Annotated in this window: 60 protein-coding genes and 1 tRNA gene (1 of these 61 cut by a window edge); 31 read left to right on the forward strand and 30 right to left on the reverse strand. The window is 58.7% G+C overall.

Annotated elements, in window-relative coordinates:
• Window positions 1-56: 56 nt before the first annotated feature.
• Window positions 57-272 (forward strand): metallophosphoesterase family protein, encoded by a 216-nt coding sequence (locus tag IOD40_RS19855; RefSeq protein WP_210336812.1) that lies wholly within the window; start codon window positions 57-59, stop codon window positions 270-272.
• A gap of 406 nt (window positions 273-678) precedes the next feature.
• On the opposite strand, the gene IOD40_RS05985 is transcribed toward IOD40_RS19855, so the two are convergent.
• On the reverse strand, window positions 679-2,466 hold the full coding sequence (locus tag IOD40_RS05985) for a site-specific integrase (RefSeq protein ID WP_198475364.1): 1,788 nt from the start codon (window positions 2,464-2,466) through the stop codon (window positions 679-681).
• A 213-nt stretch (window positions 2,467-2,679) separates the two neighbouring features.
• A tRNA-Ser gene (locus IOD40_RS05990) sits at window positions 2,680-2,770 on the reverse strand.
• A 487-nt stretch (window positions 2,771-3,257) separates the two neighbouring features.
• On the opposite strand from IOD40_RS05990, the gene IOD40_RS05995 reads away from it, so the two are divergent.
• Complete coding sequence (locus IOD40_RS05995; RefSeq protein WP_198475366.1) at window positions 3,258-4,361, forward strand: porin; 1,104 nt, start codon at window positions 3,258-3,260, stop codon at window positions 4,359-4,361.
• A 158-nt stretch (window positions 4,362-4,519) separates the two neighbouring features.
• Here IOD40_RS05995 and IOD40_RS06000 read toward each other — a convergent pair whose 3' ends face one another.
• Window positions 4,520-6,619 carry a lytic transglycosylase domain-containing protein gene (locus IOD40_RS06000; protein ID WP_198475368.1) on the reverse strand — a complete coding sequence of 700 codons (2,100 nt, stop codon included), beginning with the start codon at window positions 6,617-6,619 and terminating at the stop codon, window positions 4,520-4,522.
• A gap of 210 nt (window positions 6,620-6,829) precedes the next feature.
• Between IOD40_RS06000 and dapA the strand changes: the two genes are divergently transcribed.
• The gene (gene dapA, locus IOD40_RS06005) at window positions 6,830-7,711 is read left to right on the forward strand and encodes a 4-hydroxy-tetrahydrodipicolinate synthase (protein ID WP_198475370.1); all 882 of its coding nucleotides are present in this window, start codon (window positions 6,830-6,832) and stop codon (window positions 7,709-7,711) included.
• 25 nt (window positions 7,712-7,736) lie between these two features.
• Window positions 7,737-8,210, forward strand: a complete 474-nt coding sequence (smpB, locus tag IOD40_RS06010) for an SsrA-binding protein SmpB (RefSeq protein ID WP_198475372.1) — start codon at window positions 7,737-7,739, stop codon at window positions 8,208-8,210.
• A gap of 22 nt (window positions 8,211-8,232) precedes the next feature.
• Here the strand turns inward: smpB and IOD40_RS06015 are convergent, their stop codons facing one another.
• Both IOD40_RS06015 and IOD40_RS06020 read right to left on the reverse strand, forming a co-directional pair.
• Entirely contained in the window at window positions 8,233-8,898 is a 666-nt protein-coding gene (locus IOD40_RS06015; RefSeq protein ID WP_198475374.1) for a uracil-DNA glycosylase, read from the reverse strand.
• Window positions 8,895-9,479 carry a LabA-like NYN domain-containing protein gene (locus IOD40_RS06020; RefSeq protein WP_198475376.1) on the reverse strand — a complete coding sequence of 195 codons (585 nt, stop codon included), beginning with the start codon at window positions 9,477-9,479 and terminating at the stop codon, window positions 8,895-8,897. Before IOD40_RS06020 ends, IOD40_RS06015 begins: the two co-directional genes overlap by 4 nt.
• A 193-nt stretch (window positions 9,480-9,672) precedes the next feature.
• Here IOD40_RS06020 and rpoZ point away from each other — a divergent pair, with 193 nt between their 5' ends.
• The 6 genes from rpoZ (at window position 9,673) to era (ending at window position 15,242) form a co-directional block, all read left to right on the forward strand.
• Window positions 9,673-10,062, forward strand: a complete 390-nt coding sequence (gene rpoZ / locus IOD40_RS06025; RefSeq protein WP_198475378.1) for a DNA-directed RNA polymerase subunit omega — start codon at window positions 9,673-9,675, stop codon at window positions 10,060-10,062.
• Between the two features lie 110 nt (window positions 10,063-10,172).
• On the forward strand, window positions 10,173-12,389 hold the full coding sequence (locus IOD40_RS06030) for a RelA/SpoT family protein (RefSeq protein WP_198475380.1): 2,217 nt from the start codon (window positions 10,173-10,175) through the stop codon (window positions 12,387-12,389).
• A 10-nt stretch (window positions 12,390-12,399) separates the two neighbouring features.
• Window positions 12,400-12,804, forward strand: coding sequence for a holo-ACP synthase (gene acpS, locus IOD40_RS06035; protein WP_198475382.1), 405 nt, complete (start codon window positions 12,400-12,402; stop codon window positions 12,802-12,804).
• 68 nt (window positions 12,805-12,872) lie between these two features.
• Entirely contained in the window at window positions 12,873-13,616 is a 744-nt protein-coding gene (lepB, locus tag IOD40_RS06040) for a signal peptidase I (protein WP_198475384.1), read from the forward strand.
• A 4-nt stretch (window positions 13,617-13,620) separates the two neighbouring features.
• Window positions 13,621-14,331: a ribonuclease III gene (gene rnc, locus IOD40_RS06045; RefSeq protein WP_198475386.1), complete on the forward strand. Its 711-nt coding sequence runs from the start codon at window positions 13,621-13,623 to the stop codon at window positions 14,329-14,331.
• Complete coding sequence (gene era / locus IOD40_RS06050) at window positions 14,310-15,242, forward strand: GTPase Era (RefSeq protein ID WP_407649107.1); 933 nt, start codon at window positions 14,310-14,312, stop codon at window positions 15,240-15,242. The genes rnc and era overlap by 22 nt, the downstream gene beginning before the upstream one ends.
• 3 nt (window positions 15,243-15,245) lie before the next feature.
• Here the strand turns inward: era and IOD40_RS06055 are convergent, their stop codons facing one another.
• On the reverse strand, window positions 15,246-15,710 hold the full coding sequence (locus IOD40_RS06055) for a GNAT family N-acetyltransferase (RefSeq protein ID WP_198475390.1): 465 nt from the start codon (window positions 15,708-15,710) through the stop codon (window positions 15,246-15,248).
• 105 nt (window positions 15,711-15,815) lie between these two features.
• On the opposite strand from IOD40_RS06055, the gene recO reads away from it, so the two are divergent.
• On the forward strand, window positions 15,816-16,553 hold the full coding sequence (gene recO, locus IOD40_RS06060) for a DNA repair protein RecO (RefSeq protein WP_198475392.1): 738 nt from the start codon (window positions 15,816-15,818) through the stop codon (window positions 16,551-16,553).
• Between the two features lie 9 nt (window positions 16,554-16,562).
• On the opposite strand, the gene IOD40_RS06065 is transcribed toward recO, so the two are convergent.
• The 8 genes from IOD40_RS06065 to IOD40_RS06100 form a co-directional block, all read right to left on the reverse strand.
• Window positions 16,563-17,795 (reverse strand): MFS transporter, encoded by a 1,233-nt coding sequence (locus tag IOD40_RS06065; RefSeq protein ID WP_198475394.1) that lies wholly within the window; start codon window positions 17,793-17,795, stop codon window positions 16,563-16,565.
• A 79-nt stretch (window positions 17,796-17,874) separates the two neighbouring features.
• Window positions 17,875-18,336: a LysM peptidoglycan-binding domain-containing protein gene (locus tag IOD40_RS06070; protein WP_198475395.1), complete on the reverse strand. Its 462-nt coding sequence runs from the start codon at window positions 18,334-18,336 to the stop codon at window positions 17,875-17,877.
• Window positions 18,337-18,408: 72 nt separating this feature from the next.
• Window positions 18,409-19,017, reverse strand: coding sequence for an HD domain-containing protein (locus IOD40_RS06075; RefSeq protein ID WP_198475397.1), 609 nt, complete (start codon window positions 19,015-19,017; stop codon window positions 18,409-18,411).
• The gene (gene ygfZ, locus IOD40_RS06080) at window positions 19,017-19,889 is read right to left on the reverse strand and encodes a CAF17-like 4Fe-4S cluster assembly/insertion protein YgfZ (protein WP_198475400.1); all 873 of its coding nucleotides are present in this window, start codon (window positions 19,887-19,889) and stop codon (window positions 19,017-19,019) included. Before ygfZ ends, IOD40_RS06075 begins: the two co-directional genes overlap by 1 nt.
• A gap of 85 nt (window positions 19,890-19,974) precedes the next feature.
• Window positions 19,975-20,769 (reverse strand): hypothetical protein, encoded by a 795-nt coding sequence (locus tag IOD40_RS06085; protein ID WP_233713873.1) that lies wholly within the window; start codon window positions 20,767-20,769, stop codon window positions 19,975-19,977.
• Between the two features lie 129 nt (window positions 20,770-20,898).
• Window positions 20,899-21,156, reverse strand: a complete 258-nt coding sequence (locus tag IOD40_RS06090; protein ID WP_198475404.1) for a hypothetical protein — start codon at window positions 21,154-21,156, stop codon at window positions 20,899-20,901.
• Between the two features lie 141 nt (window positions 21,157-21,297).
• Window positions 21,298-21,669, reverse strand: coding sequence for a TIGR02301 family protein (locus IOD40_RS06095; RefSeq protein ID WP_233713874.1), 372 nt, complete (start codon window positions 21,667-21,669; stop codon window positions 21,298-21,300).
• A 2-nt stretch (window positions 21,670-21,671) separates the two neighbouring features.
• Window positions 21,672-22,100, reverse strand: coding sequence for an NUDIX hydrolase (locus tag IOD40_RS06100; protein WP_198475408.1), 429 nt, complete (start codon window positions 22,098-22,100; stop codon window positions 21,672-21,674).
• 194 nt (window positions 22,101-22,294) lie between these two features.
• On the opposite strand from IOD40_RS06100, the gene IOD40_RS06105 reads away from it, so the two are divergent.
• Window positions 22,295-23,044 (forward strand): SOS response-associated peptidase, encoded by a 750-nt coding sequence (locus IOD40_RS06105; RefSeq protein WP_198475410.1) that lies wholly within the window; start codon window positions 22,295-22,297, stop codon window positions 23,042-23,044.
• Between the two features lie 2 nt (window positions 23,045-23,046).
• Here the strand turns inward: IOD40_RS06105 and IOD40_RS06110 are convergent, their stop codons facing one another.
• Window positions 23,047-23,271, reverse strand: coding sequence for a hypothetical protein (locus tag IOD40_RS06110; RefSeq protein ID WP_233713875.1), 225 nt, complete (start codon window positions 23,269-23,271; stop codon window positions 23,047-23,049).
• A gap of 303 nt (window positions 23,272-23,574) precedes the next feature.
• Between IOD40_RS06110 and cysS the strand changes: the two genes are divergently transcribed.
• The 6 genes from cysS (at window position 23,575) to rarD (ending at window position 29,713) form a co-directional block, all read left to right on the forward strand.
• Entirely contained in the window at window positions 23,575-24,999 is a 1,425-nt protein-coding gene (cysS, locus tag IOD40_RS06115) for a cysteine--tRNA ligase (RefSeq protein WP_198475413.1), read from the forward strand.
• 151 nt (window positions 25,000-25,150) lie between these two features.
• A complete protein-coding gene (locus tag IOD40_RS06120) occupies window positions 25,151-25,645 on the forward strand; it encodes a GFA family protein (protein WP_198475415.1) in 495 nt (164 codons plus the stop codon).
• Complete coding sequence (locus IOD40_RS06125) at window positions 25,638-26,114, forward strand: GFA family protein (protein ID WP_198475417.1); 477 nt, start codon at window positions 25,638-25,640, stop codon at window positions 26,112-26,114. The genes IOD40_RS06120 and IOD40_RS06125 overlap by 8 nt, the downstream gene beginning before the upstream one ends.
• Entirely contained in the window at window positions 26,111-27,064 is a 954-nt protein-coding gene (gene pip, locus IOD40_RS06130) for a prolyl aminopeptidase (protein WP_198475419.1), read from the forward strand. The genes IOD40_RS06125 and pip overlap by 4 nt, the downstream gene beginning before the upstream one ends.
• Window positions 27,061-28,674 (forward strand): citramalate synthase, encoded by a 1,614-nt coding sequence (cimA, locus tag IOD40_RS06135; RefSeq protein ID WP_198475421.1) that lies wholly within the window; start codon window positions 27,061-27,063, stop codon window positions 28,672-28,674. The genes pip and cimA overlap by 4 nt, the downstream gene beginning before the upstream one ends.
• Before the next feature lie 100 nt (window positions 28,675-28,774).
• Window positions 28,775-29,713, forward strand: a complete 939-nt coding sequence (gene rarD / locus IOD40_RS06140) for an EamA family transporter RarD (protein WP_198475423.1) — start codon at window positions 28,775-28,777, stop codon at window positions 29,711-29,713.
• Here the strand turns inward: rarD and IOD40_RS06145 are convergent.
• Complete coding sequence (locus IOD40_RS06145; protein WP_198475425.1) at window positions 29,697-30,308, reverse strand: LOG family protein; 612 nt, start codon at window positions 30,306-30,308, stop codon at window positions 29,697-29,699. The two genes, rarD and IOD40_RS06145, sit on opposite strands and share 17 nt — an antisense overlap.
• 114 nt (window positions 30,309-30,422) lie before the next feature.
• Between IOD40_RS06145 and IOD40_RS06150 the strand changes: the two genes are divergently transcribed.
• The 5 genes from IOD40_RS06150 (at window position 30,423) to pssA (ending at window position 35,943) form a co-directional block, all read left to right on the forward strand.
• Window positions 30,423-31,946 (forward strand): LysM peptidoglycan-binding domain-containing protein, encoded by a 1,524-nt coding sequence (locus tag IOD40_RS06150; protein WP_198475427.1) that lies wholly within the window; start codon window positions 30,423-30,425, stop codon window positions 31,944-31,946.
• Window positions 31,947-32,081: 135 nt separating this feature from the next.
• Entirely contained in the window at window positions 32,082-32,369 is a 288-nt protein-coding gene (locus IOD40_RS06155; protein WP_198475429.1) for an ArsR/SmtB family transcription factor, read from the forward strand.
• 19 nt (window positions 32,370-32,388) lie between these two features.
• Window positions 32,389-34,290: an ABCB family ABC transporter ATP-binding protein/permease gene (locus IOD40_RS06160; RefSeq protein ID WP_198475952.1), complete on the forward strand. Its 1,902-nt coding sequence runs from the start codon at window positions 32,389-32,391 to the stop codon at window positions 34,288-34,290.
• A 144-nt stretch (window positions 34,291-34,434) separates the two neighbouring features.
• On the forward strand, window positions 34,435-35,130 hold the full coding sequence (locus tag IOD40_RS06165) for a phosphatidylserine decarboxylase (protein ID WP_198475431.1): 696 nt from the start codon (window positions 34,435-34,437) through the stop codon (window positions 35,128-35,130).
• 3 nt (window positions 35,131-35,133) lie between these two features.
• Window positions 35,134-35,943 carry a CDP-diacylglycerol--serine O-phosphatidyltransferase gene (pssA, locus tag IOD40_RS06170; RefSeq protein WP_198475433.1) on the forward strand — a complete coding sequence of 270 codons (810 nt, stop codon included), beginning with the start codon at window positions 35,134-35,136 and terminating at the stop codon, window positions 35,941-35,943.
• Between the two features lie 17 nt (window positions 35,944-35,960).
• Here pssA and IOD40_RS06175 read toward each other — a convergent pair whose 3' ends face one another.
• From IOD40_RS06175 to IOD40_RS06185, 3 genes are all read right to left on the reverse strand, one after another.
• Window positions 35,961-36,662: a 1-acyl-sn-glycerol-3-phosphate acyltransferase gene (locus tag IOD40_RS06175; RefSeq protein ID WP_198475435.1), complete on the reverse strand. Its 702-nt coding sequence runs from the start codon at window positions 36,660-36,662 to the stop codon at window positions 35,961-35,963.
• A 93-nt stretch (window positions 36,663-36,755) separates the two neighbouring features.
• Entirely contained in the window at window positions 36,756-37,100 is a 345-nt protein-coding gene (locus IOD40_RS06180) for a hypothetical protein (protein ID WP_198475437.1), read from the reverse strand.
• Window positions 37,101-37,187: 87 nt separating this feature from the next.
• Entirely contained in the window at window positions 37,188-37,934 is a 747-nt protein-coding gene (locus IOD40_RS06185) for an SDR family NAD(P)-dependent oxidoreductase (protein ID WP_198475440.1), read from the reverse strand.
• Between the two features lie 181 nt (window positions 37,935-38,115).
• Here IOD40_RS06185 and sugE point away from each other — a divergent pair, with 181 nt between their 5' ends.
• A complete protein-coding gene (gene sugE, locus IOD40_RS06190) occupies window positions 38,116-38,433 on the forward strand; it encodes a quaternary ammonium compound efflux SMR transporter SugE (RefSeq protein ID WP_198475442.1) in 318 nt (105 codons plus the stop codon).
• Here sugE and purF read toward each other — a convergent pair whose 3' ends face one another.
• The 8 genes from purF to rpsF all read right to left on the reverse strand — a co-directional run bounded on the left by purF (window position 38,434) and on the right by rpsF (window position 46,588).
• Window positions 38,434-39,903, reverse strand: coding sequence for an amidophosphoribosyltransferase (gene purF, locus IOD40_RS06195; RefSeq protein WP_198475444.1), 1,470 nt, complete (start codon window positions 39,901-39,903; stop codon window positions 38,434-38,436).
• Window positions 39,904-39,962: 59 nt separating this feature from the next.
• Complete coding sequence (locus tag IOD40_RS06200) at window positions 39,963-40,502, reverse strand: CvpA family protein (RefSeq protein ID WP_198475446.1); 540 nt, start codon at window positions 40,500-40,502, stop codon at window positions 39,963-39,965.
• A gap of 42 nt (window positions 40,503-40,544) precedes the next feature.
• Complete coding sequence (gene radA / locus IOD40_RS06205; RefSeq protein WP_198475448.1) at window positions 40,545-41,942, reverse strand: DNA repair protein RadA; 1,398 nt, start codon at window positions 41,940-41,942, stop codon at window positions 40,545-40,547.
• Window positions 41,943-41,980: 38 nt separating this feature from the next.
• Complete coding sequence (locus tag IOD40_RS06210; protein ID WP_198475450.1) at window positions 41,981-43,471, reverse strand: replicative DNA helicase; 1,491 nt, start codon at window positions 43,469-43,471, stop codon at window positions 41,981-41,983.
• A gap of 270 nt (window positions 43,472-43,741) precedes the next feature.
• Complete coding sequence (locus IOD40_RS06215) at window positions 43,742-45,016, reverse strand: SAM-dependent methyltransferase (protein ID WP_198475452.1); 1,275 nt, start codon at window positions 45,014-45,016, stop codon at window positions 43,742-43,744.
• 125 nt (window positions 45,017-45,141) lie between these two features.
• The gene (rplI, locus tag IOD40_RS06220) at window positions 45,142-45,726 is read right to left on the reverse strand and encodes a 50S ribosomal protein L9 (protein WP_198475454.1); all 585 of its coding nucleotides are present in this window, start codon (window positions 45,724-45,726) and stop codon (window positions 45,142-45,144) included.
• Window positions 45,727-45,914: 188 nt separating this feature from the next.
• On the reverse strand, window positions 45,915-46,163 hold the full coding sequence (rpsR, locus tag IOD40_RS06225) for a 30S ribosomal protein S18 (RefSeq protein ID WP_198475456.1): 249 nt from the start codon (window positions 46,161-46,163) through the stop codon (window positions 45,915-45,917).
• The gene (rpsF, locus tag IOD40_RS06230; protein ID WP_198475458.1) at window positions 46,163-46,588 is read right to left on the reverse strand and encodes a 30S ribosomal protein S6; all 426 of its coding nucleotides are present in this window, start codon (window positions 46,586-46,588) and stop codon (window positions 46,163-46,165) included. Before rpsF ends, rpsR begins: the two co-directional genes overlap by 1 nt.
• A 423-nt stretch (window positions 46,589-47,011) precedes the next feature.
• Between rpsF and fabD the strand changes: the two genes are divergently transcribed.
• The 7 genes from fabD (at window position 47,012) to gmk (ending at window position 53,374) form a co-directional block, all read left to right on the forward strand.
• Window positions 47,012-47,953, forward strand: coding sequence for an ACP S-malonyltransferase (fabD, locus tag IOD40_RS06235; RefSeq protein WP_198475460.1), 942 nt, complete (start codon window positions 47,012-47,014; stop codon window positions 47,951-47,953).
• Window positions 47,954-48,009: 56 nt separating this feature from the next.
• Window positions 48,010-48,747, forward strand: a complete 738-nt coding sequence (gene fabG / locus IOD40_RS06240) for a 3-oxoacyl-[acyl-carrier-protein] reductase (RefSeq protein WP_198475462.1) — start codon at window positions 48,010-48,012, stop codon at window positions 48,745-48,747.
• A gap of 235 nt (window positions 48,748-48,982) precedes the next feature.
• The gene (locus IOD40_RS06245) at window positions 48,983-49,219 is read left to right on the forward strand and encodes an acyl carrier protein (RefSeq protein ID WP_002963616.1); all 237 of its coding nucleotides are present in this window, start codon (window positions 48,983-48,985) and stop codon (window positions 49,217-49,219) included.
• Window positions 49,220-49,262: 43 nt separating this feature from the next.
• Entirely contained in the window at window positions 49,263-50,522 is a 1,260-nt protein-coding gene (gene fabF, locus IOD40_RS06250) for a beta-ketoacyl-ACP synthase II (protein WP_198475465.1), read from the forward strand.
• Between the two features lie 99 nt (window positions 50,523-50,621).
• Window positions 50,622-51,797 carry an endolytic transglycosylase MltG gene (gene mltG / locus IOD40_RS06255; protein ID WP_198475467.1) on the forward strand — a complete coding sequence of 392 codons (1,176 nt, stop codon included), beginning with the start codon at window positions 50,622-50,624 and terminating at the stop codon, window positions 51,795-51,797.
• A gap of 29 nt (window positions 51,798-51,826) precedes the next feature.
• A complete protein-coding gene (locus tag IOD40_RS06260) occupies window positions 51,827-52,714 on the forward strand; it encodes a YicC/YloC family endoribonuclease (RefSeq protein ID WP_198475469.1) in 888 nt (295 codons plus the stop codon).
• Window positions 52,715-52,717: 3 nt separating this feature from the next.
• Complete coding sequence (gene gmk / locus IOD40_RS06265; RefSeq protein ID WP_233713877.1) at window positions 52,718-53,374, forward strand: guanylate kinase; 657 nt, start codon at window positions 52,718-52,720, stop codon at window positions 53,372-53,374.
• Window positions 53,375-53,447: 73 nt separating this feature from the next.
• Here the strand turns inward: gmk and rsmA are convergent, their stop codons facing one another.
• The 3 genes in view from rsmA to IOD40_RS06280 are tightly spaced (at most 30 nt apart) and all read right to left on the reverse strand, a layout consistent with a single transcriptional unit that may run on beyond the window.
• On the reverse strand, window positions 53,448-54,293 hold the full coding sequence (rsmA, locus tag IOD40_RS06270; protein WP_198475471.1) for a 16S rRNA (adenine(1518)-N(6)/adenine(1519)-N(6))-dimethyltransferase RsmA: 846 nt from the start codon (window positions 54,291-54,293) through the stop codon (window positions 53,448-53,450).
• Window positions 54,290-55,285, reverse strand: a complete 996-nt coding sequence (gene pdxA, locus IOD40_RS06275) for a 4-hydroxythreonine-4-phosphate dehydrogenase PdxA (protein ID WP_198475473.1) — start codon at window positions 55,283-55,285, stop codon at window positions 54,290-54,292. Before pdxA ends, rsmA begins: the two co-directional genes overlap by 4 nt.
• 30 nt (window positions 55,286-55,315) lie before the next feature.
• Window positions 55,316-55,729: the 3' portion of a peptidylprolyl isomerase gene (locus tag IOD40_RS06280; protein ID WP_198475475.1), read on the reverse strand. 516 nt of this gene lie beyond the right edge of the window; the window shows 414 of its 930 coding nt (coding positions 517-930); its start codon lies off the right edge, out of view; it ends in the stop codon at window positions 55,316-55,318.

A 55,729-nucleotide genomic window follows, 5' to 3' on the forward strand; every position in this document is an offset into this window, starting at 1 on the left:
CCCATAATCATTCCCTGATGACGTCCCTAATGACGGAATTAGTGACGTAACTTCAGGTGTTCGCTGGAAATCTCAAAGGGGACCTCACCGGACGCTTACTCGTCAGCGACCTGTCGTCACTTATCAAAGCGGGCCGCCCTGACCTGTGGGTGCACGGCCATGTCCACGACACGTTCGACTACCGCGTTGGCAGCACGAGGGTGGTGGCCAACCCCAAGGGCTACAGAAACGAGAATCCGCTCTTCGACCCCGCAATGGTCATCGACGTCTGATGCGGCCGACGTGCAGCCTGCGCCACGGGAGCATGACAAATACGCAAGTGTGATGGTGACATCTTCGGGGCGGCAAGCAGTAAAGGCCGCCTTTACGGCTCTTGCTGGTGGTGAGCTTTACACTGATCCTCTGATCGAGGTCCCAGAGGACGTCTCAAGGGCATGAGGCAGTGGGAGCAATTGCTTCGTGACGTCCACGACTGCAGAGGCGGTTCCCCACCTCATTCCGACCCAATCGAACGACTTCCTCATGAAACCGTGGCCCGGATGTGAGGCAATCTCAGCGATCGGCAAGCCTCACTTGTTGCCCAGGGGGATCCCGGGAGAGAAAGAGGAAACGGCATCGATCTTTGCCATCTGATCGCTCTGCTGTGAAGCAAGACGGAGCCCACGAGCGGCGCAGCTGTCACTTCTTCTTGCGTCCGGACGTCCGCTTGGCGCTGGCCAGCTTGTCGAAATCAAGTCCCTTGAACATAGAGTAGTCGACGCGCTCCATCAGCCGGACATGCGCCATCTCACGCGCTCGGCTCTCGCTGATCGCCCGGAAGCCATAGAGGTCGTGCTCGTCGCTGAGGGTATGTCCCGCTTGGAGCTTGCGGTCGCGCGCGTCCACCTTGCTGTCGCGCATCATTTCGATGTAACCGCCCCGAAGCGAATGAAACACCTCCTTGTGCTTGCCCGTGATGCCCGCCCGTTTGAACAGGCGCGCCATGTAGGAACTCGCGCTCTTGGAGGGATCGGCGAGTCGCATCAGTTCCGGGAACAGGAAGCCATCACCTTGCGAGGTCGCCCATTCCACAAAGCCGATCTCCCGGAGGAAGTCATGCAGGACGAAGAAGGTCGTGCTGGCCTGCGTTTTGATCGGCACCCGTTGCCAGGTCTTGTTCACCTTAATGATGCCGTTGGTCTGCGCGACCCAGACACCTTCGTACTTTTCCCGAATATCGGCTCCGGTGAGGTGTACCAGCAGGCCAAGCCTTCTTCCGGTCAAATGGCCGAGAAGGGGCAGCATGGCCTCGTCGAGGAAACCGCGCCCGACGCCAGCGGCGAAGATCTTGCTCAACTGCAGGGCGCTGAGCGGTTCCCTGGCCTGACTGGGAGTGGCGGTGTCGGGGTAAGAAATGGTCACGCCAGCGAATGGGTTCGAATAATCGTACACCGCCATTCGCGAGCGGATCACTGCCTTGACGGCTCCGACATACCCTTCGCGAAGGGATTTTCTCGCCAGGGGCTTCCGGGACAGGTCCTGATTCATGGCGATGATTTCCCTGGCGGACAGGTCCCTGGGGCGGTCCTTTTCCTTGGCGGGCCAGTACTTCAAGAACTTGACGTAAGCCTGCAAGTCCGCAGACGTGTATGTGTCGACCGGATGGTCGCCAACGAGCTCGACGAAGAGGTCACATCGGTATCGAGCGGTCTTGATGTCGGGATTGTCTTCGCCGGATTTTACGGCCCTTGCCTCGAAATACTCGGCCGCGATGGTACTGAACAGCGGCTTGGAGGAGGCAGGTCGAGCAACCGTGCGGCGGTCAAGCTCAAAGGCGGGGACGGGTTGCCTCGGTGCCGCCTTCGGCGAATGCGAGGGAGCGGGCGGCTGGGCAGCGGGGCCAAGCGCGTCGATGCGGGATTCAGGCGCAGGCGGCGCAGCCTTCGGGGCTTCGCCACTCGTGCCGACTGTCGTCGTCGTCGCCGTTGCCATAGCTCGATCGGCGCCTTGAACCTTCGCCACGTAGCGGGCCTTCAGCAGATCGGCATTCTCCATGATTATTGGATTTCCCGCAGGCGCCTTGGCCACCTCGCGCGCAATGCCTACCAGACCTCGCAGACCCTCGAGCGCCGCCTCCTGATGTGGCGGAGACGTCGGAGCCTCTCCGGAAATCACGGACGCCATGGCCTTCAGATAACCACGCGCCTCGGCCAGCACTTCCAACGGCGTCTCACCCGTGAATTGTGGTGCGCCCGGTCCGTAAGCTTCGCTGCGGCTGCTCGCTCCGTCTTCGTCTTGCCCGTTTGCCAACTTTCTTGTCCTCACTCCCTCGAAGAAGAGGCGGGCATGAGCCGCCATGATGTCCGCCCGGATGCGGGCCTGCCTCGCGGTCAGCGCGCCGAGGCTGACGCGGACGAGGGGAAGCTCGTGGCCGCAAAGGTCCTTCGGAACCCTAATCTGGAAGATGTAAACGGAACCTGATCGCACGAGGTACCGCCCGGCCCCTGTGCCGCGCGGGCGTTTGGAGGATGCTTCCCGGGCCGCCGAACGCGTCCTTCCGAGCGATACTTCGGGCGATACATTCAGCGATACTTCTGACGATACATCCATGGCACAGACACCCTCATTTGGGTTCCCAGCCTGGAAATCATGTCGGGAAAACAGCGTCTTGCGCGTAATTGGCGAAGAGTGGATCCGCCGTGGCGGAGAGGATGGGATTCGAACCCACGAGGGCCTTTTGAGCCCTACTCCCTTAGCAGGGGAGCGCCTTCGACCACTCGGCCACCTCTCCGTTGCGCCTCAACTAACCCGTGAAGCCTTATGATACAAGCGATATTTCGGCCCGAATGAGCTAAACTTTCAGCATCCACAACGTGTACGATGCTTTATATATAGGCCCAGCACAGCACAGGGCTTTTCTTGCTGTGGTGCACGTATGCGTGCCGCTACGGAACCCTTCAGCGGAATCGATCCAGTCGGTATCGCGACGACTCCTGCCAGCGACGCGCGGAGAATCTCATCGGCTCTTGTGGTTGTTAATGCTTCATTAATGGCCACCATCAAATCGTGACCTTTCTGCCACAGGATGGTCTTATACCATATGGTAGTCGGGTGGTTCGGGGCCGAACTTTGTTGATCGAATGGCTGACCCGCGTATTCTCGGCCCCGAAGAGAGCGGAATCGCGTTGTCTTCAGATTGGGGATGGGGCAGGCACAAGCTGTCCTTCAGCGTAAAAAATACCCAGACCCGTTTTGTAACTTTGACTGGAGGTCAGAAAATGAACATCAAGAGCCTTCTTCTCGGCTCCGCAGCGGCTGCTGTCGCTGTTTCGGCTCAGGCTGCTGACGCGATCATCATCGCAGAGCCAGAGCCGATGGAATATGTCCGCATCTGCGACACCTACGGCACCGGCTTCTTCTACATCCCGGGCACCGAGACCTGCCTGAAGGTTGGTGGTTATGTCCGTTACGAAATGCGCTACCGCGACGTCGACGCTGGCGCTCTCGGCAACGGCGACAACTTCGACAAGTTCGCACGTTTCGCACCGACCTTCGACGCTCGCACCGCCACCGAGTGGGGCACCCTGCGCAGCTTCGCCGAGGTTGAGTTCAACTGGGGCAGCAACGGCGGCATCAGCGGCTCGGGCACCTCGACCAACCTCGCGCACGCCTTCATCTCGCTTGAGAACGGCGCAAGCACCTTCCTCGTTGGTAAGACCGACACCCCGTACCACAACCGCGCTCTGGGTGGCCTGCACAACGGCGGCATCTTCAACGGCATCCGCGGCAACAACGCCAGCATCAACCCGACCAGCACCGGTGTCGTCTCGTACACCTTCAACGCTGGTAACGGCCTGTCGCTGACCGGTGCTGTCGTCGAGAACGAGAACACCACCGAGTTCGAGCCGAACCTGGAAGCAGTCGTTCGTTACAGCCAGGGCTGGGGCGTCATCGTCGGTGCAGCTGGCTATGACAACGAAGCTGGCGAGTGGGGCGGTAAGATCGGTGCAGAGGTTGTCTTCAACCCGGTCACCGTTGGCCTGCAGGTCCAGTACGGCAGCAGCTTCGACAGCGCATACGGCGCTCGCTACCTCGACGGCGTTGCAGTTGGCTACGCTCCGACCAGCGAATGGTCGGCAGTTGGTTACGCTCGTGCAGCTCTGACCGACACCCTGACCGCTCGTGCGACCGTCCAGTGGTTCGAAGGCTTTGACCTTGGTGGCGTTGAGTTCGACGACGCTTGGCAGTTCACCGGTGGTCTCGAGTGGAAGCCGGTTAACGGCCTGAGCATCCTCCCGGAGATGCGTTACTCGATGACCGAGATCGGCGGTCAGGACGTCGACGTGATCGAAGCACGTCTTCGCTTCGAGCGTTCGTTCTAATCGGCTCTTTGAGTTGATTTGAGAGGACCCGGCGGGCAACCGCCGGGTTCTTTTTTTGTCTGTCAGCGGTTTTTCCCGCGCAAAAAAAAGAGCGCTACGAAAGCGCTCTTGAACTGGAGATGTGAGAACCGCGTTACCGGCCGGATGCAGACGAAAGGTTATCGACGTCCGTGAACCAGATCGCGGGCGATATTCATCTGGCCCGTCAGGCGCATCTTATAGACCTGATAGTTCTCCATTACGCGCTGCACATAGGAGCGGGTTTCGGTGAACGGAATACGCTCGACCCAGTCGATGACCTCCTCGACGGACTTGCCGCGAGGGTCGCCATAACGCTGGATCCATTCCTGCGCGCGGCGGGGACCCGCGTTGTATCCGGCAAAGGTCAGGATGTAAGAGCCGTCGAAATGCGCGAGCTGATCGTTCAGATATTGCGATCCAAGTGTCGCATTATACGCAGGGTCCGTCGTCAGTTTGTTTGGCGAATAGGAGACGCCTGCTCGCTTTGCCATTTCCTTTGCCGTTCCTGGCATTAGTTGCAGGAGTCCCAGGGCCCCGGCACCTGATTTCGCGGAAATGTTGAACTCGCTCTCCTGCCGGGCAATGGCGTAGGCAAGCGCCTTGCCTGCACCTGAAATGTTCGCATTGCCCGGGATGGCTCCTACCGGATGAGCGAGAGCGCCTACAGACAGGCCTCGTGCTGCGGCCCACTTGCCGACGCGCAGCGCCAGATAGTGGTTACCTTGGCGTTCTGCCATGACTGCCAGCAGCGCGAGCTCACCGGTACTTGAAAGCTCCTGCGCAAGCGCGCGGTAGAGGCTTTCGGCTCGTCGGCCATGACCAGCCTGCTCAAGGCGACCGATGGCTTGTACGGCATGCCGACGCTCGAAATTGGTGCGATCTGCGTCCGATGGAGCAGGGTAGGAGGCCGGGATGATATTGCGTCCAAGCTTTGCGGCGGCCAGCTGGCCATAGAAGGCGGTGCCATACTGAGCGGCGCGCTCGTAGTACTGGCGTGCATTACCTGGCCCACCCGCCTCAGCGGCGCGGCCGAGCCAGTAATTGGCTCGCGACAGCGAGATGGGACCGTCGGAGATTTCCGCGATGCGCGCGAAGTGGCGAGCGCCGGTTCGTGCATCACCGAGGCCGCGGAACGCGTACCAACCTGCGTGAAATTCCGCATCAACCGCCTGTGCCGGGCTTTCCGCCGAATGAGCAGCCGCAATCTTGTAGGCTGTCGCGGGATCCCCGATGTCCAGAAGTTCCCGCGAAAGGACGCGGCGCTCGACCCACCAGGCGTCAGGGTCGACTAGGCTTGCAGCATCACGCGGAGCTTTCAGCATGACCGATGCGGCCTGCTTGAAGCGCTCATTGCGCCGGTGATGGCGTGCTTCGGCGAAGATGTAGGCGGCGCCTCGTTGCGCACGCGGCACGGCTGCGAGCAGCTTGGCGGCATTTTTTTCGTTGCGGGTCACGGCCGCGAACGCTGCTACGAGTTCCTTTGCCCCGGCTAGCGAGGCTACCCGTTCTGCCGAACTGACGCGGTCCGAATAGAGCATGCGCTCTGCGCGGAACCGATGGTCCGCAGTGGAGATGACACGCCCGAACTCGCGAATGATCGCTTGTTCGTCTTTTGCATCAAGTCTTTCTGTTCGCCACATTCGTCCGAGCACAGCACGGGCTTTGTCGGTGCTTCCGACAGCCATGTGTGCGCGAGCGAGAGCGAGGGCGCCCTGGAAGGTCTGAGGCTGCGTATTTCCAAATGCCTCAAGGACTTTGCGAGGCGCGGGATTTTCCCGATAGAGTGCGCGCTCTGAATTTGCCCGCAGGGTGGCCATGCCGGGCCATGCTGAGAGCAGCCTCGCAGCTTCAGCAATTTCGCTGCTCGAGACATCTGGGCCTCCGGATATGGCAATCGCCCACATCAATATGTGACGATCTAGCGAATTCGTCGGCAGATTGTCTCTGGCAACGCGCGCTTTCGAGATGTCGCCGGAAGAAATTGCGTCGAGACCAGACTTTAGTCGCGCAATATTGCCTGTGCCCGTCAATTTTGATGCCATCATGCCGGCAGTGGCGCTGGCGGCGATCGAGCCGGTCGTGGCGCGATCAATGATCTTTGCTCCTGCCGCAGTGTAGGGTCGATCAAAGGGAAGGGGGCCAGCGTCCGGCAGATTTGTAAAGGCCAGAGCTGAACTGGTGCTGGTGAGAAAGGCAATGCCGACGAGTGCCGCGCATGCGCGTGTCGTGTCTTTCATGAATAGTCCCTAGGCCAGACGAGCTACGTGGTGGGTTGGGTGTGCCGACGCTCGCACATAAGCGGTGAAGATGTCGTAAACGAATGGTTAGCGCAGATCGTCCCAATGTAATGACCAACTTCAGAGCATCTTGCGGACTCCAGGTGGCGATACTATGAAGCCAACGCAAGTTCGTACGCTCAATGTCCGAGAAAAGTTTTGGAGCACACTATGTTCAGAGGGTCCTTGACCGCGCTAGTCACGCCGTTCACGCGCGAAGGCGCCCTGGACAAAGATGCCTTCCGGGCATTTTGCGAATGGCAGATTGAAGAGGGCACAACCGGCCTCGTACCAGTCGGTACTACCGGCGAATCTCCCACGCTGAGTCATGCAGAGCATCGCGAAGTGGTTGAGCTGGCCGTCGAGGTGTCCGCTGGTCGCGTTCCTGTCATTGCCGGAGCCGGGTCGAACAACACGGTCGAAGCGATCGAGCTCGTGCGCCACGCCGAAAAGGTGGGAGCTGACGCCGTCCTCATCGTGACCCCGTATTACAACAAGCCGACCCAGCGCGGTCTTTACGCTCACTATGCGGAAATCGCGCGTTCGACGAAGCTGCCGATCATCATCTACAATATTCCGCCGCGGTCGGTGATCGACATGACGCCGGAGACGATGGGTCGTCTGGCAAACGACTTCAAGAACATCGTTGGTGTGAAGGATGCGACCGGAAAGATCGAGCGCGTCTCGGAACAGCGCATGACCTGTGGCAAGGAGTTCATCCAGCTTTCGGGTGAAGATGCTTCCGCACTCGGCTTCAACGCTCATGGCGGTGTCGGTGCGATTTCCGTGACCTCGAACGTTGCGCCACGTCTTTGCGCGGAATTCCAGGCAGCTTCGCTTGCTGGCGATAAGGAGAAGGCGCTGGAGTTGCAGGATCGCCTGATGCCCCTACATAAGGCTATCTTCATCGAGCCAGGCGTTGCCGGTGCCAAGTACGCACTGTCACGCCTTGGAAAGGTGGAGAACATCGTGCGCTCGCCATTGATGACTGTCGAGGAGTCGACTGCGGAGCGTATCGATGCGGCATTGATCCATGCCGGTCTATTGAATTGAGGCACGGCAGATACGCGCGGAGACCATGAGCAAGGAGAAGAAACCCACCGGCAAGACGGTCGCGGAAAACCGCAAGGCGCGGTATTCGTATGAGGTAATCGACACCTATGAGGCCGGTCTTGCGCTGACAGGTACCGAGGTCAAATCCTTGCGCGAAGGGCATGCGAACATCCAGGAAAGCTATGCCTCGAATGAGGACGGCGAGATCTGGCTGATCAATTCCTATTTGCCGGAATATTTGCAGGGCAACCGGTTCAACCATGAGCCGAGGCGCCGCCGTAAGCTCCTGCTGAATAAGCGCGAGATCGCCAGGATGACGCAGGCGGTTGATCGTGAAGGCATGACGATGGTGCCGTTGAAGATCTACTTCAACGATCGCGGACGCGCCAAACTGCTACTTGCGATCGCGCGTGGCAAGAAGCTCCACGACAAGCGCCAGACTGAAAAGCTGCGGGACTGGAACCGCGAAAAGGGCAGGCTTCTGAAAGAGCGCGGCTAATTGGCCGCGTCAATTGCCGCTTTTAGTTCGAGCGTTCGCCCAGGTAATTCGCGACGCTTTTAAAAACGTCGACAAACATTTCCTCGGTCAGCCGGCCTGTGTTCGTGTTGTAACGCGAGCAGTGATAGCTCGAAAACACCGATACGTTGCCAATCTTGCCCTGTCCGCCATGACTGAACGGGAAGTCTGACACCCGCTGGCCAAGAGCGCGAATTGTCGACTGGTGGGCGATCGTGCCAAGAGTGACGATCGCCTGCAAATTGCGGAAACGTTCGATCGTCAGTTTCAGGAAGCTCCGGCACGTATTGACTTCAGCCCCCACGGGCTTGTTCTCGGGTGGCACACAACGCACCGCATTCGTCAAAGCAGCGCCTATCAGCTCGACGCCATCGTCCGGCCGTGCCTGGAATTCGCCAGTCGAAAATCCGAAACGCTTCAGCGTCGCGTAAAGCAGTTCGCCCGCGTAGTCGCCGGTGAAAGGCCTGCCAGTGCGGTTCGCACCTCGAAGGCCAGGTGCAAGCCCCACGATCAGAAGACGAACGCTCTCGTCGCCGTCACGGGAGAAGAAGGTCGGGACCGGCCCATTGAACCATTCCGGCTCGCGTTCCCGCCATTCGGCGATGAAATGGTGGAGACGCGGACAGAGGGGGCAGTCGTGCGGCGGCTCCGAGAGTCTTTTGGGGATCACAGATCGTCTTCGTCGAAATCAGCTTCAGGTTCGGGACGGCGCGCAGGTCGCTCGCCCGGATCGCGCCCTATTTCGTTCTTGAGCGACATTAGGTCAATGAAGTTATCGGCCTGTCGGCGAAGATCGTCGGAAATCATCGGTGGCTGAGAAGCCAGGGTCGACACGATCGAGACTTTCCGCCCCTTGCGCTGAAGCGCTTCCACAAGGGTGCGAAAATCGCCATCGCCCGAGAATATCACATAGTGATCGATATATTCGCAAAGGCTCAGCGTATCGACCGCAAGCTCGATATCCATATTGCCTTTAATCTTTCGCCGGCCGGTGGCGTCTGTGAATTCCTTGGCCGGCTTGGTCACAACCTTGTAGCCGTTGTAGTCCAGCCAATCGATCAACGGCCTGATGGAGGAGTACTCCTGATCTTCAACCAGAGCCGTGTAATAGTATGCCCTCAACAGGTAACCGCGGCTCTTGAACGCCGTCAGGAGCCTCCGGTAATCTATGTCAAATCCAAGTGATCGCGAGGTGGCGTAGAGATTCGCGCCATCGATGAAGAGTCCAATCTTTTCCCGAGGGTCGAACATATTGAAACTATCCGTTTGTCACCAATATAAACGAGATAACGCGATCTAAATCACTTTCCAAGGGTAACTCGTATTTTGTGCTACGGTTGGTCGTCCGACAGTGGGGAGGTGTGCCGAAACGCTTGTGTTAGACGCTTTTTCGCGATAAGGACCGCGAGACTCTCCGACATTTCATCGAAGAAAGGGGCAATGCATGGCCCGCGTAACTGTTGAGGATTGCATCGACAAGGTCGACAATCGCTTCGAGCTCGTCCTGCTCGCAGGACACCGCGCCCGCCTGATCAGCCAGGGCGCTCCGATCACCGTCGATCGGGACAACGACAAGAACCCGGTTGTGGCGCTTCGCGAGATTGCGGATGAGACGCTTTCTCCGGGCGATCTGCGTGAGGATCTGATCCACTCGTTGCAGAAGCACGTCGAAGTTGACGAGCCGGAAAACGATGTTCCGGATGCGCTGCCGGTGGCTACTGGCGCTGGTGACGAGCCTGAGGAAGAGAATGTTGTCTTCGATCGCATGAGCGAAGAGGACCTGCTCGCAGGCATCGAAGGTCTGGTCGCGCCCGAAAAGAGCGACGACTTCTGATCTCTGGCATAGCTTTCGCCGCTTTATCGGCGACGCATTCATGGTTATCTAGACATGCGCCGTGTGAACTCGCGGCGCATGTCTTGTTTTAGATGATAGGAAACGCGCCAATGATGCGACAGTACGAGCTTGTGGAGCGTGTTCAGCGCTACAAGCCGGATGTCAACGAGGCGCTTCTGAACAAAGCTTATGTCTATGCCATGCAGAAGCATGGCCACCAGAAGCGTGCGTCAGGGGACCCGTATTTCTCGCACCCCCTTGAGGTTGCGGCCATCCTTACTGAGATGCGCATGGATGAAGCGACCATTGCCGTTGCGCTTCTCCATGACACAATCGAGGACACGTCAGCGACCCGCCAGGAGATCGACCAGCTGTTTGGCCCGGACATGGGCAAGCTCGTCGAGGGACTGACCAAGCTGAAGAAGCTCGATCTCGTGTCCAAGAAGGCGGAGCAGGCGGAAAATCTGCGAAAGCTCCTGCTCGCGATCTCCGACGACGTACGCGTCCTGCTGGTAAAGCTGGCTGACCGGCTCCACAACATGCGCACACTTGGCGCGATGCGGCCTGACAAGCGCATCCGTATCGCCGAGGAAACGATGGATATCTATGCGCCGTTGGCCGGTCGCATGGGTATGCAGGATATGCGCGAGGAGCTCGAAGAGCTCGCTTTTCGTACGATCAATCCGGAAGCCCACAAGGCGGTGACACAGCGTCTTGAGGAATTTTTCGACCGTAACCAGGGCGTCATCGAAGAAGTAGAGCAGGCGCTTTCGGACCTTTTCGTAGAGCGAGCCCTTTACGCTGAAGTGAAAAGCCGCCGCAAGAAGCCCTGGTCGGTCTTCCGCAAGATGGAAACCAAAGCAATTTCCTTCGAGCAATTGTCTGACCTGATCGGTTTCCGCGTTGTGGTGGCGAATGTGGAAAATTGCTACCGCGCACTGGGCGCGATCCATACTACCTGGTCGATGGTGCCGGGCCGTTTCAAGGATTACATCTCGACCCCAAAGCAAAACGACTATCGGTCCATTCACACGACTGTCGTCGGCCCATCGCGGCAGCGCGTCGAACTTCAAATCCGCACGCAAGCGATGGACACCGTGGCTGAATACGGTGTCGCAGCGCACTCGATCTACAAGGATCATGGGTCGACGACCAATGCTGCCGGACACTCGGTATCGAAGGACAGCAACGCCTACGCATGGCTGCGTCAGACCATCGAAGCGCTGTCGGAGGGGGACAACCCGGAGGACTTCCTCGAGAATACGAAGCTGGAACTCTTCCAGGATCAGGTGTTCGCTTTCACGCCGAAGGGCCGCCTGATTGCGCTTCCGCGCGGTGCAACACCGATTGACTTTGCCTATGCCGTGCACACGGACGTCGGTGACACTTGCGTGGGCGCGAAGGTCAACGGCCGTGTCATGCCGTTGATGACGGAACTCAAGAATGGCGATGAAGTCGAGATCATCCGTTCAAAAGCGCAGGTGCCGCCCGCGGCTTGGGAATCGATCGTCGTAACGGGCAAAGCCCGCTCAGCAATTCGTCGCGCGACCAAAAACGCGATTCGTAAACAATACTCCGGTCTTGGCGTCCGTATTCTCGAACGCGCCTTTGAACGCGCGGGCAAGACGTTTTCCCGGGAGCAAATCAAGCCTGTGCTTCACCGGCTTGCCCGTAAGGACGTTGAGGATGTGCTGGCCGCTGTTGGTCGCGGAGAGCTGTCCTCTGTCGATGTCATGCGCGCAGTCATTCCTGACCACAAGCCTGAACCTGCCTCCGCGAAGCCGCGAGAGGAGGGGTGGTTCAACCTGCGCAATGCTGCCGGGATGTTGTTCCAGGTTCCGGGGCGCAAGAGCCGCAAGAGCACTGACGACAGCAGAGGTGCGCTACCCATCCGCGGTGTTCGTGGCGATCTACCGGTGTCCTTTGCTGCCGAAGGTGCGGTACCGGGCGACCGGATCGTCGGTATCCTGGAGCCAGGCAAGGGAATCACGATCTACCCGATCCAGTCGCCGGAGCTGACTGCGTTTGACGATCAGCCTGAGCGGTGGATCGATGTGCGTTGGGATATCGACGAAGCCGCCAAGGAGCGGTTTCCCGCACGTGTCTCAGTGACCGCTATCAATGAGCCCGGATCGCTCGCTGCGATTGCGCAGGTTGTTGCGGCTAATGACGCTAACATCCATCGTCTCGACATGGTCCAGACCGCTGCCGATTTCACGGAGATGCTGTTCGACCTCGAAGTTTGGGATCTGAAGCATCTCAACAATCTGATCCGTGAGCTGAAAGATTGCTCGAGTGTCAGCGCTGTGCGGCGTGTCAACGGATAAGGGGGCAGGAATGATCATCGGGATAGGCAGTGATCTGATCGACATTCGCCGGATCGAGGCAACCCTTGAGCGCCATCCAGAGCGCTTCATCGAACGCGTTTTCACCGGGGTCGAACGGGCGAAGTCCGACGGTCGCAAAGAGCGGCCTGCTTCGTATGCCAAACGTTTTGCGGCCAAGGAGGCTTGCGCCAAGGCGCTCGGCACCGGGATCGCAAGGGGCGTCTTCTGGCGCGACATGGGTGTGATCAATCTGCCATCAGGCAAGCCGACCATGAAGCTGACGGGTGGCGCTGCCGAACAACTCGCCAGATTGGTGCCTGAAGGTCACGAAGCTGTATTGCATCTGACCATCACCGATGATTTTCCCCTTGCCCAGGCTTTCGTGATAATCGAGGCATTGCCCGTTCAGCGCTAAGGGCGCGTTGCCCCCAAGCGGGCAAGAGGTTAAGACGAACGCCGACCGAACAACAGGACCAGACGAGCGTGGCCGACACATCGCAGAAGAAATCCGGCGGACTGGGTGAAACGATCAGCGTGATCGTGCAGGCGCTTCTATTGGCGCTGGTGATCCGCACATTGCTATTCCAGCCATTCTCGATTCCTTCAGGTTCGATGCGTCCTACGCTGCTTGAGGGCGACTACCTGTTTGTGACGAAGTGGGCGTATGGCTACTCGAAACATTCGATGCCGTTCTCGCCGGATCTGTTCGAGGGGCGTATCTGGGGTGGCCAGCCGGAGCGTGGCGATGTCGCCGTGTTCAAGTTCCCTCCAAATCCGTCGCTTGACTACATCAAGCGGGTGATTGGTCTGCCAGGAGATCGCGTACAGATGCGCGACGGACAGATCATCATCAATGGCGAGCCGGTCGAGCGCGAGAAGGTGGGTGAGGTCAACAATCCCGACGTCACCGAGATGAACCGCCCAGTCGAGGTGTGGCGCGAGACGCTGCCGAACGGGGTGAGCTACGAAACTCTGGACCTGACGCCGAATGGCATTGGCGACAACACCCGCGAATTCGTCGTTCCGGAAGGCCACTACTTCATGATGGGCGACAATCGAGACAACTCGACGGACAGCCGTTTTTCAGTTGGCTTTGTCCCAGAGGACCATCTCGTAGGCCGCGCCAACATCATCTTCTTCTCCATTGCAGGTGGTGCAAGCCCGCTGGAAATTTGGAAGTGGCCGAGCGAACTACGCGCGTCGCGTTTGTTCAACATGGTACGTTAAGTCAATGAATTTGAAGCCTAAGCCCGATGATGTGCTCGTCTGCAAGGTCGAGGCTTTCACCGGGCACGCTTTCCAAGACCTTGACCTCCTGCGCTTGGCACTAACTCATGCCAGCGCAAAAGGCGGTGAGGGGAACTACCAACGTCTCGAGTTTCTTGGCGACCGCGTCCTGGGACTCGTGGTCGCTCAAATGGTCTTCGAGGCCAACCGGAACGCGCCGGAAGGTGAGCTTTCGCTGCGCCTCAACGCATTGGTAAATGCCGAGACGTTGGCCGACGTGGCAGACGAGGTCGGCCTTTCCGACCTGATTGTCGTTGGCAATGAGCTGCGCACGGTCGCTGGCCGAAAGCGGATCAATCTTCGTGCCGATGTGATGGAAGCGTTGATCGCTGCGGTCTATCTTGAAGGCGGACTTGAAGCGGCGCGTTCGTTCATCAGCCGCTATTGGGAGAAGCGGTCGCGGGTTCCCACCGCAGCACGCCGCGATCCCAAGACCGAGCTCCAGGAATGGGCTCATCAGATGACGAAAACGGCACCGGTCTACGTTGTCGAAAGAAGAGCAGGGCCGGATCACGATCCGGTCTTCGACGTGTCAGTCGCTATTGCGGGCTATGAGCCTGCCACAGGAACAGGGCGCTCGAAACGCGAAGCAGAGCAGGCCGCCGCAACGACGGTCCTCATTCGCGAAGGCGTCTGGAAAGAGGAGTCACGCTGATGAGCGAGACTGAACAAGTAAACACCCGTTCCGGATTTGTCGCGCTGATTGGTGCTCCGAATGCCGGCAAGTCCACCCTGGTCAACCAGTTGGTCGGCACCAAGGTGTCCATCGTCACCCACAAGGTTCAGACAACGCGCGCAATCGTTCGTGGTATTGCGACACATGGCGATGCACAGATCGTTCTCGTCGATACGCCTGGCATCTTCTCGCCGCGCCGCCGGCTGGATCGCGCGATGGTTTCGACCGCATGGGGCGGGGCGAAGGATGCCGACATTGTTCTGGTTCTTATCGATTCGGAACGCGGGGTGCGCGGCGATGCCGAGGCTCTGCTGGAGAACCTTGGAGATGTGCGCCAGCCCAAAATTCTGGTCCTGAACAAGGTTGACCGCGTCCGGCCGGAACAACTCCTGAAGCTAACGGCGGACATCAACGAGCGCGTCGCCTTCGAGCGCACCTTTATGGTGTCGGCGCTGACAGGATCGGGTTGTCGGGATCTTCTGGATTACCTTTCAACGGCTCTTCCAGCGGGGCCATGGTACTATCCAGAGGATGAAGTCTCGGACCTGCCAATGCGGCAACTCGCAGCCGAAATCACCCGCGAGAAGCTTTTCCTGCGCCTACATCAGGAAATTCCCTATTCATCGCATGTTGAGACTGAGCGCTGGGAAGAAAAGAAAGACGGGTCGGTCCGCATCGAGCAGGTCATCTACGTAGAACGCGACAGCCAGAAGAAGATCATTCTCGGGCACAAGGGCGCGACAATCCGCTCGATCGGTCAGGCATCCCGTAAGGAACTGACGGAGATCATGGAGCGACCGGTGCACCTGTTCCTGTTTGTGAAGGTGCGTGAAAACTGGGGCAACGACCCGGAACGCTATCGCGAGATGGGGCTGGAATTTCCCGGCTAAACCTTAGTCTTTCAGGGTCTTTTCGAAGAACAGGTCCGCGTAGGGATTATCGTTGTACCGGTCGATTTCGGCGTAGCCGGCTTTCCGGTACAAGGCCTCTGCCTCTACGAGAGAGTGGTGAGTATCCAGCCGCATCTTGGTGAGGCCCAACTCTCTGGCTTCGCGCTCCAGCGCTCGAAGCAAACGGGACGAGAGACCCATGCCCCGCAGTTCCGGAGCGATCCACATCTGTTTGATCTCACCGGTATGTTCATCGAGGAGGCGCACTGCGCCACACCCCAACGGGCGCCCGCGTTCACGAAGGATGAGGAAACAGGCGAGGTCAGCTTCCTCAGCATATCCGCTCGCGAACGGATCGAAACCGGGCTCAAACCGTGCATCCAGCTCGCGAAAATAGGCTTCGATGCAGTGAAGTGCATCTTCGCTGTGCGGGGAGGCGGGCGTGATTGTGATCTGCGGCCCCATCATCGACTTCTCCGGTTGCTGAGCATGGAATCAACTACGCGCTGCCCCTTCCGGTTGCGTTTGCAGCCCACCTTGTAATTGCATTGTCCTTCATGAAAGGCTGCATGGATGGAATGGCGAGACGAAGGAATCATACTGGGCACCAGAAAGCATGGCGAATCGAGCGCCATTCTGGAAGTGATGACGCGTGCTCGTGGGCGCCATCTTGGCATGGTGAAGGGTGGTCGTTCGCGAAAGATGCAGCCACTTCTGCAGCCGGGGAATCGTGTCGACCTCGTCTGGAGAGCCCGTCTCGACGAACATCTTGGCTTTTTTCAGGTGGAGCCGATTGAGTTGCATGCGGCGCGTCTGTTCGACAGCGCCTGTGCCGTATTCGGACTGCAGACGCTGGCGACGCACTTGCGACTTCTGCCAGAACGCGATCCGCACCCACATCTGTATGAGACCCTGGGCGTGCTGTTGCAGCACCTTGAGGAACCGGAGGTCGCCGGCGAACTTGTGGTGAGGTTCGAGCTTATGGTGCTCGAGGAGCTCGGCTTTGGGCTGGACCTTAGCCAATGTGCGGCAACGGGGCAGGTCGAGGATCTGACATACGTGTCGCCCAAGAGCGGCCGCGCCGTGTCACGCGAGGCCGGTGCACCCTGGGCGGACCGGATGCTGGCGCTTCCGTCTTTCCTACTGAGGGGATCAGGGCTGCGCGCTGATCCCGAGGCGCTTGAAGAAGCGTACAGGCTCACTGCGTTTTTCTTCGAGCGTCATGTCTACCAGCCGCGAGGCATCGGTGCGCCCGAAGCTCGCGTCGGTTTTCTGGGCGCATTGAGGCGACACTACGCCAATCGGCCTTGAGGTCAGCGGTTACTGGGCCGGTGCCAATGGCCGCTCCACGGCACGTTCCTCTATCGGCCAGTGCACGAAAGCGGCGAACACCCCGAGCACGACACCCAGCCACCACACGCCATCGTAGCTGCCGAACTGGTCGTAAAGGTATCCACCGAGCCACACGCCGAGGAACGAGCCGATCTGGTGGGAGAAGAATACGACACCACCCAGCATGCCGAGATGTGCCGTACCGAACATAATCGCGACGAGGGCATTGGTGGGGGGCACGGTCGATAGCCAGAGCAGGCCCATGATGATCGCGAAAGTAATCACGGTCGCGGGGGTCTGCGGCAGCAGCAAGAACGCCGTGACGAGGACCGAACGGCCCAGATAAATCCATGCGAGGAAGATCGGCTTGGAATAACGCTGGCCAATGAAGCCGGCGGCTAGAGAGCCGATGATGTTGAAGAACCCGATCAAAGCAAGCGCAATGACCGCGTAGCGTGCGTCGATGCCGATATCGGAAATATAGGCCGGGAAGTGCGCCGTAATGAACGCGACCTGAAAACCGCAGACGAAAAAGCCGGAGGTAAGCAGCAGATAGCTGCGATGACCAAGCGCTTCCTTTAGCGCCTCGGTGGCGGTCTGTTTGTAAGTGGTCTGTGTGATGCCGGAAGAGGCGTTTCCGCGTAGCGGGATGGCAAACACGGGTATGATGAGCATCATGACGCTCATGATGACCAGAGCATCGTACCATCCATATTGCGAGATCAGTCCCTGGCTGAGGGGGGCGAACAGAAACATGCCGGCTGAACCGGCTGCAGTTCCAAGGCCAAATACAAAGCTGCGCTGCTCAGGCGCAACGTTACGCGCAAATGCGGCAAGAACGATGCCGAACGAGCCGGAGGCAACGCCAAGGCCGACGAGAACACCCCCACCGACGTGCAGCATCGTTTGCGAAGTGGCGGCGGCCATCAGGACCAGCCCAGCCGCGTACATCACCCCGGAGAGCGCCAAAACGCGCCACGTCCCGTACTTGTCTGCCAAAGCGCCGAAAATCGGCGTGCCGAGGCCCCAGGCGAGATTCTGAATGGCCATGGCTAGGCCGAAGGTGGTGCGGTCCCAGCCTTTTTCCGCCAGCATCGGTAACTGGAAAAAGCCCATCGCGGAACGGGGGCCGAAAGTAAGCAGCGCGACCAGGCACCCGCAGATGATGATCAGCCACGGCAGGCGTGCTGAAGAGGATTGGGAATGAACATCAGCTACCATGGCCGGAATCCTTCAATATGCCGGATCACGCTAACCGTTTTCGGCGTTCGCCGGAAATGAATTGAACGGATAGGAGAATTCAATTCCGTTGATGAGCAGGGTTCATGAAAGGGAAGTCATTGAACGGATCCGCGTGGCCCGGCGGCAAAGGAAGTTGCCCGGGCTGATTGCCAAATCCCCGCAGTATGTGTTGTTGCGGTACGGGCGTAGGCTGCGGCGGAAGAATGACCGTCGAGCGAGAGTCTCCGCCTGTGGCCGGACCGACCAGCGATGGAAAGGTCTGAATGGAGGGCCGCCCGATCACAGGTGGTGGCGTCAGCAGAACCGGTTTGGGAACCGCAATGTAAGTGCCGGCCTGGAGGGTCTCCGGGCGCAAACCCGGATTGGCCTGTTTTAGCGCTTCGACATTTACACCACACGCCGATGCTATCGATTGCAGCGTGTCGCCGTAGGAGACGCCGACACGTGCAGGGCACGCGGCCTGCGCGATCGACGGTGCGATGGCGAACAACACGATGGCGGAACTTAACAGCTTCCTCATAGCCGCAATCTAGCACGCCGAACGCTATGGGCACGCCGCAAAATGAGCTGAACAGTTCACGATCGGTAGAGCCTATCGGCGCAAGGCTTCGATTTCCTGAAAACGCGCCAGGAACGCTTCTTGGGCATGTGAGGCAGGCATTGGGTGCAAAGGCAGCCCCTCATCGGTCACACCGCGTGGCCGCCCGAAAATCTTCGCAGCCTCGCTCTCGGTAAAGCGGGCGAGCCGTGTTGCTTCATACCACGCAGCTATCTGATCAGCCCGTTTGATCGCCTTTTTCAGCCGCTCGGTTGGGTTGGCTGAGAGTGAAAAACGCAAGTGAATGGCGTGCTGAAGCCGCAGTTCGACTTCCTTGTAGCCACCTCCCACCACCGCCTTGAATGGTGAGATCATGTCGCCAATGACATATTCGGGGGCGTCGTGGAGAAGTGCGGCCATACGATCGGATGGCGAACAGTTTGATGAGATCCGGCAGAAAATATCTTCAACGAGAAGGGAGTGCTGGGCGACGGAATAGGCGTGGTCGCCTTGTGTCTGTCCGTTCCAGCGAGCAACCCGCGCAAGGCCATGCGCAATATCAGTAATCTCGACGTCGAGAGGCGATGGGTCAAGCAGATCCAATCTGCGCCCGGACAGCATTCGCTGCCAGGCGCGCGGGGACGCAGTAGCTTTGTCGGCCATTAGTCCAGATCGCCTGAATCCGCCTGCGGCAAGGTGTAATCTGCCCAGCTCGGGATCGAAAGCTCTACCGGTATCGACTGAGCTTCAATAGGTGTTCCTGCATCAAGCGCATCCTTCACACGATCGATGCGGACAATCGAGATCCCATGTTTGCCAGATACGCTGCCTAGCGTGCCGATCGTCCGACCGTTGACGGTAAGCTCGCTACCACTGGCGGGAAGGGGGCTGTCTGCCTTCACGAGCATGACGCGGCGCCGTGCGGTTCCGCGATGCTGCATGCGTGACACGACTTCCTGGCCAACGTAACAGCCCTTTCGGAACCCAACGCCACCTGCGAGATCAAGGAGAATGTCGTGGGGGAACGCATCGCTGAGTTGATAATCTGAACCACTTTCCACAACACCGTGGGCAATGCGCAGCGCCACATAATCTTCGATGGCTGCGCTCCCGGTCCTCGCGGTTGAGTAAACTCGGTAGACCTTTTGAGAGGGCGGAAAACGAGCATCGACCAGTGAGGCATCGCCGGTTGAATCTATTTCTGAGGCAGATGAATCATTGTCCCATGATGCGAGGATAAATAATTGATCTTGCTTCGAAATATCCACCTTCGCACGCAATCGGTACATCATCAGGCGACGCAGGAGGTCGTCGGCAACGTCCGCGCGACAGTCCAGCATCAAGCCTTCATCGCTCGTGCGCGAGACGAGGAAGTCGAACATAATTTTCCCCTGAGGTGTCAGGAGCGCGCCGGGTTTGGCGTGGCCAGCAGGAAGCTGATCGAGGTCCGTCGTGATGATATTCTGCAGAAAGTGTTCTGTATCAGGGCCGTCGAGCCGGATGAGAATCCGATCGGGAAGATGCACTGTGGGCATGAGGAATCGGTCCGTCGCTAGGGTGAAGACCTTTACGTAGGCCTTGGAGCAGCGGGCGGCAAGTCAGGCCGCCCGGAGCGCGGAGCTAGTCGCCCGCCACGAAGAACTGCCAGCGCCCGTCCGGCGTGATGCCGACGCGGTAGAAGATATAGCCGCCGAAGTTTTTCATGTCCTCGTAGTCGCCCGCAGTGACCAGCTGGAACAGCTCCACCCGCTGAGCTGGGGTGAGCGTGTCGAGCGGGACCGAGTAGAAGTAGGGCCAGATATACATCTGGTCGTCTTCGATCTCCTCAAGCACATATCCGCTCGCCAGCACCTCGTAGAGGATGGCCATGATCTCATGACCTTCCCCGTCTCCCGATATGCTGCGCATGAATTCGATTGGATCACTCGGGATGGAGCCGAACGAAAGCTGCGTTGCGTTCTCGCCAGTCTGCAGTAGCGGACGAAGGCGCTCGAGCTCGCCGCTAAGGCACGCCGCCATGATCTCCTCGCGTAGCCTGCGTACCGGCTCTGGAAGCTTTGCGGTATCGTATTCGACTACCGGAACCGGTACGTCGGAACCGCTCGTTTCGCCAGACTCTTCATCGGCACGTCGCGTGTTCTGCGGAATGACCACAGGATCAGGAAACGGCACGGGACCAATCTGGCGGGAAGGGCGATCCTCACCCTGGCTTTCGGATGGCGAAGGCGCGTCGTTCGCACCGTCTGACGGAGTTTCCTCTGTGCCGGGGGGAGGCGGAAGCTGCTCCCGGATGATTTCATCGCCGGCTTCAGTTTCTTCCGGAATTTGAACGTCTTCTCGCTGCAGTTCGCTGAGGGCCCAGGCAGGGCCCGCGTCCGGCAAGGCCAGAGCGAGCGCAACAACAGCAACACTCAACTTGAACCTGGAGGCGTATGGCAAAGGAGACTGTGACTTCACCATCAAGCTGCGATCCCTAGAACCTTCAGAAGAATTCACCCATTTAATGACCAGAAGCCGAAACGGAATACGCCTTGCGCCCCGCCCTCAGTGAAAGCTCAGGTCGCGGGCAAACTCACCTGCGAGGAGGCGTTCACGCATCTTCTCAATCATCGAGAGCGCTGTCGATTCACCGCTGCTTTGCAGCAACTCGGTGAGTGCCGTAGCAATGGCTGCTTCGGCCATGATATCCGGCTCGATTCCGGCGGCAAGGCCGTCTGCCCAAGCATCTTCGCAACTTTCAACAGCCGACAGGCGCTTTTCTTCACGTATCAATGTGTCGATGTCGGCGAGGCTCTGATCCATTCGATCCACCCATGCAGGCTGCCCGCCGAATCGGCGAAGCAGCGTCCTTAATGTCCCGTTAATTCCCTAGCACAGCAAATGCGGCGGGGCGCGCCACATTAGTGTAAAAGTTAATAAACCCTCTACGAACGAACGTTATGGTTAATTCCCAAAACGGGTGGCCGTATCGCGCGCAAGAGCTTCCCCATCGCGCGTATATCGGTTGATCGCCTCGACCGCCGAAGAGGTGCAAGTGGCATAGGTTTCCTCGAAGCTGCGATACCCGCTGTTGAAGCTTGCAACGAACTTTACCCGCCGACTTTCATCGGGGTTCTCAGCCTCCAGAAGGCTGTTCATCCTGTCGCGCCATTCGGTACTCTCCTCGCCGCAAAGATTGCGAAGATAGTGAAGCGCTCCGAGAATTTCGGAGATGCGCAGGAGCTGATTCTCGATCGGAGAATCAGCCGCTCTCAGGGGAGGAGCGAGTGTGAGCGCCAGCGCTGCCGGAAGGATCAGGAGAAGTCGGCGTATCATGATCATGGCGCCTCAGGCTTGGTCCCGTTTGCAATCTGCTGCGCTATTTCCAGAACGGAGCCCGCCAATGGCAGGCGTATCATTTCCTCGACAGTCACCCACATTGCGGCATCCGCATCATCCCCTGCCGCGATCACGCCGCCGGCAAACCGAGCCGAATGCACACTCAGGATAAACTCGATGCGATCTGAGTCCTCGGCAGGAATGTGCAGATCAATGACGGGCGCAATGTCCGTCAGTCTCGCTCCGGTCTCTTCCTGCGCCTCACGGCTTACAGCCTCGGCAAGTGTTTCACCTGGCTCAACACGGCCGCCTGGGAACGCGTAAAGCCCCTTTGCCGGGGCGCGACCACGGCGGACGAGCAAGAAGCGGCCCTCGTGCAGAACCGCAACCGACACCGCAGCCTGTGGTTCAGTGCTAGAAGTTCTCATCTTGTGTTGAGCTGAGCACAATTGCGAAATCACCTGATCGCTGAGGAAGACGGCACTTTATCAGGGTCAGCCTTGCTAGGGAATCGTTTCGACAAAGCAGATCGCGCTGACTCTGGCTGGTCACACCCATCGTGCCTATATGTCGAGCCAAGGTTAGCCTCTCAAACAAATGCGTGTGCATAAGGAAGTTCGCGATGTGTGGCCGGTTCGCCCTCACTCAAGCGCCCATAGTGGTGGAGGAGCATTTTGCAGCATCCGGCGTCGATGCGTTTCCCCCCCGCTACAATATCGCGCCAACGCAGCCTATCATGGTGGTGGGGCCGGCACCCACTCGCGAAGCCGGCTCGAATCTGCCACTGCGTCATGCCTTCCTGGTCCGTTGGGGTTTCATCCCCGGGTGGGTGAAGGATGTGAAGCAGTTCCCTATGCTCATTAATGCGAGATCCGAGACCGCTGCGGAGAAAGCGTCCTTTCGGGCTGCGATGCGGCACCGCCGCGTGTTGATTCCCGCTTCCGGTTTTTACGAATGGCGCAAACTTCCGGGCAAGCGAACCCAGCCATATTGGATACGTCCTCGACATGGCGGCGTCTTTGCATTTGGCGGCTTAATCGAGACCTACTCCGAGCCAGGCGGTTCAGAAATTGATACCGGCGCGATCCTGACCACCGCAGCGACAGGCGAACTCGCTGCAATCCATGATCGTGCCCCGGTCGTTGTCATGCCGGAAGACTACACACGCTGGCTCGATTGCATCACGCAGGAACCACGCGATGTCAGCGACATCATGCGCCCGATCCAGCCGGACTTCTTCGAAGCCATTCCTGTGTCCGACAAGGTGAACAAAGTGGCGAACGTCGGACCCGATCTGCAGGACAAGGTGGCTGAACCTCCCGTCACGCCGCGCGCCAGCGTCAAACGTGACGACCAGCTGTCGCTGTTTTAGCGCTAGGCCGCGATCCGCCTGCCAATCTTGGCGATGCGTGCTTCCTGTTCTTCGCGGCGCTGGGCACATGCCAGAGCTGCAAGAATAGCAGCGGGGCCGATATTGCCGTAATGCGCAGTCAGTTCGGCGTATTTTGCACGCTGTGCTCGTTCCTGCTCTGCCATCAGTGGTGACTGCTTTTCCATAATACGCGTTCCGTCTTCCTGCCCGGTGGGCGCGTTGAACATGTGGAAAGGGTCGGCGTGAAATCAGGCAGCAGCGTGTTGGGGCCACGGCGTGGAAGCGGCATTACCGGGTAATTTTGCCGACATGTTTAATCAAACCTTATCGATACGCGCCCGCGAATTTGCCTGCTGCACTTTCCCCGGTCACTTGACGGCAAGTGCGGGCAGCGCGATAAGCGGGCGATGAAAACGGCTCTCGCCATTATTGGCATTTGCATTATCGACTAGCGCGCTCGCTGGTCCGGTCGTTTTCGCTCTTCATACAGGCACGAGAAAACGCCCCGGCCAGCAGGCCAGGGGGACTGTATGTCAGAACTGAAGCTTCGGCTCTACAACACGCTGACGCGCACCAAGGGAGAGTTCGAGCCGATCGATCGGCGGAACGTGCGCATGTATGTCTGCGGTCCCACCGTTTACGACTTTGCTCATATCGGTAACGCACGTCCGGTAATCGTGTTCGATGTGCTTAACCGGCTTCTGCGCGAGGTTTATGGCGAGCAGCATGTCACCTATGTCCGCAACATCACGGACGTGGATGACAAGATCAACGCCCGCGCTGCGCGGGATTATCCTGATCTTCCGCTTAACGAGGCGATCCGCAGAGTCACCGAAGTCACGAACAACCAGTTCCAGTCCGATGTGAAGGCACTTGGGTGCCTGGAGCCCGATGCGCAGCCGCGTGCGACCGAACACATCGACGACATGAAGGCGATGATCGAGATCCTCGTGGAGAAAGGCGTTGCCTACGTCGCTGAAGGGCACGTCCTTTTCTCGCCTACGTCGATGAATTCCCGCTCCGGGCCACGATACGGTGCGCTATCTCGCCGGCCGTTTGACGAGATGCTTGCAGGCGCGCGCGTCGATGTTGCGTCCTACAAGCGCGACGAGATGGATTTTGTCCTCTGGAAGCCGTCGAAGGATGGTGAACCGGGCTGGCCTTCTCCAGCCGGTATTGATGGCAACGGTCGTCCCGGCTGGCACATTGAGTGCTCGGCCATGTCGACGGCGAAATTGCTTGAGCCGTTCGGTGGCGGTCTCACATGCGACGATCCGATGAAGAACGTCTTCGACATTCATGGCGGTGGCATCGATCTCGTCTTCCCTCACCACGAGAACGAGATTGCCCAGTCTTGCTGCGCTTTCGGTTCCGATCGGATGGCCAATGTGTGGATGCACAATGGCTTTCTGCAGGTTGAAGGCAAGAAGATGTCCAAATCGGAAGGCAACTTCGTCACCATCCACGACCTGCTTGAGACCGAGAAGTTCGGCGGACGTAAATGGCCAGGCGAGGTCCTCCGCCTCGCAATGCTGATGACGCATTATCGCGAGCCGATCGATTTTTCGGTTAGAAAGCTAGAGGAAGCCGAGAGCCTGATCGCTAAATGGCGGCGCCGCGCTGAAGGCGGAAGCGCGCAAGGGGTGGGCGAAGAGTTCCTTTCAGCGTTGGCTGATGATCTCGATATGGCGGCTTATTTGCGCCTGCTCAACTCGGACATCTCGTCGTCGGCCCTGTTTTCCGCAGCAGCGTTGATTGGCCTGGATCTCTCGTCGCTCAAGACTGACATTGATGTCGCGTCTTACGTCGAGCAGCGTCTTGCTGCCATTCGCGACAAGAACTGGGCCGAGGCCGACCGAATCCGCGACGAACTGCTTGCCCAGGGCATTCAGCTCAAGGATGGCAAGAACCCGGAGACCGGCGAACGGATCACTACGTGGGAAGTCCGTCATTAATGCGACCGACGGCAGCCTCCATGTGTTCCAGGTTCCGATTATCCGGACGCCAGGGCAACCTTCTGCGTGCTCTCATCTTTGAATGTCTGCATAGTGAAGGGCGGGCGGTGCCGGACAAGAACGAAGCAGCATCAAGAGAGGAGCGTTTGCAATGAGCCTCGACAACAAGCCTCTTTACACCGGTGGGTGCCAGTGCGGAGCAGTACGGTTTCGGATTGAGGGAGCGCTGGCTGGTGCTTCTGTCTGCCACTGCCGCATGTGCCAGAAAGCGTTTGGCAATTTCTACGCCCCGTTGGTCACGGTTCAGGAAGGAACGCTGAATTGGACGCGAGGGGAGCCGAAGCGCTACCGGTCGTCCAACCACGTGCAGCGTGGCTTTTGTACCGAGTGCGGAACGCCCCTTACATACGAAGCGCCGGACGGTCTGGCCCTTGCAATTGGTGCATTCGACACCCCCGAAGCCATCGCACCGACCGTTCAGTTCGGTGTCGAAACGAAAATCCCTTACGTGGATACGATCCACAAGCTGCCTCGTCGCCTGACGGAGGAGGACGTCGAAGCTGCCTCGTTCCTCGCGTCGATCGTCAGTAATCAGCATCCAGATCACGACACGGAATCTTGGCCTCGGGAGGAGAGACATGAGTGATACCGTACGGACCGGCGGCTGCCAGTGCGGAGCGGTGCGCTACCGCATCCATGGGCAGCTGGGCAGACCTTCGATCTGTCATTGCCGCATGTGCCAGAAGCAGTTCGGGTCGTTCTTCTCGGCCTTTGTGACCGCGCCCAAGGACGGCGTCGAGTGGGTCCGGGAGGAGCCGACTTACTATCAGTCGTCTGTGAATATCGACCGGGGGTTCTGCCCTCGATGCGGTACCCCACTGACCTATCGCCATCCAGGGCGTCTTGAGATTTCGATCGGCTCTTTCGACGATCGGTCGGACCTCAAGCCGCAGATCCAGGTGAACCACCAATCGAGACTGCCTTGGGTGGAAGAAATCTTTGATGCAGAGATCTATCAGGAAACCACCGCAAATACCCGGCAGGAATCGATAATCTCGTTCCAGCATCCGGATCACGAAACCGAATACTGGCCGGCGCAAGGGCTTCAGCTGTGAGCGAACTGAGGTCACTTTACCCGGAGATCGAACCGTTTGAGACCGGCCACCTTAATGTAGGCGATGGCCACGTCATCTATTGGGAACGCGTGGGAACCAGAGGTGCCAAGCCGGCCGTCTTCCTTCATGGCGGGCCAGGCGGCGGCATTTCGCCGGTTCATCGCCGCCTGTTCGATCCCGAGCTGTATGATGTGATCCTCTTTGATCAGCGCGGATGCGGTCGTTCAACGCCGCATGCCGAGCTTGAGGCCAATACGACCTGGCATCTCGTGGCAGACATTGAGCGCCTGCGGGAGATGGCGGGTTTTGAAAAGTGGCTGGTGGTTGGTGGCTCGTGGGGATCAACTCTTGCGCTGACCTACGCGCAGACACACGCCGATCGGGTCAGCGAGCTCGTGGTCCGCGGCGTGTATACCCTGACCAGAGCAGAACTCGACTGGTACTACCAGTTCGGCGTCTCCGAGATGTTCCCGGACAAATGGGAGCATTTTCTGGCGCCGATTCCGGAGGCCGAAAGGGGCGACCTCATTGCTGCCTACCGAAAGCGCCTGACCAGCACGGACCGGAATGTTCAGCTTGAGGCTGCAAGAGCCTGGAGCATGTGGGAAGGCCAGACGATCACGCTTCTTCCCAATCCTGGAGCGAGTACATTCGGTGAAGCGGATTATGCAATCGCTTTCGCGCGCATCGAAAATCACTTCTTCACCCACGGTGCATGGCTCGAAGAAGGACAACTTTTGCGTGACGCGCACAAGCTTCGGGGTATTCCCGGCTTGATCGTCCACGGCCGCTACGACATGCCATGCCCTGCGCGGTATGCTTGGCAATTGTCCAAAGAGTGGCCGGACGCCGAATTCTACCTGATCGAGGGCGCCGGGCATGCATTTTCCGAGCCGGGGATCCTCGATCGCCTCATCTACGCTACTGACAAATTTGCGGGCAAAGCATGACACGCGAGCGCATCTACCTCTTCGACACGACCCTTCGCGACGGCCAACAGACGCCGGGCGTCGACTTTTCGGTCGAGGACAAGATAGCTATTGCCGGTCTGCTGGATGAATTTGGCTTTGATTACGTTGAAGGCGGCTATCCGGGCGCGAACCCGACCGACACGGCGTTCTTCGAAAAGAAGCGTACGAAATCGGCCACCTTCGTTGCTTTTGGGATGACCAAGCGTGCGGGAATTTCAGCCTCGAATGATCCCGGCCTCGCCACACTTTTGCAGGCAAAATCGGACGCGATTTGCTTTGTGGCCAAGAGCTGGGACTATCACGTTCGCGTCGCGCTCGGATGCACGAACCAAGAAAATCTCGAATCCATCCATGAATCGGTTCTGGCTGCAAAGAATGCTGGCAAGGAACCAATGGTTGACTGCGAGCACTTCTTCGACGGCTTCAAGGCCAATCCGGAATACGCCCTGGCATGCGCCAAAACCGCCTATGAGGCGGGCGCGCGCTGGGTAGTGCTGTGCGACACCAATGGCGGCACGCTTCCGTCGGAAATTCGCGACATCGTAGGGAAGGTCATCGCATCCGGAATTCCCGGCGCAAACCTTGGCATTCACGCTCATGACGATACTGGTCAGGCGATCGCAAACTCGCTCGCGGCTGTCGAAGCGGGCGTTCGCCAGGTGCAGGGAACGCTGAACGGCATCGGTGAGCGTTGCGGAAACGCGAACCTGATTTCGATTTTGCCCACCCTGGTGCTCAAACCCGTCTATGCGGATCGCTTTGAGACCAGGATCACGCCTGAGAAGCTGGAGGGCATCTCGCGCCTTTCGCACAGTTTCGATGAGTTGTTGAATCGCGCACCGGAGCAGCAGGCACCTTATGTCGGTGCCTCGGCATTCGCTACCAAGGCCGGTATCCACGCTTCCGCCATCTTGAAGGAGCCGGAGACCTACGAACATGTGCCGCCCGAGTCGGTCGGCAATATCCGTAAGGTTATGGTCTCCGATCAGGGCGGCAAGTCGAATTTCATCGCTGAACTAAAGCGTCGCGGCATTTCGGTCGCCAAAGACGACCCCAGGCTCGACACCTTGATCGCGCTCGTAAAAGAGCGGGAAGCGCAGGGCTACGCCTATGAGGGGGCCGATGCGAGCTTCGATCTGCTGGCGCGCCGCACCTTGGGAACGGTCCCGGAATTCTTCCGTGTCTCTGCGTTCCGCTGCATGGTTGAGCGACGGTTTGACGCTAATGGTCATCTGAAAACAGTGTCGGAAGCCATCGTGAAAGTGGTCGTTGATGGCGAAGAAAAAATGTCGGTGGCCGAGGGCGACGGCCCGGTTAACGCGCTGGACATTGCGCTGCGCAAGGACCTTGGCAAATTCCAGGACGAGATTGCCGATCTCTCTCTCTCAGACTTCAAGGTTCGAATTTTGAACGGCGGCACAGAGGCCATCACCCGCGTCCTCATCGAATCGCACGATGCGACCGGTGCGCGCTGGTCCACTGTCGGCGTTTCCGAAAACATCATCGACGCTTCGTTCCAGGCACTGATGGATTCCATTGTCTTCAAACTGGTGAAGAACCGGGAGGCTGTCGCGGTGGCGGCGGAATAGCGTTCGACTTTGCAGCCGCGTTGATCATCCAATCAGAAAATCGCATTGGTTGCTCCACTCACGCCGGTGTAGGAAGTCTGGCTAAAGGACAGCGTTTGAAATGCAGGAACAATTGAAGCTGGCGCCGGCCGCCGAAGGCCAATCGGGTTCGGCTGACGCGAGACGCGGCTTCTTCTACGCATTCTCGGCCTACTTGCTTTGGGGCTTCCTGCCGCTTTACATGAAGGCGGTTTCACACATTCCGCCTATCGAGATTGTGGCACATCGCGTCGTGTGGTCTGTCCCCGTGGCCGGTTTGGTCTTGCTGCTCTTGGGGCGCACCGGCGATATCAAGACCGCCTTCCAACAACCGCGGACGCTGATGATGGCTGCCCTGACAGCCGGCATCATCACGGTCAATTGGGGCGTTTATGTCTGGGCTATTGCGGCCGACCGAGCGGTGGAAACGGCGCTCGGCTATTACATCAATCCGCTAGTGAGCATGATGTTCGGGGCGTTGTTTCTCAAGGAGAGGTTCACGCGACTACAGCTTGTTGCCCTCCTGCTGGCCACCAGTGCGGTTGTGGTGCTGACCGTAGATGCGGGTGGATTGCCATGGGTATCGTTGATTTTGGCGTTCTCGTTCGCGATCTACGGGTTCTTGCGGAAGACGCTGCCGGTCGGCCCAAGCCAGGGGTTCTTCCTTGAGGTGCTTATTTTGAGCGTGCCGTGCCTCGCCTACCTTATCTGGTTGCAGACACGCGGCGAGGGTCACTTCCTCGATAATAACTACAACATGCTGATGCTGCTTGCGTCAGGTGTCGTCACGGCGGTGCCGCTGATCCTGTTTGCTTTCGGAGCCAAGCTTCTGCGGATCTCTACGATCGGCATCATGCAATACATCGCACCGACGATGATCGCGCTGATCGGTGTGTTCGTGTTTGGTGAACCGTTCGGCACTGGCCGCATGATCGCCTTCGCACTCATTGTAAGCGCGCTGGCCCTTTACACATGGTCGATGCTGTTTGGGCAGAAGCCCGCGATCACATCCGATCGATAACCCTCGGGTCGCCTTCCGTCGGCGTTCCCGAGGAAGCAGCGTCCGCGAGAATTGCCGGGATGATCGCAGAGATGGAATCAACGACCAGCGGCTGAACCAGATGACCGGTGTGCACGAAACCGGCGTCGCGCATGTGGTCGAGAAGGGTCAGCATCGGGTTCCAAAATCCGTCGACATTTGCGAAGACAATTGGCTTGCGGTGGCGTCCGAGCTGCGCCCAGGTCATGATCTCGACGATTTCTTCCAGCGTTCCGATCCCGCCGGGTAGCGCCACAAAAGCATCCGATTCTTCGAACATCTTGTGCTTGCGCTCATGCATGTCCTCGGTGACGACAAGCTGGTCGAGTTTCCCGAGCGCTGCTTCGGTAGCTTCCTTGTTCATCAGGAAGCGAGGGATGATGCCAAGAACCCGGCCAGAGCCTTCCATGGTCCCACGGGCAACAGCGCCCATGATGCCCTTGGTGCCGCCGCCATACACCAGACGCAGATTTGCTGAGGCAATGGCGCGACCAAGTGAATAGCCGGCTTCGACATAAGTATCGCCACGGCCCGACGAAGAACCGCAGTAAACGCAGATCGATCGAATCATATTCATGCGGAGAATGGTGACTACGCCAAGGGGATGGTCAACCCTTCAGGGTGTTTTTGTTGTAGGTCTATGTAAAACAGGCTAGACGCAAGAAAACGCAGGCAAAGGAAAAGCTCTATCATGATGCCAGGCTGGCTCAAGGCGCTCCTGTTCGTGGGGGGAGGCGTAATTGCAGCGACAGGGGCCGCTTATGTGACAGGCGTGTTCGACCCGTGGTCAGTTCGTGAACCTGCAGCAATTGCTGAGGTGGAAAAAACTCAACCGGAAGCTCAGCAGCCTGCGCAGATGCGAGCCGAGTCGCAGCCGCAGTCGCAACTGCAGGAGGAAAGCGCGGAGTCGGAAATTCCAAGTGATGGCGAGGAGCAACAGACGGAACCGCAGACCGCGCCGAAGCAGGGAAGGCTGGCCCCGCCCAACTTCGACATTCTTAGAGCCGAGCCAGACGGTTCGGTCGTTGTCGCCGGGACCGCGCCTGCAACGGCGAGGGTGGAAATCCTTCACGGTGACGCACTGCTTGCTGACACTGAGGCAAGTTCGGAAGGCGAGTTTGTCATCGTCTTCGACAATCCGCTCGAGCCTGGCGACTACGTGCTGTCTCTGCGGGCCACAACGCCGGATGGCCAAAGTGTGCAGTCTGCAGAAACCGCAATCGTCGCGGTGCCTGAAACAAAGAATGGCCAGGTACTCGCCATGATCGAGGAGCCAGGTGCTCCTGCGCAATTGCTGACAGTTCCGGAAGCACCAGCGGACACTGCGGCGGGAGAGCTAAAAGAAGAAGCTCCTTCAGTACCAGACACGGCCAATGATGCGGTTGCGCAGCAAGAGGCAGCAGCCCGTGAAGGTGAGCGTGAAGCCGAGCTGGGTGTCGTTGACGAGGCAGAATCGGAACCGGCACTAGCCAATGAGACACCTGCCGAGCAGGATGTTGCTGAACTCTCGCCCCAAGAGCAGGCCGCAGAAGATGGTCAACCTGCGCAGACCGGCAGTGTCATCGTTGAAGCGGTAGAGATTGAAGGCGACACGATTTTCGTCGCTGGTCAGGCTGATCCGGGGCACACTGTTCGCGTCTACGCCGGAGACACCTTGTTGGGCGACTCGCGCGTCTCGCAGGCTGGTCGCTTCCTCGTAGAAGCAAAGCGCGACCTGCCTGTTGGGAGCTACATCATCCGGGCTGACCTCCTTGACGCAGATGGATCTGTGGTTGCTCGTGCGGCGGTGCCATTCGAGCGCGAGGCAGGTGAAGCTATCTCCGCAGTTGCTATGCAGCAGCCAGCGCAGACGGAGGGTCGAAAAATAGAAGATCGATCCCCGGCAGGACCTGATGCCGCGCAGAAGGAAGTTTCTTCAGCTGACATGCAAGACGCGCCTACATCTGCTGGCGTTTCAGGCGAGGGTGTTACCGCGCCCGCGCTGCAGCGTGTGGACGGGTCCGTCATCATTCGGCGAGGCGACTCATTGTGGCGTATCTCGCGCCGAGTCTACGGCCGCGGTGTTCGCTACTCGACGATCTACCTCGCGAACCAAGAACAGATTCGCAATCCCGATCTGATCTGGCCGGGGCAGGTGTTCACCGTTCCGAGGGAGACTGCCGAAGGCGAGCAAGCGGATCTGGAAGCGATTTCAGATCAGGTCGTAACGCCGTAAAATCTCGGATGGCTCAAATTTGCGCGGCGCATGATCCTGCCGCGCCTTGAAACTGGCTCTTTCATCGTATATCGGCGATGTACGATGAAAGTCTCAGCCCCGCCAAGCGGATGTCAGTTGCACAATAGCGTCGAGATGGCTGCAAAGCTCGCGGCGCTTTCGCATCCTGCACGAATTGATATTCTGCAGCACCTTGCTGGCATTGATGCCTGCTGCTGCAAGGACGTCGTGGAGCGGATGCATTTGGCGCAGTCCACGATTTCGCAGCACCTCAAGGTGCTGGTGGATGCCGGGCTTGTGCGCGTGACTTCGGAACGGCAGCGGTCGCGCTACGAAGCCGATCGAGCCGCGCTGGCAGAACTCTCAGTGGCGATTAGCAGTTTGCTTTCTTCCTGTGCTGGTCATCCATCCAGCCAGGCCTGATACGAATTACAGGACGAAGATTTTGGCTTCAAAAACCGTTTCAGCCGATTCCGGCTCGACATTAGGGACGCTGGCAAATCTGTGGCCATATATGTGGCCGGAAGGCAGGCCGGACCTGAAGAGGCGGGTCCTGTGGGCTAGTTTCTTTCTGGTCATCTCCAAGCTGATCCTGGTCCTGGTTCCGTACTTCTTTAAATGGGCGACGGACGCGCTTACTGGTGACTTAACCCCGGCGGCTTGGATACCAGCTGTGCTGGTGGCGCCAGTGATGCTGGTTTTGGCGTATAATGTGGTGCGTATCGTGCAGCTTGGGTTCAACCAGTTGCGCGACGCTTTGTTTGCAAGTGTGGGCCAGAATGCCGTTCGGCAGCTCGGGTATCGCACCTTCGTGCATATGCACAATCTATCGTTGCGCTTTCACCTTGAACGGCGTACCGGCGGCCTGTCCCGCATCATCGAACGTGGTGTGAAGGGCATTGAGACGATCGTCCGGTTCACGATTCTCAACACAGCCCCGACGGTTCTGGAGTTTGCGCTCACCGCGATCATATTCTGGGTCGTCTATGGCTGGGTTTATGTTGCGATCATTGCCGTAACTGTCTGGCTTTACACCTGGTTCACGGTGAAGGCGAGCGACTGGCGCATCTCCATTCGTCGCGAGATGAACGAGAGCGACACGGATGCCAACACCAAAGCGGTCGACTCGCTGCTTAACTATGAGACGGTCAAATATTTCTCGAACGAGAAGATGGAGGCACAACGCTTCGATCGTTCGATGGCTCGCTACGAGGATGCCGCAACCAGGACGTGGACGTCGCTCGGCTGGCTGAATTTCGGCCAGGGCGTCATCTTTGGTGTCGGCATGGCGGCCGTGATGGCTCTCTCCGCATGGGAGGTCTCGCGCGGCACACACACCATCGGCGACTTCGTGTTCGTCAACGCGATGCTGATGCAGCTGTCGATCCCGCTGAACTTCATCGGGTTCATTTACCGCGAGATCAGGCAGGCGCTGACCGACATCGAGCAGATGTTCGACCTGCTTGGTGTGAAGCCGGAGGTGACTGATGGCGAAGGCGCACATGACCTCGTAGTCAAGGAAGGAACCATTTCCTTCGACAATGTTCACTTCGCCTACGATCCTGAGCGACCTATTCTGAAAGGGATTTCGTTCGAGGTGCCTGCTGGAAAGACCGTCGCGATTGTCGGGCCTTCGGGCGCAGGAAAATCAACGATCTCTCGCTTGCTGTTCCGCTTCTACGATATTCAATCTGGAAGCATTCGCATTGACGGCAAGGATATTCGCGATGTGACCCAGGAAAGCCTGCGAGCATCGATCGGCATGGTTCCGCAGGACACGGTCCTCTTTAACGACACCATTCTCTACAATGTTCGCTATGGCCGCATGTCTGCTACCGAGGAGGAGGTCACGCGTGCTGCCGAACTCGCGCAGATCAAGGACTTTATCCTCCGCTTGCCGGATGGGTTTCGCACCATGGTCGGTGAGCGCGGGCTGAAGCTGTCAGGTGGTGAAAAGCAGCGTGTTGCGATTGCCCGCACGATCCTGAAGGCTCCGCCGATCCTGATGCTGGATGAAGCGACGTCTGCGCTCGACACGCAGACGGAACAGGAGATTCAGGCAGCACTTGACCTCGTAAGTCGTGATCGCACCACCCTGGTGATTGCGCATCGTCTCTCGACCGTCATCGGCGCAGACGAGATCATCGTCCTGAAGGAAGGTGAGATCGCAGAGCGCGGACGCCACGCTGACCTTCTCGCAGCCGGCGGACTTTATGCCCAGATGTGGGATCGCCAGCGGGAGGCAACCGAGGCTGAGGAAACGCTACGGCGTGCCCGCGAGGAAGATGAAATGGGCATTCTCGTTCGCCGTCGCACTCCTGAAGTCGAGGAAGAGAAGGGCTGATCCGTCTGTCGCCCTCAACCGCGACACATAAACATACCGCCTAGAGGCCAGTACACGCATTTCGCATGTATTGGCCTCGTTGCTCTTGCATCCCCAATCCGTTAAAGGTCCACCTCCAGTTTCCATCGGGGGAAGACCGTCCGCATGAGCATTGCCGACACGATCAGAAATACTTTTGTGCCGGTGCGCCGCGAGGGCTGGCCATTCATCGCCGCCTTTGCTGCCGTTGCAATTATCCTTGGAATCTTCTCGACCAGCCTGTTCTGGATCGGCGCGATCCTGACCGCATGGTGCGCCTATTTCTTTCGAGATCCCGAACGCGTCACCCCGATTGACGATCGTCTGATCATAAGTTCAGCCGATGGTATCGTTTCTGCAGTAGGTCCGGCGGTTCCGCCTCGTGAGTTGGGGCTCTCGAGCACCGAGATGCTCCGCATTTCGGTTTTCATGAACGTCTTCTCCTGCCACGTTAACCGGTCACCGGTGCGCGGACGGATCGCGACGATCGAGCACCGTGCAGGGAAATTCCTCAATGCCGAGCTTGATAAGGCCAGCGTGGAGAACGAACGAAACGGCCTCGTGATCGACAGCCCGAACGGCCGTGTTGGCGTTGTTCAGGTCGCTGGTCTTGTCGCGCGCCGCATCCTTTGCTGGGCTGAGCAGGGCAACGATATCTCGACCGGAGAGCGTTTCGGCTTGATCCGCTTCGGGTCGCGGGTCGATATTTATCTGCCGGAAGGCTTTGCACCGATGGTTTCAGTTGGGCAGACCGCTGTTGCCGGCGAAACCATTCTTGCCGAATTCGGCGCGCCGCGTACTCCTCTGGTAAGGGTTTCCTGACCGATGGATCAAGACACGCAAGACGAAGGCGGAGCTAATCCTGGACGCAGCCTGCGCGGAATTCCGCTGCGGGTGCTTCTTCCCAATCTGATGACGGTTCTGGCGATCTGCGCTGGCCTAACCGGTATTCGTCTGGCGTTCGAGCAGCGCTTCGAACTCGCGGTGACGATGGTGCTGATTGCCGCGCTTCTCGATGCGGTGGACGGACGTATCGCGCGCATGCTCAAGGGCACGTCGAATTTCGGCGCCCAGATGGATTCGCTCGCCGACATTGTCAATTTCGGTGCCGCGCCCGCGCTGCTCCTTTACGCGTATCTGCTTAAAGAGGCGGATGCGTTTGGTTGGATCGCGGCGCTGCTCTTCGCAATCGCCTGCTGCCTTCGCCTTGCACGTTTCAATGTCATGCTGGAGGATCACGATCGTCCGGCCTGGAAAGCCGATTACTTCGTGGGTGTGCCTGCGCCCGCAGGGGCGCTGCTTGTGCTCTTGCCCCTATATCTCGGCTTTCTCGGCATGCCGCGAAGCGAGCTGACCGCCTATGTGTGCAGCGCCTTTTCCGTCGCGATCGCGCTTTTGATGGTCAGCCAGCTACCTGTCTACTCAGGTAAGACAGGTATCCGAATCCGCCGTGACCTCGTGATGCCGATGATCCTTGGCATCGTTCTATACGTCGCTCTTCTGTTCAGCTTCAGTTGGGAGACCATGGCGGCTACCGCAATCGCCTATCTTTTGTTCCTCCCGTTCAGCTTCATTGCCTACGCGCGCCGGGAAAGGCTCGAGGCTGCTCGGGCAAGCGCTGACGCTGTCAATTGAATCACGGCACGAGAGTTTCAGTCGTTTGGACCCGGAGGACGCTGGCGAAGCTCTTCCATCCGCGCAAAAAGTGCGCTTGAGTTTGTGGTTATCTCTGGATTGCGCTGGCGAAGCTCCAAGAGCGTTGCCGGTGCCAGTGTACGAATAGTGAGACGAGCGAAAGGCTGGCTTGTCTTGGCTTCGTCGACGAATGAGGATGTGAGCTTCTCGGCTCCGTCTACACGGATCGGAACCACCTTCGCCTCCGCGCGCAATGCGATGCGTGCTACCGCCCGATAGAGGCGAAAGGCGCGAGAAGCGGGGTCCATGTCGGCAGCGAGGTAGACGCACAGGCGCCCGCGGCCGCGCAACACGCGAACCAGCCGCCTGCTGACGAATACATGTTCCGGATTGAAGGCGATGGTTCGTGCCAGATCGCGCCAAGGCTCCAGCCATGGAGATGAAGCTGCGTGATCGTCAAGAATATGCAGGGTGTTTTCCGGCAACAGGCAGAGCATCAGCGCCGGGTCCAGCCGTGACTGGTGTGATACGACGTAGAGCAACGGTCCGTCGTCGGCGGCGGTCTTGGACAGGGCGCCGGCGTCTATCCGCCATATCAGGGCGAGGGGAGCGTACAGCAGCGCTTGGCGCAGGGTGATCTTTTGCCTGCGCGCATGAACGAACGTGAGCAACAGCCACGCTGCGACGACGGCCGCGATGACAACTGTAATCAGGATCAAAGCGCGTCTCCGGTTCAAGCCTGTTTGGGCAGGATGAGCCCAAACAGGGTAGCGCGGGTCGCGTTGTGGTCAATCTGCCAATTGAATAAATGTTTAGGGACGCCAGCCTTGTTCCCATGGTGGCGGGTTGCCGCCATAAGTCAGGTCAAGGTGATTGCGCGCCGGATTTGTGCCGCTTGTCGTGACAGAAAAGTTCCCATATCGGCAGGTAGATGCCCTGGTTTCGCCGGAGAAACTGCCGGAATACGACGGAACCATCGTCTCAGAACAATTTCCCGACGAGCCATTCATGCCGGGTACGATGTCAAGATTGACCCCCGGCAACGCGTCGAGCGTCGCCGATCCGCCGTCAAAGGTTTGAGAACTGAAAACGTCAGCATGCCCCGACGCTGTGGTCATCACCACAAGCCCGAAAGCGATGAGCAAGGATGTCTTCATTTGCAAGATCCCGCAGACTGAAACTGGCTCGTCAAGTGCCAGTTTCATAGCATGGGCGATAATTGCGGTCGATAGTGTGGCGAGTTTCTATTTGGGCATGCTGTAGCGGAGGAACTTGCCTGTACGAGCTTCGAAGATCGCGCCGGTTTCCTGTAATGCCGGACTGGCGAGGGGAACGATCTTGGCAGCGATTTCAGACGGGTGGGGTAGGGTAGTTGGATCTTCACCAGGCATCGCCTGCGCTCGCATCGCCGTGCGGGTAGCGCCCGGATTGACGCTGTTGATGCGTAGCGGCAGGTTCTTCGTCTCATCCGCCCAGGAACGTGCCATTGCCTCTACGGCGGCCTTGGAGGCTGCATAGGGCCCCCAATAAGCCTTGGCCGAATGAGCAGCGCCAGACGACATGATGATTGCGCGTCCCGCATCAGAGAGGCGAAGCAGGGGGTCGACCGAGCGAATAAGCCGCCAGGTGGCATTCACGTTGATATTCATGACCCGCTCGAAGACCTTCGCTTCAACGTGCCCAAGAGGTGCAATAACGCCTAGGATCCCCGCATTTGCTACCAGTACGTCGAGCTTGCCCCAGCGCTCGTGAATCGCTCCGCCAAGGCGGTCGACACCAGCCATGTCGGTGAGGTCCAGAGGAACCAGCGTGGCCTGGCCACCTGCTTCCTTGATTTCGTCGTCGAGTTCTTCAAGTCCGCCGACAGTACGCGCAACAGCAATGACGTGCGCCCCGGCAGCGGCAAGCTCTTTCGCCAGAAAATATCCGATCCCGCGGGAGGCACCGGTGACAAGGGCAACGCGCCCGGTGAGATCAAGGGCTTCGGACATCACATTTCCCATAAGCTAAGCGGCTCTGAAGGCTCTTTTGCAGCCGACTTAGCCTAATCCGCGCTGCAGGGGAACCCGCTTGACCTTGGAAGGCCACGGTCCCATATCTCCCCCTGCCGGGACGACCCGGCCTTCGGACAATGCGATGGGGACGGCCCCATCTCCTAAAGGGAGACGGGCGATGGCCTGGGCTTATCTTTTTTTTGCTGGATTGTTTGAAATCGGTTGGGCCGTAGGCCTGAAATACTCTCACGGCTTCACCAAGCTGGTACCGAGCGTCTTTACGGTCGGAGCCATGGCGATCAGCCTGTTCTTGCTTGGTCTGGCGTTGCGTACGCTGCCCCTCGGCACCGCTTACGCGATCTGGACGGGCATCGGTACCATCGGCACCGCGATCCTGGGCGTCATGCTGTTTTCTGAGCCGGCCGAGATCATGCGCATCTTGTGCATCGTCATGATCGCAGCCGGCATTATCGGCCTGAAGCTGGTTTCGCCCTGATCAGCCCATATTGGCGAGCAAGGAGAGGGTGCGGACATTGTCCGTGCCCTCCATATCCGTAAGACGGGTCGGATAATCCCCGGTGAAGCATGCGTCGCAATACTGTGGCGAAGCGCCATCGCGCACCGCTTCGCCGACAGCGCGGTAAAGCCCGTCGATCGTCAAGAAGCTGAGCGAATCCACGCGAATGAACTCCGCCATCTCTTCAACCGACATCCGCGAAGCAAGGAGCTTCGTCTTTTCCGGGGTGTCGACACCGTAGAAGCATGACGCGCGTGTCGGAGGCGAAGCGATCCGCATATGGACTTCGCGAGCGCCCGCATCACGAACCATCTGCACGATCTTCTGGCTGGTCGTTCCGCGAACGATTGAATCGTCAACCAGCACGACGCGCTTGCCTTCGATCATTTTGCGATTGGCGTTGTGTTTGAGCTTCACGCCCATATGCCGGATCGAATCGCCTGGGGAGATGAAGGTTCGGCCAACGTAGTGGTTGCGTATGATGCCCAGTTCGAAGGGAATGCCCGATGCTTGGCTGAAGCCGATTGCCGCCGGCGTCCCGGAGTCCGGCACAGGCACGACTATGTCAGCATCAACCGGATTTTCTTTCGCCAGTTCGACGCCGATCTGCTTGCGAACGCTGTAGACGTTACGGCCCTCAATGGCTGAGTCGGGACGGGCGAAATAGACATATTCGAAGATGCAGAAGCGCGGGTTCTGTTTTTCGAATGGATAGAAGCTCTCGATGCCTTTGGTGGTAACGACCACCATTTCGCCGGGTTCGATATCGCGAACGAAGCGCGCACCGATGATGTCCAACGCGCAGGTCTCGGAGGCGAGGATCCAGGCGCCATCCAAATCGCCAAGAACCAGCGGGCGAATGCCCAGCGGATCGCGGCAACCGATCATCTTCTTCGCAGTCAGCGCTACCAGCGAGAATGCGCCTTCAAGCTGACGCACGGCCTCGATGAAGCGGGAGTTGATGTCCTGCTCGCGGCTGAAGGCGATCAGGTGAAGGATCGTCTCCGTGTCGGAGGTCGAGGTGAAAATCGCGCCCTGCTTCTGCAAGGAGCGCTGCACCGTCATTGCGTTGGTGAGGTTGCCGTTATGAGCAACGGCGATGCCGCCATCGGCAAGCTCGGCAAAGAGCGGCTGAATATTGCGTGTCCCAGCTCCACCGGTCGTGGCGTATCTGGTGTGTCCGATGGCACGCTGCCCTTTAAGGCGATCGAGGACTGCTTGCTTCGTGAAGTTGTCGCCAATCAGGCCGATATGGCGCTCAACGAAAAACTGTGAGCCATCGAACGAAACGATGCCGGCTGCTTCCTGCCCGCGGTGCTGTAGTGCGTGCAGGCCAAGGGTTACGATTGCAGCCGCGTCGGGGCGACCGAAAATGCCGAAGACGCCGCATTCATCGTGAAAGCGGTCGTCGGCACCTGATGAAAACGGAGTATCGTCTGCGTCAGCCATTGGTCTGCGCCCTTCATACCGCTCTATGTGCGTTGTGCATCGTCCCTTTGGGACTCGTTTTAGTTTTCGGTCGGCGTTTCGGCTGCGCCATCACCCTTGATGCGGTCAAGGATTGAGTTTTCCGGGTCATCCGGCAGGATGCTTTCCAACCAATCGCCCACGCTTTCCAGCAGTGGCAGAGATTTCGCCTCAGAAATCCAGCTCGGTGCATTGGGCCCGACCAGCCACGAGAAAAAGAGCAAACCAACCGCGACCACCAACACGCCCCGAGCAGCGCCGTAAAGGAAACCAAGTGTCCGATCGAGCGCGCCAATGCGCGAGTCGATGATAAAGTCGGCAACCTTCATCGTGATGATCGTCACCACAACCAGCGCGACAAAGAATACTATGGCCGCGGATACAGCGAGCTGCACTTGTGCGTGATCTATGTAGGGCTGCACATATGGCAGAACAATAGGGTAAAAGAAAAACGCAGCGGCCGCTGCGGCAACCCATGAAGCGATTGACAGAACTTCACGGGAGAAGCCGCGAACCATGGCCAGCATGGCAGAAACCAGCGTAAAGCCGACGAGGATACCGTCCAGCAGGGTGATTGGCATTCGAGCTTTCACTCCATCATGGCGCGCGCGCCGCCAGTAAAGTCATCCATCTGCGTCCCGCGCTCGCGAACCTGCGATCCGCGCGACCAGTTCGGAAAGCGTAGACGGCTGAAAGTTTTCCCGTACGCCGCCACCCGGCTCATCACCGCTCGAAGGCGGCAGAACTGCCCGAGCAAAGCCAAGCTTCTCCGCCTCTTTAAGGCGTTGCTGAGCATGTGCGACAGGCCGTATCGCCCCCGAGAGGCTAATTTCGCCGAAATAAACGCAATCGGATGGAAGGGCAAGACCAGTGAGTGAGGAAACCAGTGCTGCCGCAACGGCAAGATCGGCAGCCGGCTCAGAAATTCGGTAGCCGCCAGCAACATTCAGGTAAACGTCATGTTGCGAGAACCGAACGCCACAGTGAGCCTCCAGAACTGCAAGTATCATTGAAAGGCGTGAGGAGTCCCAGCCAACCACGGCCCGGCGTGGCGTGCCGAGCGGCGAGGGTGCCACGAGGGCCTGTATCTCAACCAGGACGGGGCGGGTTCCCTCCATGCCGGCAAACACGGCTGCTCCGGGCGCGGCAGCGCTTCTCTCTCCGAGGAACAGCTCGGAGGGGTTGGCAACTTCACGCAATCCCTTGTCCGACATTTCGAACACGCCAATCTCGTCGGTCGGGCCAAAACGGTTCTTGACGGTACGCAAGATGCGGAAATGATGACCGCCTTCGCCTTCGAAGTAGAGGACGCCGTCGACCATGTGCTCGACAACGCGGGGGCCGGCGATCTGCCCTTCCTTTGTCACGTGACCGACAAGGACGACGGCTGCGCCCGTCGATTTGGCGTAGCGGATCATCGCCTGAGACGCGGCGCGAACCTGGGTGACTGTTCCGGGCGCCGAATCGGCCATGTCGGTCCAAAGCGTCTGGATCGAATCGAGAATCAGAAGATCCGGGCGCTTGCCGTCAGCGATCGTTGCAAGGATATCTTCGACATTGGTCTCAGCAGCAAGTTCAACGGGAGTATGTGCTGCCCCGAGCCGCAGGGCCCGCAGCCGAATTTGCGCTACCGCCTCTTCGCCGGAGACATACACAACCCGGTTTCCGCGCTGCGCTAGCGCGGCCGCGGCCTGGGTCAGCAAGGTTGATTTGCCGATGCCGGGATCGCCACCGATGAGGAGCGCGGACCCGCGGACGAAACCACCGCCGGTCGCACGGTCAAGTTCGCTGATCCCGGTGACGATGCGCGGGGCCTCCTCGATCTCGCCTGAGAGAGTCGTCAGCGTCACCGCGCGACCCTTTCGCGAACTCTTGAGGCCCATGGGGCCCCCGCCGATACCGCTCGACGTTCCTTCCTCGATCAGCGTGTTCCATTCGCCGCATGAATCGCACTTGCCGGCCCAGCGGGTGTGAACGGTGCCGCAATTCTGGCAGATGAACTGGGTGCGTGCCTTAGCCATGCGCGCGCCCTCTAAGAAGGATTGGTCTCTGCAAGGCGCTACTCAAAGCGCTCTGGCAGACGATCTTCGTCTGCAAGATCGGAGAAGCGGGTGTACTGGCCCTCGAACGCCAATTCGACGGTGCCGGTCGGGCCGTGACGCTGCTTGGCGATGATGACTTCTGCCTTGCCCTTGGCGCGCTCGAATTTCAGCAGCCAGTCCTCATAGTCCGGCGTGCCTTCTTCCGGCTGTTTGTTTTGCAGGTAGTACTCGTCACGATAAACGAAGAGCACAACGTCCGCGTCCTGCTCAATGGAGCCCGATTCACGAAGGTCAGACAGCTGCGGACGCTTGTCATCACGCGACTCAACCTGACGAGAGAGCTGTGACAGCGCGATGATCGGGACGGATAGTTCCTTGGCCAGAGCTTTCAGACCTGTCGTGATTTCGGTGATTTCCTGCACGCGGTTCTGTGATGATTTCGCGCTGGAGCCCTGCATCAGCTGAATATAGTCGATAACCAGCACGTCGAGGCCACGCTGGCGCTTCAAACGGCGGGATCGGGCGGCTAGCTGCGCGATGGAGATACCACCGGTTGAGTCGATATAGAGCGGGATTTTCTGCAGCGTCTGCGTACAGCTGACCAGCTTTTCGAAGTCGGCCTCCGTCAGGTCGCCGCGTCGGATCTTTGACGAAGGAACTTCGGCCTGCTCGGAGATGATACGCGTTGCCAGCTGTTCTGCCGACATTTCGAGCGAGAAGAAGCCGATGACGCCGCCATTCTTGGCCTTGAAGCTGCCATCTGCCAACTGCTCGGGTTCGTAAGCCGCCGCGATGTTGAACGCGATGTTGGTCGCGAGCGAGGTCTTACCCATACCGGGGCGACCTGCAAGAACGATAAGGTCAGATGGCTGTAGGCCGCCCATGCGTGCGTCAAGATCCTGCAATCCAGACGAGATACCGGAAAGATGACCATCGCGCATATAGGCGGCGCTGGCCATGTCGATCGCGGTTTTCAGCGCGTCCGAGAACGTCTCGAAACCGCCGTCGTAACGGCCGCTTTCGGCCAGTTCAAAGAGCCGACGCTCGGCATCCTGAATCTGGTCAGAGGGTGACATGTCGACCGGTGCGTCATACGCGACGTTGACCATGTCTTCGCCGACTGTGATCAACGCCCTGCGCGTCGCGAGGTCGTAGATGGCGCGGCCGTAGTCCGCAGCGTTGATGACCGTGACAGCCTCAGCTGCCAGGCGCGCAAGATATTGCGCGACGGTCATGTCGCCGACCCGTTCGTCGGCCGGCAGGAACGTCTTGATGGTCACCGGATTGGCCATCTTGCCCATCCGGATCAGGTCCGAGAGGACCTCGTAAATCTTGCGATGAAGCGGCTCGTAAAAGTGAGTCGGCTTCAGGAAATCCGAAACTCGGTAGAACGCGTCATTATTGACGAGGATTGCGCCGAGGAGAGCCTGCTCGGCCTCGATATTGTTGGGCGCCTCACGGTAGAGAGGCGTCTCCGCTGAGCTAAGTTTGCGTGCTGCTTCCGCCATGCCGGTTCCAAATTACCTTTGTCGGGCCGGCACGAAAGACTGGCTCCGGCATCATCCGAAATCAGTCCTAGACTGCGCAGGAGGTGTTTCAAAGCTTCAAACGAACCGAGCTTTGGACAGGCCAGATTTTTCATCCGTGATCCACATCAGTTCACAGATGAATGTGCCACACCCCTGATTCGTGCTTGACCCGACTCATGCGAAGATCATAGCGGCGGCGGGGTTCGGCGGTAAGGGCTAATGCTTCTCGCCAGCGATCCAAGGCGTCTTTTATTGCGTATGTTGCTGAGGCTTGTGGATCGCGATGCGAGAGCCACCTGGGAGATCCGCCGCGGCCATCCGTCGTTCGGCATCTAAGATGTAGTCGCGGACGATCGGCAGCGTGTCATTGCGAGGCGACAACTGGAGCTGGAACACCATCATGTCCTGCCAGCGAAACGCCGCCTCTGACCCCGCCAGGTAGAATTCCCACATCCGGGCGAATCGTTCGTCGTAAATTTCTACGACCTTCTGCCGGTTCTTCATGAAGCGCTCGCGCCAGTGGCGAAGCGTTTCGGCGTAATGGAGACGCAGTATCTCGACATCCGTCACGAAGAGACCAGCCTTTTCGATGTGAGGAAGCACCTCAGAAAGAGGCGGGATATAGCCTCCCGGAAAAATATGGCGCCGGATGAAGGCATTGGTCGCAGCTGGTGGGCCCGCCCGACCGATTGAGTGGAGAACCATCACGCCGTCAGGTTTCAACAGCGAAGCGCATTTCTCGAAGAAGGTACGGTAGTGATTCACTCCGACATGTTCGAACATACCAACCGAAACAATGCGATCGAAGCGCTCCTGAAGGTTCCGGTAATCCCGAAGTTCGAAATGCACCTGCCGATCGAGCCCAAGCTCGTGTGCCCGGTCAGTGGATACTGCGTGTTGCTCGGTCGACAGCGTTACGCCTAGCACATTGACGTCAAATTCTGAGGCGAGATAGATGCCTAAGCCGCCCCAGCCAGAGCCGATGTCCAGCACCTGTTGCCCCGGCTGCAGGTTCATCTTTGCAGCAAGATGACGCTTCTTCGCCAGTTGCGCTTCCTCAAGCGACATGTCGGGATCCGCAAAATAAGCGCAGGAATATTGCATGTCGTCGTCTAGGAAGAGACGATAAAACTCCCTCGACAGATCGTAGTGATGGTGAACGTTCTGACGTGACCTTCGGGTCGTGTTGATCTGTTGGAGGCGCCGAAAGACCACGCGCACACTCTCAAGGGCTTTCACCCACGCTGTCCCGTACCCCCACGGCCCCATGTTCTCATAGGCTATGCGAAGAAGTGAGAGGACATCTCCCTGCAAGAGTTCGAGATCCCCTTCCATGTAGGCTTCGGGTATGGCCAGCCAGGGGTTGAGGAGAATAGCGCGCTGTGCGTGCTTGCTTGTGATCGAGACATGAACCCTCGGTCCATTACCGTCACCGTAACGATCAACGGTGCCATCAGGTCCAGAGACAACAAGATCTCCGGTTCTGACGAGCCGATCGACGACGCCATGTAGCAAACGATGCATGACCTCCACCTCCCGAACCACGGGGCCAAGCACCACAACGCTGGCGGAGGAAGAAGGTTGCATGAATGGAAAAGGCCCACCCGGTTTCCCGGGTGGGCCTCCTGATGTCAGGAAAGCAGTAAGGCTTATGCCTCTGCGTCTTCCTCGTACTCTTCAGCATCCGGGTCGAAGAAAGCATCCGGACGCGCGTTTTCGTTGATGTCGTCGCCGTAGATCGCTTCAGCCGAATCCAGCTTCTCACCAGCAGCCTGACGCTCTGCTTCGTCAGCAGTACGTGCGATGTTCAGCGAAATGGTGACCTGAACTTCCGGGTGCAGCGAGATTTCAATCTCGGAGAGGCCGATCGTCTTGATCGGGTTGTTCAGTTCAACCTGGTTGCGGTTGACGTCGAAGCCTTCAGCAGCCAGCAGGTCGGCGATGTCACGAGTCGACACAGAACCATAGAGCTGGCCGGTTTCGCCAGCCGAACGGATGACGACGAAGCTCTTGCCGTCGAGCGACTCGGCAACCTTGGAAGCCTCGGACTTACGCTCGAGGTTGCGTGCTTCGAGCTGTGCGCGCTGGCCTTCGAACTTCTTCATGTTGGCTTCGTTGGCACGAAGAGCCTTGCCCTGCGGCAGAAGGTAGTTGCGTGCGAAACCGTCCTTGACCTTGACGGTGTCGCCCATCTGGCCGAGGCGTGCGATGCGCTCGAGAAGAATAACCTGCATAGTCTTGCTCCTTCATGGCCGCGAACGGCCGGAGTTACGGATAGCAGGACAAGGGAACGTGGCGTCTTGCGCCGGGTCGCTGTCCTGCCGATTGGCAGTTAGGGCAAAGCCCAACTCGGATTTTGAATCTCACGTCCGCGCCGACCGCGAATGTGGAAAATCGGGGCGGCGAGCCGCCCCGACAAATCTTACTTCACGACGTACGGCAGCAGGCCGAGGAAACGCGCGCGCTTGATCGCCTTGGCGAGTTCACGCTGCTTCTTCTGGCTAACAGCCGTGATGCGCGAAGGGACGATCTTGCCGCGCTCGGAAATGTAGCGCTGCAGAAGACGAATGTCCTTGTAGTCGATCTTCGGTGCGTTTGCGCCGGAGAACGGGCAGGTCTTGCGACGACGGTGGAACGGACGCCGAGTCGGGATCTGGTTGATGTCGACCATTATTCCGCTGCTCCTTCAGCCTGTTCGCGCGGACGGCGCGGGCCACGATCACGATCACCAAAGCGAGGACGGTCGCCGAAACGGCCTTCACGCTCGCGGTCATCGCGCTTCTGCATCATTGCCGAGACACCTTCCTCGTGTGCTTCGACACGAACGGTCATGAAGCGGAGGATGTCTTCGGACAGACGCTGTTGACGCTCTACTTCCTGGATGGCAGCGGCCGGAGCCGAGATGTCCATCAGGGTGTAGTGCGCCTTGCGGTTCTTGTTGATGCGGTAGGTGAGGGACTTCAGTCCCCAGTTCTCAACCCGGCCAACCGAGCCGCCCATCGATTCGATCAAAGCCTTGTACTGCTCGACAAGGGCTTCGACCTGCTGCGCGGACAGATCCTGCCGGGCAAGGAACACATGTTCGTAAAGAGCCATATTCTCTTGCCTTTCTTCGTTTCTCTGACGGTCCCGGCGGCTAAGCCTCTGCAACTTCTCTTTTCCGCATAAGCGGCGAAGAAAGGAGCATGACGAGACGGTCGAGAGCGGAGACACGGGAGGCGGAGAGACTTGCCCTCGCATGCTGCCATTACATATTGAATGACCACAGCCCTCCGTTCAGCCCCCAGCTAGGACCGACAGATTGTGCGCGTCTATACAGGTTTTTGTGCCAAGCGCAAGTTCAGCTCTGCTTCAGTGAGCTTGATATCTGGCTTTCCGGTTTGGGGCCGGGTGATGAAAGAATGCGGCGCGGCTGCGGCTTCTACCCCAATGGAAAGGCCGTCAAAGTTAATGCGGCCTTGACCTCGTGGGCGGGTTGAGCCACACGCTCGCTCAACAACAGGCTGGAGTAACGCCGTCATGACGATCGCCTTTACCTTTCCGGGCCAGGGTAGCCAGGCAGTGGGAATGGGCAAGGATCTTGCCGATGCTTTCCCTGAAGCCCGCGCCGTATTCGATGAAGTCGACGATGCGCTGGAGCAGAAGCTGTCCGCTTTGATGTGGGACGGCCCCGAAGATGAACTGACATTGACAGCCAATGCGCAGCCCGCGCTAATGGCCGTTTCGCTCGCTGCGATCCGAGTGCTTGAAGCGCGCGGTTTCGTATTGAAGGATAAGGTGTCTTTCGTTGCCGGCCACTCGCTGGGTGAGTACTCAGCACTCGCGGCGGCTGGCACTTTTTCCATTGGCGACACGGCCCGGCTGCTTCGTATTCGCGGCAACGCGATGCAGGCGGCAGTCCCCGTCGGCGAAGGCGCGATGGCAGCGATTATCGGTCTTGATCAGGAGCAGGTGGAAGCCGCCTGTGCCGAGGCTGGTCAGGGCTCGGTCTGTCAGATTGCCAATGATAATGGTGGCGGCCAGCTCGTTATCTCCGGTTCGAAGCCTGCTGTAGAGCATGCTGCTCGGCTTTGTACCGAGAAGGGGGCCAAGCGCGCACTGATGCTTCAGGTGTCGGCTCCGTTCCATTCCGCGCTGATGCAGCCTGCAGCAGAAGCTATGCGCGAAGCTCTGTCGAACGTTCAGGCCAACGCGCCCGCGGTGCCTGTTGTGGCGAACGTTGTGGTCGCGCCGATCAGCGATCCGCAGGACATCGTCAACAGGCTTGTGGAGCAGGTCACCGGGCGCGTTCGCTGGCGTGAGACCGTTGAGTGGTTCAGCACTAATGGAGTGACGACACTCTACGAAGTCGGGTCGGGGAAGGTGCTGTCAGGACTTGCGCGCCGTATTGACCGCAACATCGCAACTGCGAATATCGGCACCGCAGCCGACATCGACGCGGTTCTGGCTGATCTTGCCTGATGATTCTCGTAGCTTCCCCAGGGCGGGAAGCTGTACGAACACGAAGGGATAAATTGATGTTCGATCTGACCGGCCGTAAGGCGCTTGTGACAGGTGCAACCGGGGGAATCGGTGAATCGGTTGCCCGTATGCTCCACTCGGCAGGCGCTACTGTGGGGCTCCACGGTACCCGTGTCGAGAAGCTCGAGGTGCTGGCGGCAGAGCTTGGCGAGCGCGTCAAGATTTTCCCGGCAAACCTTTCTGATGCCGCAGAGATCAAGGCTCTTGGCCAGAGGGCCGAGGCTGAACTCGAAGGTGTTGATATTCTCGTCAACAATGCGGGAATCACCCGGGACGGTCTTTTCGTGCGCATGTCGGATGAGGACTGGGATTCGGTAATTAACGTAAATCTGAGTGCGGTATTCCGACTCACCCGTGAGTTGACGCACCCGATGATGCGCCGCCGGTTTGGTCGCATCATCAACATCTCCTCGGTCGTTGGCGTTACCGGCAACCCCGGCCAAGCCAACTACTGCGCCTCCAAGGCAGGTCTGATCGGCTTCTCCAAGTCGCTGGCCCAAGAGATCGCGACGCGCAATGTGACCGTGAACTGCGTCGCGCCAGGATTTATAGAATCGGCCATGACCGAAAAGCTTAATGAAAAGCAGAAGGATGCGATCATGGGCGCTATTCCGATGCGCAAGATGGGCACGGGCGACGATATCGCGACATCGGTGCTTTATCTTGCGTCCAATGAGGCGGGTTACGTGACTGGCCAGACGTTGCACGTCAACGGCGGCATGGCGATGATCTGAGGATAGCCCACGAAACGGTCTTTTTGCCTTGGTTCCTGATCCTGTTTCTGGTATCCGGCGCCGCAGCAGAAGGTTAACACCATCTCCAGGAGCAGTCTGGCAACGGTCTGATAGGCGGCACAAACCAAAGGAAATCGGGTTTAGACGCCGCCTGTACTCCGATCTTTCAACTTGATTACCGGCAATCGTGCCGTTAACGAAGTTCAATCAACTTTCAGAAGTCGAGGGTTTGCAAATGAGCGATACCGCAGAACGCGTCAAGAAAATCGTTGTCGAGCATCTGGGCGTCGATGCCGACAAGGTCACCGAAGGCGCGAGCTTCATCGACGACCTCGGCGCAGACAGCCTCGACACCGTCGAGCTGGTCATGGCATTCGAAGAAGAGTTCGGTGTTGAGATTCCGGACGATGCAGCTGAGACGATCCTGACCGTCGGCGACGCAGTCAAGTTCATCGACAAGGCATCGGCCTGACCTCGCGTCGGCGCCGCACAGATAAAGACCTGAGCATCAAGCTATGAGACGAGTTGTCGTCACTGGCGTGGGCCTGCTTTCGCCTTTCGGGGTTGGAGCGGAGCACACTTGGAAAGAGCTTCTGGCCGGAAAAAGCGCGGCGCGTCGCGTTGAGACTTTTGAGGTGGACGATCTTCCTGCGAAGATCGCCCACGTCATTCCTCGCGATGGCGGGGAGCACGCGTTCAATCCCGACGCTTTCATGGAGCCGAAGGAGCAGCGCAAGGTTGGCGATTATATCATCTATGGTATCGCCGCTGCAGATCTCGCCCTGGCCGATTCCGGCTGGAAGCCGCAGACCCCTGAAGAGCAGCACGCCACAGGCGTAATGATCGGCTCGGGCATTGGCGGAATTGAGGGCATCGCGGAAAACGCGACAATTCTGAAGGAAAAGGGACCGCGGCGCATCAGCCCGTTCTTCATTCCTGGGAACATCATCAATCTGATTTCTGGCCACGTCTCGATCCGTCACGGATTGAAGGGCCCGAACCACGCAGTTGTGACCGCTTGCTCGACCGGCGCACATGCGATCGGCGACGCAGCCCGCCTCATCATGTTCGGCGATGCGGATGTCATGGTGGCTGGTGGTGCGGAAGCGCCTGTCACCCGCCTGTCACTGGCCGGCTTTGCGGCTTGCCGTGCGCTCTCGACCGAGCGCAACGACGAACCGACCAAGGCCTCACGTCCTTACGATCGTGATCGCGATGGTTTCGTCATGGGCGAGGGCGCTGGAGTTGTTGTTCTCGAAGAACTCGAGCACGCAAAGGCACGCGGAGCAAAAATCTACGCAGAAGTCGTCGGCTACGGCTTGTCGGGTGATGCCTATCACATCACCGCTCCGTCCGAGGATGGAGATGGCGCATTCCGCTGCATGACGGCGGCGTTGAAGCGGGCGGGGATCGCGCCTTCTGAGGTCGACTACATCAACGCGCACGGCACTTCGACGATGGCTGACACCATCGAACTCGGCGCTGTCGAACGTCTGGTCGGTAATGCGGCATCGAAGGTTTCAATGTCATCGACCAAGTCGGCTATCGGCCACCTTCTCGGGGCCGCGGGCGCTGCAGAGGCGATCTTCTCGGTGCTGGCGATTCGCGACAACATCGCCCCGCCGACGATCAATCTGGACAATCCGGAGCGGGAAACGGCGATCGACCTCGTTCCGCACAAGCCCCGTGAGCGGCAGATCGATGTCGCGCTGTCCAATTCATTTGGCTTTGGTGGCACCAACGCATCGTTGGTGTTCCGCAGATACGTTGCATAACGTTTCAGGCGGTGCGCTGCACCGCCAATTCTGCCACATTCAGGCTTAGGTTCGAGTCCGTTCTCGGATAATCCCTTCCAATGGAGTGCCGCGAGGCCAATGACTACCGATTCAGCGGATCAGGGTACTTCACCAGCTAATCAGCCTCCGGTTTCGTCGAAGCCGATTGTGCCCAAGACCGCGAGCGAGGCTTTGAGGTCGCAGGCAGGAACTCCTCCGCCGGCGCGCTCGCGACGTTCGCGCAGTCAGTTCGTAGTCTTCCTGAACTTCGTCATGTCGATGATCGTCCTTCTGGCGATCGGAGCATTTGCCGCAGTCTGGTACGGCAAGGCGGAATTTGAAGGTGAGGGGCCACTCGCCGCAGCGGATACGATCCTTATTCGTCCGTCAACTGGAGTGGGGGAGATAGCCGACCTCCTTGAGCGTCGGGGCATAATCTCTGATGCACGCATTTTCCGTCTTGGCCTGCGCGCCTATGGAAACGACGGTAAGCTCAAGGCGGGCGAATACGCCGTGCCCGCTGGTGCTTCCATGCACAATATCATGGACCTGCTTGTGAGTGGGCGCTCCATTCTTCACTCGGTGACGGTACCCGAGGGGCTGACTGTCAAGCAGGCGCTCCAGCGTATCGCCGAGGTTGAGGAGCTTGAAGGCGAACTGCCGGCTGAGCTTCCCGATGAAGGCTGGATTTCTGCCGATACAATCCGCTTTACGCGTGGAATGATGCGTGAGGAAGTCGTCAAGCGCTTGATGGCGGATCAGAAAGCTCTCGTCGAGAGCATCTGGAATCGTCGGGTCGACGGCCTTCCGCTCAATGACATCAACGAGTTCGTCACACTCGCTTCGATCGTTGAGAAAGAGACGGCGCGCGGTGATGAGCGTTCGCGTGTCGCCGCAGTGTTCATCAATCGGCTCAACAAGGGCATGCGTCTGCAGTCGGATCCGACGATCATCTACGGCCTTTTCGGTGGTGATGGTAAACCGTCGGATCGTCCGATCTATCGGTCCGATATCGAGAAGCCGACACCATACAACACCTACGTCATTGATCGCCTTCCGCCTGGTCCCATCGCGATCCCAGGGCGCGCGTCGTTGGAGGCAGTAGCCAACCCGTCGAAGACGAAGGATCTTTATTTCGTCGCGGACGGTACCGGTGGGCATGCATTCGCCGAAACGCTGGATGAACACAATCAGAATGTGGCGCGCTGGCGCCGGATTGAGCGCGAGCGTGCAGCTGCGCGGCAATCAAGCGGAGACCAAACGGCGCCTCAGTAAACGCATGGTGGGGGCCGAGGGGGTAGTCAATGAGCGTGCAGAGTATGACCGGCTTCGGCCGAGCCGCAGGTGAACACGACGGCTCGGTCTTTGTCTGGGAGTTGAAGTCAGTCAACGGCAAGGGGCTGGAAGTTCGGCTACGTCTGCCACCCGGCCTTGAACGGTTGGAGCAGGCTGTCAGGCCCGCGATTCAGAAACGATTTTCGCGGGGTAATATCCAGGCGAGCCTGAACCTGACGCGTGCAAGTTCAAGCGCGCCGCCAGTCGTAAATGAAGAGTTTCTCAAAGATCTTGCTGGCTTGGCGCGAAGGCTGGAAGAGCAGTTCGGCGCTGCGCCCGCGACCGCCGACGGATTGCTCGCGCTGAAAGGCGTCTTGGAGACACCCGAGGCATTCGAGGACGAAGATAGCAAGGCGGCATTAGATGCTGCCATCCTGCAAGCACTCAACGTCGGTCTCGATGGCCTGCACGAAGCTCGGGAGCGTGAAGGTGCGGCGCTTGGCGACGTTCTTCTTAGGCATCTCGACTGTATAGAGGAATTAACGTTGCGCGCCGAGGCTGATCCGTCACGGGAGCCTGCGTCTATCCGCAAGCGCCTTGCGGATCAGGTAGCGCTGCTTCTCGAGACACATGCGCCGGTCGACGAGGCACGGCTTCACATGGAAGCGGCATTCCTCGCGACCAAGGCGGATATTCGCGAAGAAATTGATCGTCTGAAGACCCACATTGCCGCCGGCCGCTCTCATATTCATGGTGGCGGAGCCATTGGTCGAAAGCTCGATTTCCTGTCTCAGGAATTTAATCGTGAAACGAACACGCTTTGCTCCAAATCGAATGCCGCATCGGTGACCGCGATTGGTCTGGAATTGAAAGCGGTCGTCGATCAGTTTCGCGAGCAAGTGCAGAATTTGGAGTAAGTTATGGCCGACACTTCGCTCAACGCAACAGTCCGCAGGCGCGGCCTCATGCTCGTCCTTTCCTCGCCCTCAGGCGCAGGGAAGTCTACGATTTCACGCACGCTGCTTGAAGAAGACAAGGGATTCGAGCTTTCGGTCAGCGTTACGACGCGTGCGCGACGCGGCAGTGAAATTGACGGTCATCACTATCATTTCCGCACCGCACGCGAATTCGAAAACATGCGCGACAACGACGAGTTGCTGGAATGGGCGGAAGTGCATGGAAACTTCTATGCGACCCCACGTGCCCCAGCAGAACGTGCCCTTTCGGAAGGGCGGGACATGCTGTTCGATATCGATTGGCAAGGTGCTGAACAGTTGCGCGAGAAGATGCGCGGCGATGTCGTCTCCATTTTCATCCTCCCTCCATCAATGCGCGAATTGAAGGAGCGGCTGCGCCGTCGTGCCGAGGATTCCGCAGAGGTGATTGCGGCTCGTCTGGCCAATGCACGGACAGAAATCGAGCACTGGCTGGATTACGATTACATCGTGATCAACGAGGATCTGCACACTGCGTTCACGGAGGTACGTTCGATCGTAGCTGCGGAGCGTCTGCGGCGTGACCGTCGACCTGGTATGTTCGACTTCGTTACCGGGCTACTCGACGAAAAGCTGACCTGATGAGTTTGATCGCCGCGGTCGCGTACGGTGCTCGCGGCGAGGTTCGCTCGTAAACTGCGGCTGAGCGTCGTTTTCAGATCGTGACGCCAGCCTGTACCAAGCGCGACAGGTCAACAAACTCTTCGACGCTCAGCGTTTCCGCGCGTCGCGTGGCCTCAATACCCGCTTGCGCAAGAAGAGCTTCGCCCCCCAACGACTTTAGGCTCTGGCGGAGCATCTTACGCCGTTGTCCAAAGGCCGCCTCCGTGACGCGGGACAAAACACGCTCATCTGTGGCGAGGGGAGCTTCACGAGGCTCGATATGGACGACAGCTGAGTTGACCTTCGGTGGCGGTGAAAACGCTTGGGGAGGCAAGTCAAACACGATGTCAGATTTGCAGCGCCATCCAGCGAGTACACCCAGGCGACCGTAAGCATTGTCGCCCGGTTTCGCCACGATCCGCTGGGCAACTTCCTTTTGGAACATCAGGGTCATGGAGTTCCAGTAGGGCGGCCATTTGGGGCCCGTAAGCCAGCGGATAAGGAGCTCCGTGCCAATATTATAAGGAAGGTTTGCGACAATCCGAACGTCGGCGGCGCCCGCCGCCAAGGCGGCAAAGTCTGTCGCCAGTGCATCGCCCGAAATCACCTCCAGACGCTCAGGGTAATGTGCAGCGACTTCTGCGAGCGCCGGAAGGCAGCGTCCATCGCGCTCGACTGCAATTACGCGCTTGGCACCATTGGCAAGCAGGGCGCGGGTCAGGCCGCCAGGTCCAGGTCCCACCTCAATTACGGTGCTTTGTGTCAGGTCGCCGGCCGCCCGCGCAATCTTGTTCGTGATGTTGAGATCGAACAGAAAGTTTTGACCGAGAGATTTCTTGGCCCGCAGTTCGAAGCGATCCACGACATCCTTGAGCGGCGGCAATCCATCGTAACTCATATACGCGCGGCTTTCCTGTCTGCCATGTAGCGCGCCATTTTCAACGCGGCTACGAGGCTGTCTGGTCGGGCGATTCCAGTCCCAGCGATGTCGAATGCGGTGCCGTGGTCAGGCGAAGTTCTGATGAACGGGAGGCCAAGTGTGACATTGACTGTTTCATCAAACCCCAGAGCCTTGGCAGGAATCAAAGCCTGGTCATGATACATGCACACCGCGGCGTCATAGCTCGCCCTGGCCTGCGGGTGGAACATCGTGTCAGCAGGCAAAGGGCCGCGAACATCGATGCCCCGGCTGCGCAGCTCGTCTATCGCAGGCTGAATGATCTCGATCTCCTCGCGTCCCATCGCTCCCCCTTCACCCGCATGCGGGTTCAGGCCGGAGATTGCGATGCGAGGAGCTTCGATCCCGAATTTGTCACGGAGGTCGGCTGCAGTGGCAGCTGTCGTCTCGACGATGTCAGCGGTAGTCAGCGCCCGTGGGACTTCGGACAAGGGTATGTGGATCGTCACTGGCACGGCGCGCAGTTCCGGCCCGGACAGCATCATAACGGGCTGGGCGCCACCGGCGAGATGACCCAGAAATTCCGTATGTCCAGGATATTTGAAGCCAGCGTCATAAAGCGGCTTCTTGGCGATAGGGCAGGTGACAAGTGCATCGGCGATGCCTGCATTGACGTCTTTAACCGCCCGTTCGATGGATTCGATGATTCCGTTGGCGTTCTGACTGCTGGGATTGCCGGGAGCGTATGCGAATTGGGCGTCCAAAGGAACGACCGGCAGCGCCCGATGAAATATTGCAGCAGCGTCAAGCGGAGTAGCGGTTTCGACCGGGAGGTGCAGCCCGAGTTCCCGCGAACATGTTTCGAAAAAAACAGGATCGCTGAGAATGTAGAAAGCCGGGGTATCTAGAGCCTGTCGATCTCGCCACGCCTTGAGCGTGATCTCCGGACCAATACCCGCCGGATCGCCCGAGGTGAGCGCTAGCAAGCCCATGCTTCGTCTCCTGCCAAGCGCCTACGGTAATCAGCGACGGACGATTTGTGCTTTAGCGCGCAGCTCTGCGGTCAGCTTCTTGGACATGTCGTCCTGATCGGTTCCACCCTGTTCGGACTGGAAAACCATCTGCGCAACGCTGTCATCCGAAACTTCACGTGCACTGCAGACGCCAATGAACTCTACGCCACGTTCCGTCTCGCGGATGCGCGTGGTTCCACCTGGATTGGTCGCCTTGATCTGGTCGGCCCACTCTGGCGGCAATTGTGGTGCCAGCACGCGTCCAAGATCGCGCACAGTGACATCGAGGAGCCCCTTTGCAAACTCGCGTGTAGAGCCGCAGTTTTGGAAACGCTGACGCATGGCTTCAGCCTCGCGCTTGCGTGCGCCAATCTTGCCACGCTCCTTTGCAGGAACGACGAAGATAACCTGCTGTAGCATGTA

This window comes from Aquamicrobium zhengzhouense (genome assembly GCF_016124105.1).
GTDB lineage: Bacteria > Pseudomonadota > Alphaproteobacteria > Rhizobiales > Rhizobiaceae > Aerobium > Aerobium zhengzhouense.

Bases quoted from the DNA above. Each gene is read 5' to 3' on its own strand.
- rpoZ (WP_198475378.1), top strand. From the start codon at position 9,673: ATGGCCCGCGTAACTGTTGAGGATTGCATCGACAAGGTCGACAATCGC.
- purF (WP_198475444.1), bottom strand. From the start codon at position 39,903: ATGGCTGACGCAGACGATACTCCGTTTTCATCAGGTGCCGACGACCGC.
- mltG (WP_198475467.1), top strand. From the start codon at position 50,622: ATGACTACCGATTCAGCGGATCAGGGTACTTCACCAGCTAATCAGCCT.
- IOD40_RS05995 (WP_198475366.1), top strand. From the start codon at position 3,258: ATGAACATCAAGAGCCTTCTTCTCGGCTCCGCAGCGGCTGCTGTCGCT.
- IOD40_RS06020 (WP_198475376.1), bottom strand. From the start codon at position 9,479: ATGTTCGACCCTCGGGAAAAGATTGGACTCTTCATCGATGGCGCGAAT.
- IOD40_RS06245 (WP_002963616.1), top strand. From the start codon at position 48,983: ATGAGCGATACCGCAGAACGCGTCAAGAAAATCGTTGTCGAGCATCTG.
- fabD (WP_198475460.1), top strand. From the start codon at position 47,012: ATGACGATCGCCTTTACCTTTCCGGGCCAGGGTAGCCAGGCAGTGGGA.
- IOD40_RS06000 (WP_198475368.1), bottom strand. From the start codon at position 6,619: ATGAAAGACACGACACGCGCATGCGCGGCACTCGTCGGCATTGCCTTT.
- ygfZ (WP_198475400.1), bottom strand. From the start codon at position 19,889: ATGCCCACAGTGCATCTTCCCGATCGGATTCTCATCCGGCTCGACGGC.
- IOD40_RS06185 (WP_198475440.1), bottom strand. From the start codon at position 37,934: ATGTCCGAAGCCCTTGATCTCACCGGGCGCGTTGCCCTTGTCACCGGT.
- rpsF (WP_198475458.1), bottom strand. From the start codon at position 46,588: ATGGCTCTTTACGAACATGTGTTCCTTGCCCGGCAGGATCTGTCCGCG.
- acpS (WP_198475382.1), top strand. From the start codon at position 12,400: ATGATCATCGGGATAGGCAGTGATCTGATCGACATTCGCCGGATCGAG.
- IOD40_RS06200 (WP_198475446.1), bottom strand. From the start codon at position 40,502: ATGCCAATCACCCTGCTGGACGGTATCCTCGTCGGCTTTACGCTGGTT.
- IOD40_RS06030 (WP_198475380.1), top strand. From the start codon at position 10,173: ATGATGCGACAGTACGAGCTTGTGGAGCGTGTTCAGCGCTACAAGCCG.
- rplI (WP_198475454.1), bottom strand. From the start codon at position 45,726: ATGCAGGTTATTCTTCTCGAGCGCATCGCACGCCTCGGCCAGATGGGC.
- cysS (WP_198475413.1), top strand. From the start codon at position 23,575: ATGTCAGAACTGAAGCTTCGGCTCTACAACACGCTGACGCGCACCAAG.
- IOD40_RS06105 (WP_198475410.1), top strand. From the start codon at position 22,295: ATGTGTGGCCGGTTCGCCCTCACTCAAGCGCCCATAGTGGTGGAGGAG.
- IOD40_RS06155 (WP_198475429.1), top strand. From the start codon at position 32,082: ATGGCTGCAAAGCTCGCGGCGCTTTCGCATCCTGCACGAATTGATATT.
- pdxA (WP_198475473.1), bottom strand. From the start codon at position 55,285: ATGGGCTTGCTAGCGCTCACCTCGGGCGATCCGGCGGGTATTGGTCCG.
- smpB (WP_198475372.1), top strand. From the start codon at position 7,737: ATGAGCAAGGAGAAGAAACCCACCGGCAAGACGGTCGCGGAAAACCGC.
- sugE (WP_198475442.1), top strand. From the start codon at position 38,116: ATGGCCTGGGCTTATCTTTTTTTTGCTGGATTGTTTGAAATCGGTTGG.
- IOD40_RS06165 (WP_198475431.1), top strand. From the start codon at position 34,435: ATGAGCATTGCCGACACGATCAGAAATACTTTTGTGCCGGTGCGCCGC.
- fabF (WP_198475465.1), top strand. From the start codon at position 49,263: ATGAGACGAGTTGTCGTCACTGGCGTGGGCCTGCTTTCGCCTTTCGGG.
- IOD40_RS06145 (WP_198475425.1), bottom strand. From the start codon at position 30,308: ATGAATATGATTCGATCGATCTGCGTTTACTGCGGTTCTTCGTCGGGC.
- IOD40_RS06065 (WP_198475394.1), bottom strand. From the start codon at position 17,795: ATGGTAGCTGATGTTCATTCCCAATCCTCTTCAGCACGCCTGCCGTGG.
- IOD40_RS06090 (WP_198475404.1), bottom strand. From the start codon at position 21,156: ATGGATCAGAGCCTCGCCGACATCGACACATTGATACGTGAAGAAAAG.
- IOD40_RS06120 (WP_198475415.1), top strand. From the start codon at position 25,151: ATGAGCCTCGACAACAAGCCTCTTTACACCGGTGGGTGCCAGTGCGGA.
- IOD40_RS06095 (WP_233713874.1), bottom strand. From the start codon at position 21,669: ATGATACGCCGACTTCTCCTGATCCTTCCGGCAGCGCTGGCGCTCACA.
- IOD40_RS06150 (WP_198475427.1), top strand. From the start codon at position 30,423: ATGATGCCAGGCTGGCTCAAGGCGCTCCTGTTCGTGGGGGGAGGCGTA.
- rarD (WP_198475423.1), top strand. From the start codon at position 28,775: ATGCAGGAACAATTGAAGCTGGCGCCGGCCGCCGAAGGCCAATCGGGT.
- IOD40_RS06260 (WP_198475469.1), top strand. From the start codon at position 51,827: ATGAGCGTGCAGAGTATGACCGGCTTCGGCCGAGCCGCAGGTGAACAC.
- IOD40_RS06210 (WP_198475450.1), bottom strand. From the start codon at position 43,471: ATGGCGGAAGCAGCACGCAAACTTAGCTCAGCGGAGACGCCTCTCTAC.
- radA (WP_198475448.1), bottom strand. From the start codon at position 41,942: ATGGCTAAGGCACGCACCCAGTTCATCTGCCAGAATTGCGGCACCGTT.
- gmk (WP_233713877.1), top strand. From the start codon at position 52,718: ATGGCCGACACTTCGCTCAACGCAACAGTCCGCAGGCGCGGCCTCATG.
- IOD40_RS06070 (WP_198475395.1), bottom strand. From the start codon at position 18,336: ATGAGGAAGCTGTTAAGTTCCGCCATCGTGTTGTTCGCCATCGCACCG.
- dapA (WP_198475370.1), top strand. From the start codon at position 6,830: ATGTTCAGAGGGTCCTTGACCGCGCTAGTCACGCCGTTCACGCGCGAA.
- fabG (WP_198475462.1), top strand. From the start codon at position 48,010: ATGTTCGATCTGACCGGCCGTAAGGCGCTTGTGACAGGTGCAACCGGG.
- IOD40_RS06100 (WP_198475408.1), bottom strand. From the start codon at position 22,100: ATGAGAACTTCTAGCACTGAACCACAGGCTGCGGTGTCGGTTGCGGTT.
- recO (WP_198475392.1), top strand. From the start codon at position 15,816: ATGGAATGGCGAGACGAAGGAATCATACTGGGCACCAGAAAGCATGGC.
- IOD40_RS06180 (WP_198475437.1), bottom strand. From the start codon at position 37,100: ATGAAGACATCCTTGCTCATCGCTTTCGGGCTTGTGGTGATGACCACA.
- IOD40_RS06055 (WP_198475390.1), bottom strand. From the start codon at position 15,710: ATGATGGGGCCGCAGATCACAATCACGCCCGCCTCCCCGCACAGCGAA.
- IOD40_RS06215 (WP_198475452.1), bottom strand. From the start codon at position 45,016: ATGCATCGTTTGCTACATGGCGTCGTCGATCGGCTCGTCAGAACCGGA.
- rsmA (WP_198475471.1), bottom strand. From the start codon at position 54,293: ATGAGTTACGATGGATTGCCGCCGCTCAAGGATGTCGTGGATCGCTTC.
- IOD40_RS06075 (WP_198475397.1), bottom strand. From the start codon at position 19,017: ATGGCCGACAAAGCTACTGCGTCCCCGCGCGCCTGGCAGCGAATGCTG.
- cimA (WP_198475421.1), top strand. From the start codon at position 27,061: ATGACACGCGAGCGCATCTACCTCTTCGACACGACCCTTCGCGACGGC.
- pssA (WP_198475433.1), top strand. From the start codon at position 35,134: ATGGATCAAGACACGCAAGACGAAGGCGGAGCTAATCCTGGACGCAGC.
- IOD40_RS06125 (WP_198475417.1), top strand. From the start codon at position 25,638: ATGAGTGATACCGTACGGACCGGCGGCTGCCAGTGCGGAGCGGTGCGC.
- rnc (WP_198475386.1), top strand. From the start codon at position 13,621: ATGAATTTGAAGCCTAAGCCCGATGATGTGCTCGTCTGCAAGGTCGAG.
- rpsR (WP_198475456.1), bottom strand. From the start codon at position 46,163: ATGGTCGACATCAACCAGATCCCGACTCGGCGTCCGTTCCACCGTCGT.
- IOD40_RS06110 (WP_233713875.1), bottom strand. From the start codon at position 23,271: ATGTTCAACGCGCCCACCGGGCAGGAAGACGGAACGCGTATTATGGAA.